General features: G+C 72.0%; 53 protein-coding genes and 1 pseudogene (1 of these 54 running past the window's edge). 22 read left to right on the forward strand and 32 right to left on the reverse strand.

The genetic code is table 11. The annotated features are described in order from the left end of the window. The gene (locus ICC28_RS36350; protein ID WP_188293108.1) at positions 1-858 is read right to left on the reverse strand and encodes a hypothetical protein; all 858 of its coding nucleotides are present in this window, start codon (positions 856-858) and stop codon (positions 1-3) included. 75 nt (positions 859-933) lie between these two features. Then, positions 934-1,884 carry a GlxA family transcriptional regulator gene (locus ICC28_RS36355; RefSeq protein WP_188293109.1) on the reverse strand — a complete coding sequence of 317 codons (951 nt, stop codon included), beginning with the start codon at positions 1,882-1,884 and terminating at the stop codon, positions 934-936. A gap of 71 nt (positions 1,885-1,955) precedes the next feature. Here ICC28_RS36355 and ICC28_RS36360 point away from each other — a divergent pair, with 71 nt between their 5' ends. Then, positions 1,956-2,906 (forward strand): NADP-dependent oxidoreductase, encoded by a 951-nt coding sequence (locus ICC28_RS36360; RefSeq protein ID WP_188293110.1) that lies wholly within the window; start codon positions 1,956-1,958, stop codon positions 2,904-2,906. 6 nt (positions 2,907-2,912) lie between these two features. Here ICC28_RS36360 and ICC28_RS36365 read toward each other — a convergent pair whose 3' ends face one another. Together ICC28_RS36365 and ICC28_RS36370 are read right to left on the reverse strand one after the other, a co-directional pair. After that, entirely contained in the window at positions 2,913-3,992 is a 1,080-nt protein-coding gene (locus ICC28_RS36365; RefSeq protein ID WP_188293111.1) for an NAD(P)-dependent alcohol dehydrogenase, read from the reverse strand. A 25-nt stretch (positions 3,993-4,017) separates the two neighbouring features. After that, positions 4,018-5,472 carry an aldehyde dehydrogenase family protein gene (locus ICC28_RS36370; protein ID WP_188293112.1) on the reverse strand — a complete coding sequence of 485 codons (1,455 nt, stop codon included), beginning with the start codon at positions 5,470-5,472 and terminating at the stop codon, positions 4,018-4,020. Positions 5,473-5,575: 103 nt separating this feature from the next. On the opposite strand from ICC28_RS36370, the gene ICC28_RS36375 reads away from it, so the two are divergent. Continuing rightward, complete coding sequence (locus ICC28_RS36375) at positions 5,576-6,013, forward strand: MarR family winged helix-turn-helix transcriptional regulator (protein WP_188293113.1); 438 nt, start codon at positions 5,576-5,578, stop codon at positions 6,011-6,013. A 249-nt stretch (positions 6,014-6,262) separates the two neighbouring features. After that, positions 6,263-6,649 (forward strand): anti-sigma factor antagonist, encoded by a 387-nt coding sequence (locus tag ICC28_RS36380; RefSeq protein WP_188293114.1) that lies wholly within the window; start codon positions 6,263-6,265, stop codon positions 6,647-6,649. 25 nt (positions 6,650-6,674) lie between these two features. On the opposite strand, the gene tuf is transcribed toward ICC28_RS36380, so the two are convergent. Then, positions 6,675-7,868: an elongation factor Tu gene (tuf, locus tag ICC28_RS36385; protein WP_188293115.1), complete on the reverse strand. Its 1,194-nt coding sequence runs from the start codon at positions 7,866-7,868 to the stop codon at positions 6,675-6,677. Positions 7,869-7,921: 53 nt separating this feature from the next. Next, positions 7,922-8,875 carry a ribose-phosphate diphosphokinase gene (locus ICC28_RS36390; RefSeq protein WP_188293116.1) on the reverse strand — a complete coding sequence of 318 codons (954 nt, stop codon included), beginning with the start codon at positions 8,873-8,875 and terminating at the stop codon, positions 7,922-7,924. A 235-nt stretch (positions 8,876-9,110) separates the two neighbouring features. On the opposite strand from ICC28_RS36390, the gene ICC28_RS36395 reads away from it, so the two are divergent. After that, a complete protein-coding gene (locus tag ICC28_RS36395; protein WP_188293117.1) occupies positions 9,111-9,776 on the forward strand; it encodes a DUF4230 domain-containing protein in 666 nt (221 codons plus the stop codon). 61 nt (positions 9,777-9,837) lie between these two features. Next, positions 9,838-10,323 (forward strand): VanZ family protein, encoded by a 486-nt coding sequence (locus tag ICC28_RS36400; protein ID WP_188293118.1) that lies wholly within the window; start codon positions 9,838-9,840, stop codon positions 10,321-10,323. Here ICC28_RS36400 and ICC28_RS36405 read toward each other — a convergent pair. From ICC28_RS36405 to ICC28_RS36425, 5 genes are all read right to left on the reverse strand, one after another. Continuing rightward, entirely contained in the window at positions 10,320-11,258 is a 939-nt protein-coding gene (locus ICC28_RS36405; RefSeq protein ID WP_188293119.1) for an MvdC/MvdD family ATP grasp protein, read from the reverse strand. The two genes, ICC28_RS36400 and ICC28_RS36405, sit on opposite strands and share 4 nt — an antisense overlap. Positions 11,259-11,272: 14 nt before the next feature. Next, entirely contained in the window at positions 11,273-11,464 is a 192-nt protein-coding gene (gene tgmA, locus ICC28_RS36410) for a putative ATP-grasp-modified RiPP (protein WP_282700662.1), read from the reverse strand. A 244-nt stretch (positions 11,465-11,708) separates the two neighbouring features. Beyond that, entirely contained in the window at positions 11,709-11,945 is a 237-nt protein-coding gene (locus tag ICC28_RS36415) for a hypothetical protein (protein WP_188293121.1), read from the reverse strand. Positions 11,946-11,989: 44 nt separating this feature from the next. Next, the gene (locus ICC28_RS36420; protein ID WP_188293122.1) at positions 11,990-13,006 is read right to left on the reverse strand and encodes a DNA topoisomerase IB; all 1,017 of its coding nucleotides are present in this window, start codon (positions 13,004-13,006) and stop codon (positions 11,990-11,992) included. Beyond that, positions 13,003-13,812, reverse strand: a complete 810-nt coding sequence (locus ICC28_RS36425; protein ID WP_188293123.1) for an SDR family oxidoreductase — start codon at positions 13,810-13,812, stop codon at positions 13,003-13,005. Before ICC28_RS36425 ends, ICC28_RS36420 begins: the two co-directional genes overlap by 4 nt. Positions 13,813-13,936: 124 nt before the next feature. Here ICC28_RS36425 and ICC28_RS36430 point away from each other — a divergent pair, with 124 nt between their 5' ends. From ICC28_RS36430 to ICC28_RS36440, 3 genes are all read left to right on the forward strand, one after another. Further along, positions 13,937-14,974 (forward strand): PHP domain-containing protein, encoded by a 1,038-nt coding sequence (locus ICC28_RS36430; protein WP_188293124.1) that lies wholly within the window; start codon positions 13,937-13,939, stop codon positions 14,972-14,974. A 45-nt stretch (positions 14,975-15,019) separates the two neighbouring features. Beyond that, entirely contained in the window at positions 15,020-15,688 is a 669-nt protein-coding gene (locus ICC28_RS36435; protein ID WP_188293125.1) for an HAD family hydrolase, read from the forward strand. A 310-nt stretch (positions 15,689-15,998) separates the two neighbouring features. Then, entirely contained in the window at positions 15,999-17,027 is a 1,029-nt protein-coding gene (locus ICC28_RS36440) for an SDR family oxidoreductase (RefSeq protein WP_188293126.1), read from the forward strand. Positions 17,028-17,281: 254 nt separating this feature from the next. Here ICC28_RS36440 and ICC28_RS36445 read toward each other — a convergent pair whose 3' ends face one another. The 4 genes and pseudogenes from ICC28_RS36445 to ICC28_RS36460 all read right to left on the reverse strand — a co-directional run bounded on the left by ICC28_RS36445 (position 17,282) and on the right by ICC28_RS36460 (position 20,563). Further along, on the reverse strand, positions 17,282-17,470 hold the full coding sequence (locus ICC28_RS36445) for a hypothetical protein (RefSeq protein WP_223190451.1): 189 nt from the start codon (positions 17,468-17,470) through the stop codon (positions 17,282-17,284). A 179-nt stretch (positions 17,471-17,649) separates the two neighbouring features. Beyond that, on the reverse strand, positions 17,650-18,621 hold the full coding sequence (locus ICC28_RS36450; RefSeq protein ID WP_188293128.1) for a phosphotransferase family protein: 972 nt from the start codon (positions 18,619-18,621) through the stop codon (positions 17,650-17,652). 87 nt (positions 18,622-18,708) lie between these two features. Further along, positions 18,709-19,638, reverse strand: coding sequence for an RNA polymerase sigma-70 factor (locus ICC28_RS36455; RefSeq protein ID WP_188293129.1), 930 nt, complete (start codon positions 19,636-19,638; stop codon positions 18,709-18,711). 87 nt (positions 19,639-19,725) lie between these two features. Beyond that, a pseudogene (locus ICC28_RS36460) lies at positions 19,726-20,563 on the reverse strand (DUF3626 domain-containing protein). 125 nt (positions 20,564-20,688) lie between these two features. On the opposite strand from ICC28_RS36460, the gene ICC28_RS36465 reads away from it, so the two are divergent. The 4 genes from ICC28_RS36465 (at position 20,689) to ICC28_RS36480 (ending at position 24,934) form a co-directional block, all read left to right on the forward strand. After that, on the forward strand, positions 20,689-21,183 hold the full coding sequence (locus ICC28_RS36465) for an FBP domain-containing protein (RefSeq protein ID WP_188293130.1): 495 nt from the start codon (positions 20,689-20,691) through the stop codon (positions 21,181-21,183). 99 nt (positions 21,184-21,282) lie between these two features. Beyond that, positions 21,283-22,566: an FUSC family protein gene (locus tag ICC28_RS36470; protein WP_188293131.1), complete on the forward strand. Its 1,284-nt coding sequence runs from the start codon at positions 21,283-21,285 to the stop codon at positions 22,564-22,566. Between the two features lie 28 nt (positions 22,567-22,594). Beyond that, the gene (locus tag ICC28_RS36475; RefSeq protein ID WP_188293132.1) at positions 22,595-23,653 is read left to right on the forward strand and encodes a hypothetical protein; all 1,059 of its coding nucleotides are present in this window, start codon (positions 22,595-22,597) and stop codon (positions 23,651-23,653) included. An 84-nt stretch (positions 23,654-23,737) separates the two neighbouring features. Continuing rightward, a complete protein-coding gene (locus ICC28_RS36480; protein WP_188293133.1) occupies positions 23,738-24,934 on the forward strand; it encodes a lactonase family protein in 1,197 nt (398 codons plus the stop codon). Here ICC28_RS36480 and ICC28_RS36485 read toward each other — a convergent pair. Further along, positions 24,902-25,627 (reverse strand): DUF2470 domain-containing protein, encoded by a 726-nt coding sequence (locus ICC28_RS36485; RefSeq protein WP_188293134.1) that lies wholly within the window; start codon positions 25,625-25,627, stop codon positions 24,902-24,904. The two genes, ICC28_RS36480 and ICC28_RS36485, sit on opposite strands and share 33 nt — an antisense overlap. A gap of 111 nt (positions 25,628-25,738) precedes the next feature. Then, on the reverse strand, positions 25,739-26,347 hold the full coding sequence (locus ICC28_RS36490; RefSeq protein WP_188293135.1) for a TetR/AcrR family transcriptional regulator: 609 nt from the start codon (positions 26,345-26,347) through the stop codon (positions 25,739-25,741). Between the two features lie 117 nt (positions 26,348-26,464). On the opposite strand from ICC28_RS36490, the gene ICC28_RS36495 reads away from it, so the two are divergent. After that, positions 26,465-27,973 carry a cytochrome P450 gene (locus ICC28_RS36495; RefSeq protein WP_188293136.1) on the forward strand — a complete coding sequence of 503 codons (1,509 nt, stop codon included), beginning with the start codon at positions 26,465-26,467 and terminating at the stop codon, positions 27,971-27,973. A 137-nt stretch (positions 27,974-28,110) separates the two neighbouring features. Here ICC28_RS36495 and ICC28_RS36500 read toward each other — a convergent pair whose 3' ends face one another. From ICC28_RS36500 to ICC28_RS36515, 4 genes are all read right to left on the reverse strand, one after another. Next, positions 28,111-28,413 (reverse strand): hypothetical protein, encoded by a 303-nt coding sequence (locus tag ICC28_RS36500; protein ID WP_188293137.1) that lies wholly within the window; start codon positions 28,411-28,413, stop codon positions 28,111-28,113. A gap of 299 nt (positions 28,414-28,712) precedes the next feature. Continuing rightward, the gene (locus ICC28_RS41380; RefSeq protein WP_188293138.1) at positions 28,713-29,204 is read right to left on the reverse strand and encodes a Gmad2 immunoglobulin-like domain-containing protein; all 492 of its coding nucleotides are present in this window, start codon (positions 29,202-29,204) and stop codon (positions 28,713-28,715) included. A 162-nt stretch (positions 29,205-29,366) separates the two neighbouring features. After that, positions 29,367-32,672: a S8 family peptidase gene (locus tag ICC28_RS36510; RefSeq protein WP_188293139.1), complete on the reverse strand. Its 3,306-nt coding sequence runs from the start codon at positions 32,670-32,672 to the stop codon at positions 29,367-29,369. Between the two features lie 704 nt (positions 32,673-33,376). Then, on the reverse strand, positions 33,377-34,207 hold the full coding sequence (locus tag ICC28_RS36515; protein WP_188293140.1) for a pentapeptide repeat-containing protein: 831 nt from the start codon (positions 34,205-34,207) through the stop codon (positions 33,377-33,379). Positions 34,208-34,346: 139 nt separating this feature from the next. Here ICC28_RS36515 and ICC28_RS36520 point away from each other — a divergent pair, with 139 nt between their 5' ends. Continuing rightward, entirely contained in the window at positions 34,347-34,547 is a 201-nt protein-coding gene (locus ICC28_RS36520; protein WP_188293141.1) for a DUF5999 family protein, read from the forward strand. 58 nt (positions 34,548-34,605) lie between these two features. On the opposite strand, the gene ICC28_RS36525 is transcribed toward ICC28_RS36520, so the two are convergent. The 9 genes from ICC28_RS36525 to ICC28_RS36565 form a co-directional block, all read right to left on the reverse strand. Further along, positions 34,606-35,349, reverse strand: a complete 744-nt coding sequence (locus ICC28_RS36525; protein WP_188293142.1) for a PIG-L deacetylase family protein — start codon at positions 35,347-35,349, stop codon at positions 34,606-34,608. 34 nt (positions 35,350-35,383) lie between these two features. Further along, complete coding sequence (locus tag ICC28_RS36530) at positions 35,384-36,685, reverse strand: alpha/beta fold hydrolase (protein ID WP_188293143.1); 1,302 nt, start codon at positions 36,683-36,685, stop codon at positions 35,384-35,386. A gap of 102 nt (positions 36,686-36,787) precedes the next feature. After that, positions 36,788-37,822, reverse strand: coding sequence for a LacI family DNA-binding transcriptional regulator (locus tag ICC28_RS36535; protein WP_188293144.1), 1,035 nt, complete (start codon positions 37,820-37,822; stop codon positions 36,788-36,790). 77 nt (positions 37,823-37,899) lie between these two features. After that, complete coding sequence (locus tag ICC28_RS36540; RefSeq protein ID WP_188293145.1) at positions 37,900-39,324, reverse strand: BNR repeat-containing protein; 1,425 nt, start codon at positions 39,322-39,324, stop codon at positions 37,900-37,902. Between the two features lie 32 nt (positions 39,325-39,356). Next, positions 39,357-39,677, reverse strand: coding sequence for an L-rhamnose mutarotase (locus tag ICC28_RS36545; protein WP_188293146.1), 321 nt, complete (start codon positions 39,675-39,677; stop codon positions 39,357-39,359). 31 nt (positions 39,678-39,708) lie between these two features. Then, entirely contained in the window at positions 39,709-40,791 is a 1,083-nt protein-coding gene (rhaS, locus tag ICC28_RS36550; RefSeq protein WP_188293147.1) for a rhamnose ABC transporter substrate-binding protein, read from the reverse strand. Between the two features lie 91 nt (positions 40,792-40,882). Beyond that, positions 40,883-41,848, reverse strand: a complete 966-nt coding sequence (locus ICC28_RS36555) for an ABC transporter permease (protein WP_188293148.1) — start codon at positions 41,846-41,848, stop codon at positions 40,883-40,885. Beyond that, on the reverse strand, positions 41,841-42,881 hold the full coding sequence (locus tag ICC28_RS36560; RefSeq protein ID WP_188293149.1) for an ABC transporter permease: 1,041 nt from the start codon (positions 42,879-42,881) through the stop codon (positions 41,841-41,843). Before ICC28_RS36560 ends, ICC28_RS36555 begins: the two co-directional genes overlap by 8 nt. Continuing rightward, on the reverse strand, positions 42,878-44,395 hold the full coding sequence (locus ICC28_RS36565; RefSeq protein WP_188293150.1) for a sugar ABC transporter ATP-binding protein: 1,518 nt from the start codon (positions 44,393-44,395) through the stop codon (positions 42,878-42,880). The genes ICC28_RS36560 and ICC28_RS36565 overlap by 4 nt, the downstream gene beginning before the upstream one ends. 309 nt (positions 44,396-44,704) lie before the next feature. Between ICC28_RS36565 and rhaI the strand changes: the two genes are divergently transcribed. From rhaI to ICC28_RS36595, 6 genes are all read left to right on the forward strand, one after another. Further along, positions 44,705-45,865, forward strand: a complete 1,161-nt coding sequence (rhaI, locus tag ICC28_RS36570; RefSeq protein WP_188293151.1) for an L-rhamnose isomerase — start codon at positions 44,705-44,707, stop codon at positions 45,863-45,865. A gap of 115 nt (positions 45,866-45,980) precedes the next feature. Next, on the forward strand, positions 45,981-48,020 hold the full coding sequence (locus ICC28_RS36575; RefSeq protein WP_188293152.1) for a bifunctional aldolase/short-chain dehydrogenase: 2,040 nt from the start codon (positions 45,981-45,983) through the stop codon (positions 48,018-48,020). A gap of 8 nt (positions 48,021-48,028) precedes the next feature. Continuing rightward, positions 48,029-49,462: a rhamnulokinase gene (locus tag ICC28_RS36580; RefSeq protein ID WP_188293189.1), complete on the forward strand. Its 1,434-nt coding sequence runs from the start codon at positions 48,029-48,031 to the stop codon at positions 49,460-49,462. Between the two features lie 72 nt (positions 49,463-49,534). Further along, positions 49,535-50,290, forward strand: a complete 756-nt coding sequence (locus ICC28_RS36585; protein WP_188293153.1) for a (Fe-S)-binding protein — start codon at positions 49,535-49,537, stop codon at positions 50,288-50,290. Continuing rightward, on the forward strand, positions 50,287-51,765 hold the full coding sequence (locus ICC28_RS36590) for a LutB/LldF family L-lactate oxidation iron-sulfur protein (protein WP_188293154.1): 1,479 nt from the start codon (positions 50,287-50,289) through the stop codon (positions 51,763-51,765). Before ICC28_RS36585 ends, ICC28_RS36590 begins: the two co-directional genes overlap by 4 nt. Next, a complete protein-coding gene (locus ICC28_RS36595; RefSeq protein ID WP_188293155.1) occupies positions 51,762-52,421 on the forward strand; it encodes a lactate utilization protein C in 660 nt (219 codons plus the stop codon). Before ICC28_RS36590 ends, ICC28_RS36595 begins: the two co-directional genes overlap by 4 nt. 91 nt (positions 52,422-52,512) lie before the next feature. Here ICC28_RS36595 and ICC28_RS36600 read toward each other — a convergent pair whose 3' ends face one another. Beyond that, a complete protein-coding gene (locus ICC28_RS36600) occupies positions 52,513-53,442 on the reverse strand; it encodes a hypothetical protein (RefSeq protein WP_188293156.1) in 930 nt (309 codons plus the stop codon). A 196-nt stretch (positions 53,443-53,638) separates the two neighbouring features. On the opposite strand from ICC28_RS36600, the gene ICC28_RS36605 reads away from it, so the two are divergent. Then, a complete protein-coding gene (locus ICC28_RS36605; protein WP_188293190.1) occupies positions 53,639-54,424 on the forward strand; it encodes an ABC transporter ATP-binding protein in 786 nt (261 codons plus the stop codon). A 3-nt stretch (positions 54,425-54,427) separates the two neighbouring features. Further along, on the forward strand, positions 54,428-55,738 hold the full coding sequence (locus tag ICC28_RS36610; protein ID WP_188293157.1) for an FtsX-like permease family protein: 1,311 nt from the start codon (positions 54,428-54,430) through the stop codon (positions 55,736-55,738). Positions 55,739-55,951: 213 nt separating this feature from the next. Here ICC28_RS36610 and ICC28_RS36615 read toward each other — a convergent pair whose 3' ends face one another. Further along, positions 55,952-56,030 carry the end of a hypothetical protein gene (locus ICC28_RS36615; RefSeq protein WP_188293158.1) on the reverse strand. Its footprint extends 1,682 nt past the window's final position, so only the last 79 of its 1,761 coding nucleotides appear in the window; its start codon lies beyond the right edge, outside the window — the gene reads right to left on this strand; its stop codon occupies positions 55,952-55,954.

Below are 56,030 nucleotides of genomic sequence, written 5' to 3' on the forward strand. Positions count from 1 at the left end.
CTAGTCGCAGCCGAAGCCGTCGTTCACCAGGGGCCAGGCCTCCACCCCGTCCGGGGTGCGGACGTACGCCGGCGACCGGTCGTCCTCCGTCAGCCACAACTGCCGGTCGGCGTACCGGTATCCGGTGTCGCGGGCGGCGTCCGGCATGCGCACCTCGCCGTCGTAGGGGGCCGTGAGCATCTCCGGCGGCAGCACCCCTTCGGGGTCGCGGGCGTGGAGCCGGGCGTCCTTGCCGTCGCCCGTCGACAGGAAGTGGGCCGTCTGCCAGTCGCAGTGCTCGGGCCCCTCGTTGCTGTGCACCGTGGTGATCGGCACCCGGCGCCCGTCCCGGTCGGTCCAGATCTCGTACCCCTGGGAGTCGGTGAAGCTCTCGGGAAGTTCGGCCGGGTCGCAGGAGGCGGTGGTCTCCGGACCCCAACCCGGCCGGTTCGGCCGGTCCTCGGCCACCACGACCGCGACCTTCGTGCGGCCGTCCACGTCGAGGGAGAACAGGACGCGCCCGTCCTCCTCGCGCTCCACCCGGTAGCCGGTGCGCGGCACGTCCGGCTGCTCGATGTCGAAGTAGGCCGCCAGCCCCTCCTCCGGCGTGCCGCCCCCGTCGCCCTCGCTCCAGGCGCCGCCCCCGCCGCCCGAGTAGATCTCGCCGTCGCACTCCAGGGCGCGGCCGGCGGCACCGGACTCGATCCGGGTCGCCCTCGGGCTGTCCTCGTCGAGGTTCTTCGCAGGCACGTACAGCGGGCCGCTGTACGGGTCGGGCGGCGCCGAGCCCGTGACGACCGCCGCCCCGCCGACCTCGTCACCGCAGCCCACCGCCGCCACGGCCATGACCGTCACCATCGCCGTCAGTCCTCTGCGCATCGCGCGCTCCTGCTCCCGTTCCCGCGTCCCGCCGTCCCGCTGTCCCTCCTCCGACGCGGCCGGGACGCCGAACGTTCAACCCCGTCGGGACGCCTGGAACGTACGCCGGTACGCCTGGGGGGAGACGCCGATCGCGGCGTGCAGGTGCTGGCGGAGGGAGGCACCCGTGGCGAACCCGACCTCGCCGGCGATGTGGTCCACGGACAGGTCGCTGGCCTCCAGCAGATGGCGGGCGCGGGCGACGCGCTGCTGGACGATCCAGCGGCCGGGGCTGAGGCCGACCTCGTCGTTGAAGCGGCGGGCGAAGGTGCGCAGGCTCATCCGGGCGTGCGCGGCGAGGTCGGCGAGGGTCAGGGGTTCGCCGAGGTGTTCCAGGGCCCAGGCGCGGGTGGCGGCCGTGCTCGCGGCGCCCTGGTCGGGGACCGGCTGTTCGATGTACTGCGCCTGCCCTCCGTCGCGGAACGGCGGGACCACGCAGCGCCGGGCGACGGCGTTGGCCAGGTCGCTGCCGTGGTCCTTGCGCACCAGGTGCAGGCAGACGTCGACGCCGGAGGCGGCGCCGGCCGAGGTGAGGATGCGGCCCTCGTCGACGAAGAGGACGTCCGGGTCGAGGGTGACGTGCGGGTACATCTTCCGGAACACGTCGGCCAGTTGCCAGTGGGTGGTGGCCCGGCGCCCGTCGAGGAGGCCGGCCGCGGCGAGGACGAAGGCGCCGGTGCAGATGGAGACGATGCGGGTGGCCGGGGGAATCAGCTCGACGGCGGCGACCGCCTCCGGAAGGGTCCTGGTGATCTCCTCCGGTGAGATCGGCGCGATCACCACGGTGTCGGCGGTGGCCAGGGCCTGCGGTCCGTGTTCCACGCCAATGGTGAAGTCGGCGTTGCTGCGCACCGGGCGGCCGTCGACCGTGCAGGTCACCACCTCGTAGCGGCCGTCCGCAGCGCCGAAGATACGGGCGGGGATGCCGAGTTCGAAGGGGTAGACCCCGTCGAGCGCCAGGACGACGACGCGCTGCGTGGGCTGCATGGCACGATCCTATCGAAGCTTGGCAATCATGCCATTTCCCGGGCGGGCCGCCCCGGGCAGGCTGGATGACCATGAGCACTGAGAACACCATGCGAGCCATCGGTCAGGACGTCCTCGGCGGCCCCGAGGTCCTCAAGGAAGTACGACGGGAGCGCCCCGCCCCGCGCCCCAACGAGGTGCTGGTCCGGGTGCGTGCGGCCGGGGTCAACCCGACCGACTGGAAGCACCGGGCCACCGGCGGCTTCCTGGGCGCGCCGCCCTTCGTCCTCGGCTGGGACGTCTCCGGCGTCGTCGAGGCGGTCGGGATCGGTGTCGCCCGGTTCCGGCCCGGCGACGAGGTCTTCGGCATGCTGCCCTACCCCTACGGCCACGGCTCGCACGCCGAGTACGTCGCCGGCCCCGCCCGCGCCTTCGCGCCCAAGCCGTCCGTGATCGACCACGCCGAGGCGGGCGCGCTGCCCCTGGTCTCCCTCACCGCGTGGCAGGCGCTGGTGGAGACGGCCGACGTCCGCCCCGGGCAGCGGGTGCTGATCCACGCGGCGGCCGGCGGCGTCGGACACGTCGCCGTGCAGATCGCCAAGGCGCGCGGCGCCTACGTCATCGGCACGGCGAGCGCGGGCAAGCACGGCTTCCTGCGGGAGCTGGGCGTGGACGAGCCGGTCGACTACCGGTCGGTCGACTTCGCCGAGGCCGTGCGGGACGCGGACGTCGTGCTGGACACGATCGGCGGCGACTACAGCCTCCGTTCGCTGCGCGTGCTGCGCCCGGGCGGGCTGCTGGTGTCGATCCTGCCGGTCGGCTCGGACGAGCTGTACGCGGAGGCGGAGCGGCTCGGCGTCCGGGCGGTGCGGATGCTCGTGGACGCCTCGCACAGCGGGATGCGGGCGATCGCCGACCTCGTCGAGAAGGGCGAGCTGCGTCCCACGATCGCCGGGACCTTCCCGCTGGCCGATGCCGCCAAGGCGCACGAGCTGGGCGACACCGGCCGGACCGCGGGCAAGCTGGTGCTGCTGGTGGACTGACCCGGGTCAGAACACGAGCACCGGTTTGACGGCCTTGCCCTCCCGCATGTCCCGCGCCGCCCGGTCGATGTCCGCGAACGGATAGGTGCTGATCAGGCGGTGCAGCGGGAGACGCCCCTCCTTCACCAGCCGCACCAGGGCCGGGACGAAGGTCCGCGTCTCGGCGTCGCCGAGGGTGAGGCCGACGATCCGCTTGCCGCCGAGCAACCCGTTGACGTCCAGGGCGACTTCGGTGCCGAACGCCGGGGCTCCTACGACGACCAGGGTGCCGCGGGCGGCGAGCGCGTCGACGCCCTGGCGCAGGACGGCGGTGTTGCCCGTGGTCTCCACGATGCCGTCGGCGGCGAAGTCGGCGAGGCCCGCGGTGCTGTCCAGGGTGTGTGTGGCGCCCAACTCCCTTGCGAGCTTGAGGCGTTCGGGCACCCGGTCGACGGCGACGACGGTGGTGGCCGGGGTGAGCGAGGCCGCCATCACCGCCGACAGGCCCACGGCCCCGGCGCCGAGGACGACGACGGTGCTGCCGGTCTCGGGCTTCAGGACGTTCCACACCGCGCCGACGCCGGTCAGCACTCCGCAGCCGAGCGGAGCGATCGACTCCGGCGGCACCTCGGGGTCGACCTTGACCAGGCTGCGTTCGTCGACCAGCGCACGCTCGGCGAAGGAGGACTGGCCGAAGAAGTGGCCGCCGAGCCGGGTGCCGTTGCGGCTGATGGTGCCGGTGCCGTCGGCGCGAGTTCCGCCGATCAGGTTCAACGGCAGCCAGGTCGCGCAGTACGCGGGGTGACCGGCACGGCAGTTGCGGCAGTCGCCGCAGGAGGTGAAGGACAGCACCACGTGGTCGCCGGGGGCGACGCCGGTGACGGCCGTGCCGACGGTCTCGACGACTCCGGCGCCCTCGTGGCCCAGAACTCCCGGCAGCGGGAAGGGCAGTCCGCCGCTCGCGACGCCGAGGTCGGTGTGGCACAGGCCGGTTGCGGCGAGGCGGACGAGCACCTCGTGGGGGCCCGGGTCGTCGAGGGTGACCTCGGAGAGGGTGAAGGGTGCGCCGCCGGACTCGACCACGGCGGCTCGGGTGGTGATGGGCATCGTAGGAACTCCCTGGGGGGCGCGCTCAGTCGAGCGAGACGACGACGGACTTGACCTGGGTGTAGGCGGCGAGCGCCTCGGGGCCGTACTCGCGGCCGAACCCGGAGTCCTTCACCCCGCCGAAGGGGACGGCGGGGTCGAGCATCGCCCAGTCGTTGATCCACACGATGCCCGCCTTGAGTCGGCCGGCGACCCGGTGGGCGCGGGCGAGGTCACGGGTCTGGATGCCCGAGGCGAGGCCGTAGGGGGTGGAGTTGGCCAGGGCGACGGCCTCGTCCTCGGAGTCGAAGGGCTGCACGGTGAGGACCGGGCCGAAGATCTCCTCCTGGACCACCCGGGAGTCGTTCGGCAGGCCGGCGATCACGGTGGGCCGGTAGTAGTAGCCGCCGTCCAGGTCGAGGCGCTCGCCGCCGCAGACGATGCGGCCGCCCTCCTTGCGGGCCAGCTCGACGTACTCCTCGACCTTCTTCAGGTGCTTCTCCCCCGCCATCGGGCCGACGACGGTCTCGGGCCGCCGGGGGTCGCCGACCGGTACGCCGGGGACCGCGTCGGCGAGGATGGAGAGCAGGGTGTCGTGGACCGGGCGGGCCACCAGCAGGCGCGGGCCGCCCATGCAGAACTGGCCGGTGTTGAAGACGAAGGCCTTGATGACCGCGCCGACCGTCTTCTCCAGGTCGGCATCGGCGAAGACGAGGTGGGCGGCGTTGCCGCCGAGTTCCATGGTGACGGGCTTGAGTGCCTCGCCCGCGACGCTCGCGGCGTGCCGGCCGACCGCGGTCGACCCGGTGAAGGCGATCTTGTCGACGCCGGGGTGGCGCAGCAGGGCCTCGCCCGCCACCGGGCCGGTGCCGGTGACGACGTTGACGACGCCGTCGGGGACGCCCGCCTCGGTGAGCAGGCGGGCCATGTACAGGGCGCTGAGCGGGGTCTCGTCGGCCGGTTTGTGGACCACGGTGTTACCGGCCGCGAGTGCGGGGCCGATCTTCGAACCGGCCAGGATCAGCGGGAAGTTGAAGGGCGTGATGGCCGCAACCACGCCGAGCGGCTCGCGCCGGGTGTAGGCGAGGGCGTTCAGGGGGGTGTCGCGCTGGGCGCCGTGCAGGGAGTGGGCCAGGGCGGCGCAGTGCTCGTAGTCGTTGGCCGCGTTGGTGACGTCGACCGCGCGGCACAGGGTGATCGGCTTGCCGACGTCGAGGCTCTCCAGGGCGGCGAGTTCGTCGGCGTTGGCCCGGATCAGTTCGGCGACCCGGTGCAGGATCCGGCCGCGTTCGCGGCCGCTGAGCCCGGACCAGGCGCCGTCGTCGTAGGCCTGGCGCGCGGCGCGGACGGCGGCGTCGACGTCGGCGGGGCCCGCCTCGGCGACGGTGGTGACGACCGCGCCGCGGGACGGGTCGACCACGTCGGCGCGCGCTCCGTCGGCGGCCTCGCGCCAGCGGCCTCCGATGAACAGTCGGCCGGGTTCGGTCTCGTACGCGGTCATCGCCACTCCTCAGCCTCGTTGCCAAGAGTTCAACAAACAGGATTCCTGTTGGTTGGCAGTCTCGTTACAGACAGGAATCCTGTCAATGCTCTAGGCTGCGTCCATGGTCGGCACGCAGGGAACCAAGGCTCCTCCGTCGCTCCTCTACATGGTGAAGCAGGTGGAGCTCGTGGTCCGCTCCCATCTGGACGAGCTGGTCAGGCCCTCGGGGATCACCGCGCTGCAGTACACCGCGCTGACCGTGCTGGAGCGGCACGACGGGCTGTCGGCCGCCCAGCTGGCCCGGGACTCGTTCGTGACGGCGCAGTCCATCGCCGATCTCGTCCGGTCACTGGAGGGGCGGGGCCTGGTCCGCCGGGAGCGCAATCCGCGCAACCGCCGGGAGCTGCTCATCCTGCTCACCGACGCGGGGCGCGAGGTGCTCGCCCGGCACGAAGGGCCGGTGCGGGAGCTGGAGGAGCGGATGGTCCGCGATCTCACGGCACACCAGTCCGAGCAGTTCCGCCAGGCCCTGTCGAAGGCCTGGCACGCCCTGTCGTAGACCCGGCACAGGCTGTCGTAGCCTCACCCCGGTCACCTCCGGAAGACTCCGGCCGAATTCGAAGACATATGTCAATCGAACATGCTCAAGTTCATCCCATCGGGGGTAACTTGCTGGACGAGGAACGGTTTTGCACTCACTCGGTGTCCGGTGACATCCCCGCACTCGTAGGCTCGCTGCACGATGTCACCCCGGCCCCCGGTGACCTGCAACCCACCGCCGTATCAGCCGGCTGGAGGCGACATCGACGTGCAGCAGGAACCCGCGCCGCTCAGCCGTCACCTGTGCGTCCGCCAGGACCGGGGGCACACGGTGCTGGAGTTCCGCGGCGAGATCGACATCGCCGCGGCGGTCGAGATCGTCGCCCACCTGGACCGGGTGACGGCGCGTGCCGAGCCGCGGATCGTGATCGACCTCCGGCCGGTGGAGTTCTTCGACTGCTCCGGCCTGCGCCTGCTGTACCGGGCGCGGATCCGGGTCCTCGACCACGGCGGAGAGCTCCACCTGGTCTGCACGCACCCGCTCACCCTGCGCATGCTGCGGATCACCGGTCTGGCCCGGCTGCTGCCTCCGCATCCGACGCTGGACGCGGCGCTCGGGCAGAGCCGCCCCGAGGCCACGTCCGGCTCGCTGTGACCCGTGCCGTGTGCGCCGGACCGCGCTACTTCACGATCCTGGTGACCTGACCGGCCCCGACGGTCCGGCCGCCCTCACGGATCGCGAACTTCAGCCCCTCCTCCATCGCGATCGGCTGGATCAACTGCACGAACATGGTGGTGTTGTCGCCCGGCATCACCATCTCGGTGCCCTTGGGCAGGGTCACCACGCCCGTGACGTCGGTCGTGCGGAAGTAGAACTGGGGACGGTAGTTGTCGAAGAACGGGGTGTGCCGGCCGCCCTCGTCCTTGGACAGGATGTACGCGCGCGCCTCGAACTCCGTGTGCGGGGTGACCGATCCGGGCTTGATGACGACCTGCCCGCGCTCGACGTCCTCGCGCTTGACCCCGCGCAGCAGCAGTCCGACGTTCTCCCCGGCCCGGCCCTCGTCCAGGAGCTTGCGGAACATCTCGATGCCGGTGACGGTCGTCTTCGTCCTCTGCTCGTGGATGCCGATGATCTCGACCTCACTGTTGACGTGCAGCGTGCCGCGCTCGATCCGGCCGGTGACCACGGTGCCGCGGCCGGTGATGGTGAACACGTCCTCGATCGGCATCAGGAACGGCTTGTCCACGTCACGCTGCGGTTCCGGCACCGCCGTGTCGACCGCGTCGAGGAGGTCGAGCACCGACCGGGTCCACTGCTCGTCCCCCTCCAGCGCCTTGAGGGCCGAGACCTTGACCACCGGCACGTCGTCGCCCGGGAACTCGTACTCGGTGAGCAGCTCGCGCACCTCCAGCTCGACCAGCTCCAGGATCTCCTCGTCGTCCACCATGTCCGTCTTGTTGAGCGCGACGACGATGTACGGCACGCCCACCTGCCGGGCCAGCAGCACGTGTTCCTTGGTCTGCGGCATCGGCCCGTCGGTCGCGGCGACGACGAGGATCGCGCCGTCCATCTGGGCCGCACCGGTGATCATGTTCTTGATGTAGTCGGCGTGCCCCGGGCAGTCGACGTGGGCGTAGTGCCGGCGTTCCGTCTGGTACTCCACGTGGGCGATGGAGATGGTGATGCCGCGCTGCCGCTCCTCGGGCGCCTTGTCGATCTGGTCGAACGGCGTGTACGGGTTCAGGTCGGGGTACCGGTCGTGCAGCACCTTGGTGATGGCCGCGGTGAGCGTGGTCTTGCCGTGGTCGATGTGACCGATGGTGCCGATGTTCACGTGCGGCTTGGTGCGTTCGAACTTCGCCTTCGCCACTGGGCCCTCCAGGTCACGTGAGTGAGGCCGGGCCTTGCCCGGATGTTTCCTGTCTATTCGCTCCGCGGCGCGTCGAACAGGGCGCTGACCGACTCACCGTTGTGAATGCGGCGCACGGCCTCGGCGAGCTGGGGGGCGACGGTGAGGACCCGCAGCTTCTCGGTGCGCTCCTCCTCCGGCACCGGGACCGTGTTGGTGCACACGATCTCCAGTACGTCCGGCTGCTCGCCGATCCGCTTGAGCGCACCGGAGGTGAACAGACCGTGCGTACAGGCGACCCGGATCGAGCGCGGGCCCAACTCCCGTAGACGGTCGAGGAGTTCGAGGACGGTGCTGCCCTTGGCGATCTCGTCGTCCAGCACGATGACATCGCGTCCGGCGACCTCGCCGATGACGGAGTTGATGCTCACCCGGTCGTCCGCGAACCGCTGCTTGGCGCCGGCGGCCACCTGGGCGCCGAGCATCCGGGCGAAGGCGGCGGCCTCCTTGGCGTTGCCCAGGTCGGGCGAGACGACGGTGGCCCGGGACAGGTCGTACTGCCGGAAGTGCGTGGCCAGTTCGCGCAGCGCGTGCAGATGGTCCACCGGTACCGAGAAGAAGCCGTGCACCTGCGGCGAGTGCAGCGTCATGGCGAGGACCCGGCTCGCCCCGGCCGCGACCATCAGATCGGCCACCAGGCGCCCGCCCAGGGAGATCCGGGGCGCGTCCTTCTTGTCGGAGCGGGCGTAGGAATAGTGCGGCATGACGACGGTGATCCGGCCGGCGGACGCCCCGCGGGCCGCGTCGCACATCAGCAGCAGCTCGACCAGGTTCTCCTGGACGGGGGCGACCAGCGGCTGGATCAGGAAGACGTCCCGCTCCCGGCAGTTGGCCTGAAGCTGCACCTCCAGGCAGTCGTTGGCGAACCGGCTGATCCGGGTGGGGCTGAGGGGCACGTCGAGATGCGCGCAGACCTCGGCCGCCAGTTCGGGGTGGGCACTACCACTGAAGACGGCGATGTCTCGCACGATCCGCTCCTCGCATGATCATTCCGGCTGTCGGCCACATGCTACTGACCGCCCGAAAACCGGCGGCGAACGCACCGCGGTGGCCGCGGCGGTGCGGCTCGCGCTGCCGTACCGGGAGGTCCCTGCCACGCGGTTGCGCCCCCGTGTGCTTCCGCCAGGGGCGCCAATCGGCCAACCGGGCGGTCTCACGCGGCTCTTGGGGGGCATTCGAACAGTAGGAAGGAGGGCCGTCGCCATGACGACTCCCATCAGACGCATGTCCAGAAGCCTCCCCGGCTGGGCGAAGGCGGTGAGCGCCGTCGCGCTGGTGCTCGCGCTGCTGTTCGCCGGGCTCGCGCTGAGTGCGATCACGGGTCTGAAGGACCTGTTCGGCACGGAGACCCACGACCGCTCCGGCCCCGCCCTGCTGGAGTCCATCCAGGACATCAGCCGTTACGACGCCGCCTCCGGCAACTTCCAGGTGGTCGTGGATCTGGAGAAGGACGCCAAGTACCTGCCCGACGCGATCCGCGGCTCCCGCACGCTGTACGTCGGCGCGGGCACCGTGGACGCCTACGTCGACCTCGGCAAGGTCGGCAAGGACGACGTGCAGGTCGACGAGGACCGTACGTCCGCCACGATCGAACTGCCGCACGCGGCACTCGGCGAGCCCGCGCTCGACCCGGACCGCTCCTACGCCGTCTCCAAGCAGCGCGGGCTGCTCGACCGGCTCGGCGACCTCTTCTCGGACAACCCCAACAGCGAGCAGGCCGTACAGAAGCTCGCCGCCCGGCACATCGGCGAGGCCGCGAAGGAGAGCGAGCTGACCAAGCGGGCCGAGAGCAACACCACGGACATGCTCAAGGGGCTGCTGCGCTCACTCGGCTTCAAGGAGGTGGAGGTCCGCTACGGAACAGCGTGATCAGGGGGCCGTGGGGGTAACCGCCTTACCACGAAGGGAAGTTGAAGACTGGAGGACCCCCATGGCCCGTGCCGTCCCACGCGTGCGCAACCCCCTTCGGTTCCTGGCCCGCCTGACGGCCGTACTCGCCGCGTTCGCCCTCATGGTCGCGTTCGCCGTCGTCCTGGCCCGGCTCACGCTCCAGCCCTCCCCCGCCTCGGAGTCGCTGACCCACACCAACATGCGGCCCGGCCGGTCCCTGCGCGCCTACCTCGACCAGCCCGCCCTGCGCGACGCCGTCAAGCAGATCGGCGGGAACGTGCTGCTCGGTGTGCCGTTCGGCGTGCTCGCCCCGGTCCTCGCGCCGAAGGCCCGGGGTGCGCTGCGGGTGCTGCTGCTGACGGCGACCGTGATGCTGTTGGTCGAGTTCGCCCAGGGCGCCCTGGTCACCGGGCGCGCCTTCGACGTCGACGACGTCATCCTCAACACCACGGGGGCGCTGCTCGGCTACCTGCTGCTGGGCCGGCGCATCGGGCGGGCGGTGCACGCGCGGGAAGGGAGCGTTTAGGCGGCTCCGTCCTTCGGGCGGGCCAGCCAGAGGGCGAGGGCGGCGGAGATCGGCTGCTCGGTCTCCAGTTCCACGAAGCCGAACTGGCCGCCCTGGTTGCATTCCAGGAACCACCAGACGCCGTCCTCGTCCTCGGCGAAGTCGAAGGCGGCGAACGCCAGCGAGGCCAGGCGCATGTAGTCGCGCACGGCGCCCGCGATGCGTCCGGGTACGGCGACCGGTTCCCAGCCGTGCCCGGTGTCGCCGTAGCGCCCGTCGACCTGGTCCGGTGCTGCCGTCTTGCGCGCCGCGAACTGCTGTACGCCGACGCAGGTCAGCCGGATGTCGGCCCGCTTGGGCACATAGCGCTGGAGCAGGGCCGGACCGGCCGCTACGGCGGAGAAGTCCGTGTCGGGGCCGATCAGCGTCGTCGGCAGGGCCGTGCCCGGTGCGTCGGGCGGCGGCCCCGAGGCGGACTTCACCACCACGTTCCGGTGCTCCTCGGCGAACTCCCGCGCCAGCCGCGGCGAGGTCGTGAACACGGTCGGCGGCACGGCGAAGCCGCTGAGGTGGGCGACCCTCAGCTGCCAGGGCTTCAGGCGGGCGCGTTCCGCGTCGCGCGGGTGGTTCATCCACCGCGCGGAGGCGGAGAAGAGCATGCCGAAGAGCGCCTGCCGGGTCTCGGCGGTCAGCCACGGCGAGGGCTGGGCCGCGTGCGCCGCCGGTTCGCCGGGCCTGCGCATCCACACGGAACGCAGGCCGCCCATGCTGAGCACGTGCCCGTTGACCGACAGATGGCCGACGAAGTCGCCGTGCGCGTAGTCGGCGGACAGCACGGCCTTGCCGGGCAGGTCGGCGGGGTCGAGGCGCATCACGGGGGTCCCCGTCCCGTGGAGCCTGGCCACCACCATGTCGGCGGTCACGTCCTCCTCGGACGTGAGGATCAGTACGGTCATACGGTGGCGGTTCCTCAGTCGTCGAAGTGCGTCTGGGAACCCGCGGTGGACGCCGTCGTGCCGGCCGCGAGGAGCAGTTCCCGGTCCATGACGGCCGGGCGGCCGTCGGCCAGCACGTTGAGCTGCCGCGCGGCGTCGTAGTGGTACGGCGTCACCGTGGTCGTAAGCCCGCCGGAACAGACGTAGTTGAGGGTGAACGGTCGCACTCGGAGAACCTCCATGGTCGCGCGTGATCTGCGTACAGTCCCTTACGCGCCTGTTGCGTAAGGAATTCATCACTTTCGGCTACATGGGGGGTGAAGGTCGTCACATCACCTGCATCATCTGCACCAGAAGCACCAGACACGCCAGGGGGACGCTTCGGTGGGGCGCGGGCACGGCGAAGGCGCCCGGGTGCAGCGCCGGACCCGCGCCGGCGCCGGTCAGTGGCGGACCGTGGGCTGAGCGGTCCTAGTGTCGGGTCCAGGTGAACTTGTCCCCGCCGACCCACCTGACCACGTCCGGGTCGTCCAGATCGTGGACGGTGATGCCGTATGCCGCGGCGGCTTCCAGTACGTCGACGACGGCTTTCGCCTCGCCGACCACCATTCCGTCGATCTCCACGATGCGGAACGGAGGCGTGCCCGGCTGCACCCCGAGCACCATGATCCGGGGGTGGGAGATGTAGGGGCTCGCGATTTCGGTCATGCAATAGAGCGTAGAACGCATCCGGCGATTGCCAACCGGACGGCTCATCCGGCCAGCAGGTCCAGGACGGCCGCCTCGACCGCTCCCTGCGTGGCCGGACGGCCGAAGACCCCGTGCTCGCCCAGCCGGGTGAGGGCGGGGGCGACGGTCCTGCCCCGCTCGAAGAGCTCGAAGACCTCGGGGTCGATGTAGGAGGCCCGGCAGACGGCGGGGGTGTTGCCCAGGTAGTGGCTGACCTCGCGGACGGCGCGGCTCGCCTGGCGGCGCCGGGCGGCCGGTGTGTCGCGGGCGTCCCCGGCGGTGACGGCGAGCGCGACGGCGGCCAGCACCGTGGCGTGCCAGGTGCGGAAGTCCTTGGCGGTGATCTCCGTCCCGGACAGCCTGCGCAGGGCCTCGTTCACGTCCTCGCCGCGCAGGTCGTGCCAGGCGCGCCCCTCCCAGAAGGCCAGCAGTCGCTGCCCGCCCCGCGGCCGACGCAGAAGCGCTCCTACGGCGGCGTGCGCCTGCTCGTCCACGAGCGCCCGCACCGTTTCGGTGCCGCCCTTGGCCGGATAGCCGAACGTGATCTCGTCCCGGCCGAGGGTGACGTGCTCGCGCAGCATCGTCGTCAGGCCGTACGTTTCGCTCGCCCGGGTGTGCCGATCGCTGCCGACGCGGAAGAAGCCGAGGTCGAGCAGGCGCACCGCGCAGGCGGTGACCCGGGACCGGCTCAGCCCGCGGCCCGCGAGGTCCTCGGCGACCCGGGCCCGCAGTTCGGGCAGCGAACGGGCCACCTCGCGCACGTGTGCGTGCTTGGCCCGCTCCTGCTCGGCGCGGAAGTGCTCGTGGTAGAGGTACTGGCGGCGCCCGGCGTCGTCGGTGCCGACGGCCTGGAGGTGTCCGTTGGGCCAGCGGCAGATCCACACGTCGGCCCAGGCGGGCGGGATGGCCAGCGCCCGGATCCGGGCGAGCTGCTCGGCGTCGGTGAGCGGCTTGCCGTCCACGTCGCGGTAGCGGAAGCCCCGTCCGCAGCGCACGCGGCTGAAGCCGGGGCTCTCCCACGAGCTGGTGCGCAGTCTCACGGGCGCCGCCAGTCGTTGCTGCCCAGGTGGGAGCCGGCCTGCGGTCCCATCCGCAGCATGCCGCCGTCCACGGCCCAGGAGGCACCGGTGACGTACGAGGCGTCGGGGCCGGCCAGGAAGGCGATCACGGCGGCGACCTCCCGTGCGTCGCCGGGACGGCCGAGCGGCACGCCGGGGCGTTCCTGGGCGTGCACGTCGACGTCCTCCTGGCCGGTCATCGGCGTGGCGATCTCGCCGGGGGCGACGGCGTTGACGGTGATGCCGTGCTCGGCGAGTTCCAGGGCCATCACCTGGGTGAGCAGGCCGAGTCCGCCCTTGGCCGCGCAGTAGGGTGCGGCGCCCACCCGCGGCTGGTGCTCGTGGACGGAGGTGACGTTGACGATCCGGCCCCCGTCGCCCTGCCGGATCATGTGCCGGGCGGCCCGCTGACCGCACAGGAACGGGCCGATCAGGTCGACTTCGACGACTTCGCGCACCACGTCCGGTTCCAGGTCGAGGAAGGGCGTCCTGGTGCCCGTACCGGCGTTGTTGACCAGGACGTCCACGCGGCCGAGCCGGTCGCACAGCTCGTCGACCGTGTCGGCGGCGACGGGCAGCCGGGTGAGGTCCATCCGGGCCACGGCGGCCCGCTGCCCGTGGGCGCGGACCTCCTCGGCGGTCTCCTCGGCACCCTCGAGGTCGCTGTGCCAGGTGATCCCGACGTCCATCCCCGCCCGGGCCAGGCGGACCGCCGTCGCCCGTCCGATGCCGGAGTCGGCGCCGGTGATCACGGCCACCTTGGTGCGGGGAGCGGTGGGGTCGGACATGGCGGGCCTCCTCCTCGGGGCAACGGCGGGACGCGCATCGCAGTACCCGGGCGCGTCGCGGACAAACGGTCCGCCCGTCGTGCGGCGCGCGCGGCCCTGGGGAACCCTGGAGGTGGAGGTGGCGATGGATCCCGTCGAGGCACTGGACCGGATCGCCTTCCTGCTGGAGCGGTCCCTGGCGCCGTCCTATCGGGTACGGGCCTTCCGCACCGCGTCCCGGGTGCTGGCGGAGCTGCCGGCGGCGGAGCTGCGGGAGCGGGCGGCGGCCGGGACGCTGGAGGCGCTGCGCGGGGTCGGTCCGAAGACGGCGCAGGTGGTGCGCGAGGCGCTGGACGGTGAGGTGCCGGGCTATCTGCGGAAGCTGGAGGGCGAGGCCGGGCGGCCGTACGACGGGGCCGGTGCCGGGCTGCGGGCGCTGCTGCGCGGGGACTGCCATCTGCACTCCGACTGGTCGGACGGCGGCAGCCCGATCGAGGAGATGGGCCGGACGGCCGCCGCGCTCGGTCACGAGTGGGCGGTGCTCACCGACCACTCCCCCCGGCTCACGGTGGCCCGCGGCCTGTCGCCCGAGCGGCTGCGCGAGCAGCTGGAGGTGGTGGCGGCGCTGAACGAGACCTGGGCGCCGTTCCGGCTGCTGACCGGGATCGAGTGCGACATCCTCGACGACGGCTCGCTGGACCAGGAGCCCGAGCTGCTGGACCGGCTGGACCTCGTGGTGGTCTCGGTCCACTCCAAGCTGCGCATGGACGCCCGGTCGATGACCCGCCGCATGGTGGCCGCCGTCCGCGATCCGCACTCCGACGTGCTCGGGCACTGCACCGGGCGGCTGGTCACCGGGCGGGGTCGGCCCGAGTCCGCGTTCGACGCGGAGGAGGTGTTCGCCGCGTGCGCCGAGACCGGTACCGCCGTGGAGATCAACAGTCGGCCCGAGCGGCTGGACCCGCCGCGCCGGCTGCTGCGCCGGGCGGTCGCGGCGGGCGCGCTGTTCTCGATCGACACCGACGCGCACGCTCCGGGCCAGCTGGACTGGCAGGTCCTCGGCTGCGCCCGGGCGGAGGAGTGCGGGGTGCCGGCCGAGCGCGTCGTCACGACCTGGTCGTTGGAGGAGCTGCTGGCCTGGACCCGGGAGCGCCGGACGCCCGCGCGCGTGGCGGGGACGTGACGTGGTACTCGGGCGGGACGGACGACGAACGAGAGGAGCGGGTTCATGGGACGCGCGGCCGTGTTCGACGTCGACGGCACGCTCGTCGACACCAACCACCTCCATGTCGTGACCTGGTGGGAGGCCTTCCGCCAGGCGGGCCACCGGGTGCCCATGCACGCCGTGCACCGGGCTGTGGGGCTGGGTTCCGACGATCTGGTCGCCCACCTGCTGGGCGAGGACCGGGACAAGGACCTCGACGCGGAGCTGAGCGCCGCCCACAAGGCCCTGTACGGGCAGTACTTCGACCGCCTTCCCGCGCTGGAGGACGCCGGGCGGCTGCTGCGCCGGCTGGACCGCGAGGGCTGGACGGTGGTGCTCGCCACCTCGGCCGGCGGCGCGGAGCTGGGCGCGCTGCGCCGGGCGATCTCCGCGGACGACGCCATCACGGCCACGGCGAGCGCGGACGACGTCGAGGAGGGCAAGCCCGCGCCCGAGCCCGTGGAGCACGCCCTGGAGCTGGCCGGCGTCCCCGCCGAGCGGGCCGTGTTCGTCGGGGACACCGTGTGGGACATGCGGGCGGGCACCCGGGCCGGGGTGCGCTGTGCCGCCGTGCTGTGCGGGGGCATTCCGCGGGCCGACCTGGAGGAGGCCGGCGCGGACGCGGTGTACGACGGTCCGGCGGAGCTGCTCGCCTCGCTCGCGCAGAGTCCGTTCGCCCTGATCGACCCGTGACGCAGATCACCCCAAAACGGGTTGGCCTCCTGGAACACCCGCGAGTGGTTGCCCGTTGAACCAGGCGTGGGTACGGATGGGACAGTGTCCCCGGGCCTCACCTTTCGCCCACAGGGAAGATCGTTCGGCTGAAGCCCTGTGGAGCCTTTCGCCGAGAGGCGACCGCCATCCGTACCCGCCTTCGGTCCGCCCCGACCGCGAATCCCCCGTCGCGGTCGGGGCTTCTTTCTGCCCGCTGTGCGAAGCCTCGCGTGCATCCCCGCCCGCCGGGTACTCGGGACGCCCCCACAGCGGCCGAGAGGAGCCGAAGGTGAGCAGCGCAGCGGGCAGCAGGATCGTCGTCACGGGTGCCACCGGCAACGTCGGTACGAGCGTGGTGCGGCTCCTCTCCGAGGATCCCGAGGTCGGATCCGTGCTGGGTCTGGCCCGCAGGGTGCCCGGCTGGTCGCCCCCGAAGACGGAGTGGTCCGCGGTCGACCTGGCCTCCGACCGGGCGGACCTCGCCAAGGAGTTCGCGGGCGCGTCCGCCGTCGTGCACCTGGCCTGGGCGTTCCAGCCGACCCATGATCCGGCGGCGACGTGGCGCACGAACGTGCTCGGCGCGATCCGGGTGTTCGACGCGGTGGCCGCGGCCGGGGTGCCGGCCCTGATCCACGCGTCCTCGGTCGGGGCGTACTCGCCCGGCCCGAAGGACCGCTCCGTGGACGAGTCGTGGCCGACGCACGGCTGGCCGGACGCCGCGTACTGCCGGGAGAAGGCCTACCTGGAGCGGACCCTGGACACCTTCGAGCGCGAGCATCCGGACGTGCGGGTGGTCCGCATGCGGCCCGCGTTCCTCTTCAAGCGGGAGTCCGCGAGCGAGCAGCGCCGGATCTTCGGCGGACGCTTCCTGCCCGGCCCCCTGGTGCGGCCGCAGTTGCTGCCCTTCCTGCCCGACATCCCCGGGCTGCGGGTGCAGGCGCTGCACACCGACGACGCGGCCGAGGCCTACCGGCTCGCGGTCCACGCCGATGTGCGCGGCGCCTTCAATCTGGCCGCCGAGCCGCCGGTCGACGCGGAGCTGCTGGGCGAGATGTTCGGCGCCCGCCCGGTCCGGCTGCCGCGGACGGCGGCCCGCTCGGCGATCGCCGCCGCGTGGGGGCTGCACCTCCTGCCGGCCTCGCCCCACCTGTTCGACGCCGTGCTCCGGCTGCCCCTGATGGACTGCACCCGCGCCCGCTCGGAACTGCGCTGGCGCCCCGAGCGCACGGCACCGCAGGTACTGGAGGAGTTCCTGCTCGGCATGCGGCAGGGGGAGGGCGCCGACACCGACCCGCTGCGCGGCCGGAAGGCGAGCTGAGCCGACCGGGCCGACGGGCCCCCGAGGTGCGGCTTGCGCGGACGCAAGGCTCAGCCGATCGGGCCGAAGGACCCCCGAGGTGCGGCTTGCACGGACACGAGACTGACCCGACCGGGCCGGCGGACCGCTGAAGTGCGGCTTGCGCGGACGCGAGACAGGTCGGCGGGATCAGGTCGAACGGCCCTTCGGCGCCCCCGCCCCGCGTGCGGGGCGGGGGCGCCGACCGATGCGGTCGGGCCCTGCGGCGGGCGGGATCAGGCGGAGGACTCGTCCGGTACCGGCTGTTCGGGGTGGACGGAGGCCGACCGGGGACCCGACCTGCGGCCTGCTCCGGCCTCGTCGGCGTCGGGGACGTCGGCGTCGTCCTCCTCGTCCCCGGAGTCCACGTCCTTCGGGTCCACGTCCCACGGGTCCTTGCCGTCACCGACCTGCTGGTCCGGCATGTCCCTGGGGACGGCGTCGCCGTTCTCGCCGGGTCCTTCGAATCGACGGTCGTCCACGGCGTCCTCCTTCCCACGCGTTCCCCGTGCGGTCCACGTGCGGGTCACGGGCGCCCCGAGGCCACACGCGAGTACCTCCCGGGCGGGCGGCGAAACGTCAGGGGGGGCGCCGGGCGGACGGCTCAGGCGGTGCGGCTCAGCGCCTCGATCTCGTCGAGCGCCGCGGTCAGCTCCGGGGCGACCGCTTCCTGCACCCAGCGGTCGCGTCCGGGGTCGGGTCCGCGCGGTATCGTCTCGGTGATCATGATCAGGTAGAGGTAGGCGCGGTAGAGGGCCAGCCGGAGCCGGGTCGGGGTGTCGAAGTCGACCCGGCCGTCGGCCTCCCGGTAGCCCGCGAGGAACGCCTCGTCCTTCTCGATGTCCCCCAGCAGGGCCAGGGAGACGAAGTCGGCGACCGGGTCGCCCCAGAACATGCGCTCGCCGTCGATGAGGCCGCCGATGCGGGGCGTGCCGGTGGAGCGGTCGACCAGGATGTTGCCCGGCCACAGGTCGAAGTGGACCAGGCGCGGGACGGTGATGTCGTCGAGGGCCGGGTGGGCGGCCCGGAGCGTGCGGGCCGTGTCGTCGGCGGAGCGGGGCAGCCGGGCGCCGTAATGCCGGGCGTCGTCGAGGACGGCGTCGAGCAGGGCGGTGAAGGCGGTGCGCCAGTCGGGGGCGAGGGGCCCCAGGGCGCCGGACGGATAGCCGAAGCCCGGACCGGTGACACGGTGCAGCCGGGCCACCTGGCGGCCCAACTCGCCGCGCAGTTCCTCCTGTTCGGCGTCCGTGAGCGAGTCGTCCCAGGGGTCGCCCGGGCAGGCGGTCATCAGCAGTTGCCGCTCCGCGAGGGCCACCACGCGCGGCGCGGGCACACCGACGGTGGTGGCCGCGCGGTAGAACTCCGCCTCGGACACGAGCAGTTCACGTTCGTGCCGCAGTCCCGGGACGGTCGCGGCGGGCGGCACCTTCAGCACGTAGCGGCTGCCGTCGGTGAGGCGGAGCTCCTCGACGGTGTTGTACGTGCCCCCCGCCAACAGGCGTACCTGGGCGAGGCTTTCGGACGGCAGGCCCGCCCTCGCGAGCATCCGCCGGGCCCGTTCCCAGGAGTCCGTCACCGTCGCTCGCCCTCCCCGTACCGATTCGCGTCGCCAGGCACTCTACGGACCCGGCGTGCCGTACGACCACGGGTGGTGCCGGTCGGCTCAGCGGCCCACGGCGTGCTGCTGCTGCATCCGCAGCAGTTTCTCGGGGTTGCGCACGAAGTAGATCCCGGTGACGAGGTCTTCGTCGATCCGCAGCGTGACGACGGAGTGGAGGTCGTCCTCCTGCCACAGGAGCAGCGCCGGGGCGCCGTTGACCTGCGCCGCCTCGGCCGACAGCGCGGAGCCGGCCTTGACCAGGCCGCCGGCCAGCAGGCGCACCACCTTGTCCAGGCCCACGACGGGCCGCGGGACGGCCTTGCGGATGCCGCCGCCGTCGGCGAGGACGACGACGTCCGGGGCGAGGATGTCGAACAGGCCTTGCAGTTCGCCGGTTTCGACGGCCCGTTGGAAGGCGTCGAGGGCCGCGCGGCTCTGGGCGGCGGAGGTGGTTCCGCGGGGGCGGCGGGCCGCGACGTGCACCCGCGCGCGGTGGGCGATCTGGCGGACCGCGGCGGGGGTCTTCTCGACGGCGTCGGCGATCTCCTCGTAGGGCACGTCGAAGACCTCGCGCAGGACGAACACCGCGCGCTCGACGGGCGCGAGGGTCTCCAGCACCAGCAGCATCGCCATCGAGACGCTGTCGGCCAGTTCGGCGTCGTCGGCCACGTCGGGCGCGGTCAGCAGCGGCTCGGGCAGCCAGGAGCCGACGTAGGACTCCTTGCGGCGGCTGAGCGTGCGCATCCGGTTGAGCGCCTGGCGGGTGGCGATCCGCACCAGGTAGGCGCGGTGGTCCCGTACCGTGTCGAGGTCGACGTCCGTCCAGCGCAGCCAGGTCTCCTGGACGACGTCCTCCGCGTCGGCCGCCGAGCCGAGCATCTCGTAGGCGACGGTGAACAGGAGTCTGCGGTGGTCGACGAAGACCCGGGTGGCGAGGTCCGGGTCTCCGTTCCGGTCCATGACCCCGCCGTCGCTGCCGACTTGGCCCCCCATGGCCAGCTCCTGTCCTCTCGGCTCGCATCGCATGCGGACCGGCCCATGATCACACCTCGGGTACAGGCGGTCACAGTGCCGTGTGGCTCACCTCACACGGGTGGCCGCGCGGTGGGCCGTCCCCGCACCCTCCGGCGCGCCGAACCGGGCGAGGGTGTGCCAGACCGTCTTCAGGTCCTGGAGTGCGTGGCGGCCGGAGCGGGCGGCGTCCCCGATGGCACTCGGGTCGATCAGGCCGTCGCGTGCGATACGGGCGCCCAGGTCGGCGTACTCCCGGCCGCGGTAGTCGGCGTGGCGGTGCAGTTCGGGGACGGTGAGCCGGTAGCCGGGGTGCCACTCGACGGGACAGGGCAGCCCCCGGGCCGCGACCTCGACGGGCGTGCCGCGGTAGCAGGCGTCCAGGACGAGCGCCTCCACGCCGCGGGCGAGGTCGACGCCGCCGTGGATGTGCGCCTCCACGTAGTCGTTGAGCGCGTCCTGCTCGTCGGCTTCGGCCAGTGCGACGAGCGGCAGGGCGGCGGCGACCCCGAAGTCGGTGGGCTCGGCCGCGCTGTCGGGGTAGCAGAAGGTGGCGCGGGCGAGGGTCGCGGCGGTGAGCCGGAAGTGCGGAGCCGAACCGCGGGGCGGCGCCGACGACCTGGTGACGGAAGTTCAGGGCGCCGTACACGGGCCGCTCGTGCGGGTCGGCGTCGTCGTAGGCGCCGCCGAAGATGCGGCTCTCCCAGCGGTGGCGGTCGCCGCCGGGGTGGGCGGTGAGGCCGCCGTTGCTGGTGCCGGTGACGAACTGGGAGTAGTAGACGCCGTCCCGGGTCAGCGCGTGCAGCACGGAGACGCCGCTCGACTGCCGGTCGGGGTGGAAATTCAGCGTGATGCGCAGTGCGGGATCGACGGCCGGTCCGTCGGACGCGGCCGCGACATGCCGCAGAGCAGCTCTCGCGCGCGCGGAGCCGTCGGCGTCGTAATTCACTGGCCTCCCCCTCGCGAAGCTTCTTAACCTAGTCAAATGCCTAGTCCCCCTAGGTTTCGCGACGCACATCCCGGGAGCCCCTCATGAGACCACTCGACGAGCAGGACATCCGCAAGTCGTTCATCAACTGCTCGAAGGGGGAGGCCAAGCGCCTTTCCGTGCCCCGGGACCTCGGTGAACGCCCTTGGGACGACCTGGACTTCCTGGGCTGGCGGGATCCCGGCGCGCCGGACCGCAGCTATCTGGTCACCGAGCGGGAGGGGCGGCCGGTCGGCATCGCCCTGCGCTTCCCGCCCGCGCGGCGCAGCCTGATGCGCACCAGCATGTGCTCCCTGTGCCTGACGTCCCATCCGCGCGGCGGCGTCTCCCTGATGACCGCCCGCAAGACGGGCGCCGCGGGGCGCGAGGGGAACTCGGTCGGCCTGTACATGTGCACCGACCTCGCCTGTTCGCTCTATCTCCGCGGCAGGAAGGTCCCCCAGGCGGGCCCGCGGATCGAGGAGAGCCTGACGCTGGAGGAGCAGATCGCCCGCACAACAGGAAATCTCATGGCTTTCCTGGACACACTGGATGCATGACGGCATCCGTCCCCGCCTCTTGCCAGTGATCCCGTTGTCGATCAACCTGAGCCTTCATGCGGACATGTGCGTTCCGCTTGAGAGGGGAACACCGCAAGGATGCGTGATGTACAGGAGTGGCAGGAGTTCCGTGCCTGGGTGACCAAGCTCGGGCGGGACCCGGTGATCGTCCAGACGCTGCGGTCGGCGGTCGCGGCGACGGTCGCGTACGTCATCGCCCTGCAGTTGAGCCCCGAGCAGGCGCCGCTCACCGCGCCGCTGACCGCGCTGCTGGTCGTCCAGGTCACCCTCTACGCCACGCTCACCAACGGTGTGCGCCGGGTGAACTCCGTGGTGGCCGGCGTCCTCGTCGCCGTCGCCTTCAGCCTCCTGGTGGGTCTGACCTGGTGGAGCCTGGCGCTGCTGATCGTGGCCTCGCTGGCCGTCGGCCATCTGGTGCGGGTCAACGAGTACGTCCCCGAGGTGGCGATCAGCGCGATGCTGGTGCTCGGTGTGACGACCGTCGGGGACACGGCCTGGGCCCGGGTGCTGGAGACGCTGATCGGCGCGGTCGTCGGGCTCGGCTGCAACCTGCTGCTCGCGCCGCCGGTGTGGGTGGGCGAGGCGGGCGAGTCCGTCGAGGGCCTCGCCCGCCGGATCCGGCAGTTGATGCTGAGCATGGGCGAGGAGGCCGCGGGACGTACGCCGGTGGAGCACGCGGCGGCCCGGCTGCACGAGGCGCGCCGCCTCGACCACGACATCGTCGAGGTGGACGCCGCGCTCAGACAGGCGGAGGACAGCCTGCGGCTCAATCCGCGGGTGCGCGAGGGTCTGCTGCACCGCGTGGTGCTGCGCACCGGGCTGGACACCCTGGAGATCTGCACGGTCGTCCTGCGCGTACTGGCCCGTACGGTCACCGACCTGGCGAAGGAACGCGAGGCCGAGCCGCTGTTCCCCGACCGGACGGGCGCCGTGGTGGAGCAGTTGCTGTCCGAGCTGGCGGACGCCGTGGTGAGCTTCGCGGTGCTGGTCACCGCCCATGCCAGCCGGAGCGCGGAGTCGGCGGAGGAGCGGCTCGCCGCCGAGCTGCGCCAGGCGGCCGCGACCCGCGACAAGCTCGCCGGGCTGCTGCTGGAGGAGGTCCGGCGCGACGCCCGCCAGTGGCAGCTGCACGGCGCGGTGCTCACCGAGGTCAACCGCATCCTGGACGAGCTGGACACCGAGCACCGCTCCCGCCGACTGCTGGAGGAGCTCGACCGCGTCTCGCGCGAGGAGCGCGAGCGCATGCCGCGGCTGACCCGGCTGCGGGAGACCATGCCTCGGCCGTCCCGGCTGCGGGAGGGCCTGCGGGTCCCGGAGCGGCTGCGCCGGAACCGTCTCGTGGCCGCGCGTCGTTCTAGGTGACGAAGTCACCGAGCAAGGGGGTCCACGTATGAGCGGCGTACGCATCGACGGAAACACACTGCGGCTGCCGGGCGGTGTGGCGGTGCGGTTCGTCCGCACGCTGCGGCTGCCCGAGTCGGGCACGCATCCGCTGCCGCCGGGTCTTGGCGAGTTCCCGGTGCGGCGGGTGTCGGACTTCCCCGACACCGTTCCGGAGGCGTGGCGGGCGCGCGGCGGCGTGATGCTGCCGATGTATCTGCGCGAGGCGATGTGGCTGAGCTTCGCGGGCACCACCGAGCCCGCCGCCCTCCAGGTCGGCGTGGGCAAGGTGTGCGCGGTCTCGGGCAGGCCGTGGAGCGACCGGCTGACCCGCGATCCGCAGAACTACGTGGTGCTGCCCCGCCAGCCGTGGCTGGACGGCATCAACTCCGGCAAGGGCACGGTCCGCCAGTTCGTGGCCGTGCCGCTGGGGCTCGGGGCGACGGTGGAGGGCCAGGTCACCGGCGAGGAGGTGTGGGGCGGGGTGCAGCTCCAGTCGTTCCCGCTGACCGAGGAGGCCCGGGAGCGCTGGCGCGAGCAGGAGCGGCTCCGGGCGGAGCGGCAGCGGTCGGTCACCGCGACGGGCGGCTACGGCGTGGCGATGCCGATGGCGATGTCGGCGCCGCCCGCTCCGGGCGCGGCCCCGGCTCCGGCCGGTGCACCGGGCCGCGGGGCGCCCCGGGCGGCTGCCGCGATGGGACTGGGCGTGGGCGGTTCGATGCGCCAGGAGGTCTACCGGGACGACCGCCCGGCGGCCGACTGGTCCGACACGCCGGCCGGGCGGGTCTTCGTCCATCTGGTGACGCCCCCGGAATGGCGCCGCATCACCGGCGAGGAGCCGCCGCCGTCCCCCGTGGACCGGGCGGCGTACACGCGCGCGGGACTGCCCTGGTTCGACTACTACGACGACGAGGCGCAGGACCTGGCGCCGACGGACACCCTGGAGGCCGTGAAGCCGGTCGGCGACTGGATCGGGGACGACCACGAGCCCTGGCAGCAGCCGGCCCCGGGCCAGGTGAAGCCGCTCAAGGACGCGCCGGGCAGCCCGGTGGAGGACGGCGACTGGTAGGCCTCGGTTGCACCGGCCGGGTGATCCACGCGAGGGTGGCTGTCGCAGCAGTACAGCAGGACGAGCGACGACCCGAGGTGGAACATGGGCAGTGGTGGCGTGAGCAGGCGCCGGTTCGTCGGCGCCCTCGCGGGGACGGCCGCCGCGGTGGCCCTCCCGGCGGCGAGCGCCTGCGACGACGCCCCGGCTCCGGCGGACGCGGCGTCCGCCGAGGCGAGCGCGAGCCCCTCGCGCGCGGCCCGCAGCCCCTCCGGGCCGCGCCCGCTCCACCTGGGCACCTACGCCTCGGTCGAGGGCGGCGGCAAGGGCATCGGGCTGGCCTCCTACGACCCCGTCACGGGGCGCGTCACCGGTGAGGGCGTGATCACCGGCGTGGGCGATCCGTCGTATCTGGCGGTGCATCCGGACGGCCGCACCCTGTACGCCGTCGACGAGCGGGCGGAGGGGGCCGTCACCGCGGTCCGGCTCGCCGACCGCACGGTGTTGGGCAGCCGGAGCACCGGCGGCGGTGCGCCGTGCCATCTGTCGGTGCATCCGGGTGGGCGCTGGCTGCTCAGCGCGAACTACGGCTCGGGCAGTGTGGCCGTGCACCCCGTCGAGGACTCGGGCGCGCTCGGGGAGCGCACCGACCTGGTCAGACACACGTCTCCCGCCCCCGGCCCCGGTCAACAGGGCCCCCACGCCCACCAGTTCGCCACCAGCCCGGACGGCGGCCACGTCCTCGCGGTCGACCTGGGGACCGACACGGTGTACACCTACCGCCTCGACGAGACGAAGGGCAAGCTCACCGAGGTCTCCCGCGCGCGGACCCGGCCGGGTGCCGGTCCGCGCCATCTGACCTTCCATCCCGGCGGCCGATACGCGTACCTCGCCAACGAGGTCGACAACACCGTGGCCGTCTGCGCCTACGACCCCGGGACCGGCCGGTTGTCGGTCGGTGAGCCGCAGTCGACCGGCACCGGCTCGGGCACCAGCTATCCGGCGCAGCTCCTGGTGACGTCGAACGGCGCCTACGCCTATCTCGCCAACCGGGGCCACAACAGCCTCACCCGGTACGCGGTGGAGGCGGACGGGGCCCGGCTCAGGCTCCTGGACACAGTGCCGGTGGCCGGTGACTTCCCGCGCCAGATCGCCTTCTCGCCGGACGGCGGGCTGCTGTTCGCCGCCAACCAGCGGTCGAGCAACGTGAGTGTGTTCCACGTCGACGGGGCGAGCGGCGAACTGCGGCTCGCGGGCGAGCCGTTCGCGTCACCCGTCGCCGTCTGTGCGCTGCCGCTGTAGGGCGCGGGGGCAGGCGGCGGCGCTCGCCTGCGAGAGCAGCACGTGCATGCGCTCGGTGAGCTGTGCGACGTCGTCGGCGGGCCGGTGGAAGGGCAGGCGTACGTCGCCGTGGGCGCGGGCGCGTTCGATGCGCAGCGTCAGTCCGTGCCGGTCGACGGCGAGGGGCTGGACGCGCACGGCGCCGTGCAGGCTGTCGGGTTCGACGAGCCGGGTGAGCCGTTCGACGGCGTCCGAGTGGCAGTCGGCGAGGTGCGTCAGCAGCCGGGCCTCTGCCAGGGCCAGCGGGTCGGGTGCGGCGGCGGCGAACTCGTCGAGGTCGACGACCACGGCGCCGTCCGGGCGGCGCAGCACCACGCGCGTGGGCCGGAAGGCGAGGTGGTCCCCCTCGGCGGCGAACCAGCCGGCGAGCCACAGGCGGGCGCGGATCCGGTTGCGTACCGGGACGGGTGCGACGTCCGCGAACTCCAGTACGGCGGTCGGTTCACCGCGGGGCGCGCAGATCGCCGCCGTGACCAGGGGGCTGTCCTCGGGCACGCTCAGGAGCACCCGGCCGTCCTCGGCCACGGTGTGCGCGCCGACGAACTCCTCGCGGCCGCCGTCCGCGGTCACCGCGCAGGACCAGGCGGCGGCGAGCACCGTCCGTGCCCGCTGCGCCGCGTCGGGCGCGGCCGTCCAGCTCTGGGTGTCACCCATCCCGTACCTCCCGTATTAGGTAAGCCTTGCCTAACCTATCGAAGATCGGGGCGCACGCCAACCGGCACCGCGGACCTGTTCCTGCGGTTCGACGGAGCCCTTACCGGGCCTTCAGGGTGAGATGACGCCGAGCAGCGCCCGCGCGCACAGCTCGCGAACCTGCTCGCGGGTCAGGTCGAAGCCGCGCAGCCACTCCAGGCAGACGGCCGTGGTGAACGCCAGCCAGCCGCGTACCGCGAGCCGCAGGTCGGGGCGGGCGTCGAGGGCCGCGCCGAACTCCGGGTCGGCCGCCAACGCCGCCAGGATCTGCTGCTCCTGGGCGGCCAGGGCCCGCTGGTAGACCCTGCGCACGGCCTGGTCGCCCGCCGCGTCGGCGCGGTGGAAGGCGCGGAAGCCGTGGGCGTGCGCCTCGACGTACTCCAGGTAGGTGTCGAGGCTCGCGGTGAGCTGTTCGCGGACCGGGACGCCGGGGACGGCGGCCGTCATCCGCAGCATGCGCTCGCTCTCCCGCTCGACGACCGCCGCGAAGAAATCACGCTTGGTCGGGAAGTAGTGGTAGAGCAGCCCGCGCGAGACACCGGCGATCTCGGCGACCTGCTCGATCCACACCTCGTCGTACGGACTCTCGGAGAACAGCCTGGCCCCGACCGCCAGGAGCTGCTCCCGGCGTTCCTCGGTGCTGAGCCTGCGCCGGGTGCGCTCGCCCTGGTTCGCGCTCATCCCCGCACCTTACTTGACGTCGGTTCAACGAGCGGACCAGACTGATTGCCGTTATTGAACCCACGTACAACACGCATGGGTTCGATGAGGTGCCGCAGGATCGAGGGAGATCGCGTCATGGCCGAGACGACGACGCAGGCCGGACTGCCGAGGGGATTCCGCAGCGCCGAACAGGGCTGGCCGGAGCTGCACCGCATCCCGCACCCGCCGCACCGGCTCCCGCTGCTCGGCGACGTCCTCGGCGCCAGCAGGACCACCCCGCTCCAGGACTCCCTGCGGTACGCCCGCATGCTCGGCCCGATCTTCCGACGCAGGGCGTTCAACAGGGAGTTCGTCTTCGTGTGGGGTGCCGGGCTGACGGCCGACCTCGCGGACGAGACGCGGTTCGCCAAGCATGTGGGGCTCGGCATCGCCAACCTGCGCCCGGTCGTCGGGGACGCGCTGTTCACGGCGTACAACCACGAGCCCAACTGGCAGCTCGCGCACGATGTCCTGGCGCCCGGATTCAGCCGGGAGGCCATGGAGGGCTACCACGGGATGATGCTGGACGTGGCCGGGCGGCTCACCGACCACTGGGACGGGGCGCTCGCCGCGGGCCGGACCGTGGACGTGCCCGGCGACATGACCAAGCTGACCCTGGAGACCATCGCGCGCACCGGGTTCGGGCACGACTTCGGATCCTTCGAGCGGGCCCGGCCGCACCCCTTCGTGACCGCGATGGTGGGCACGCTCGCCTACGCGCAACGGCTCAACACCGTGCCGACGCCCTTCCTGCTGCGCCGGGCCGCACGGCGCAACGACGCCGACATCGCCTACCTCAACCGCACGGTCGACGACATCGTCCGCGAACGCCGCACGAAGAGCGGGGACGGCGACCTGCTGGACCGGATGCTGGAGACGGCCCACCCCGGGACCGGGGAACGACTGTCGGCGCAGAACGTCCGGCGGCAGGTCATCACGTTCCTGGTGGCGGGCCACGAGACGACCTCCGGCGCCCTGTCCTTCGCCCTCCACTACCTCGCCCGGCACCCGGAGGTCGCGGCGCGGGCCCGCGCCGAGGTGGACCGGGTGTGGGGCCGCGCCCCCCGGCCCGGCTACGACCAGGTGGCCAAGCTCCGCTACGTACGCCGGGTGCTGGACGAGTCGCTACGGCTGTGGCCGACCGCGCCCGCCTTCGCCAGGGAGGCCCGCGAGGACACCGTGCTGGCCGGGGACCACCCGATGCGGCGCGGCGCGTGGGCGCTGGTGCTCACGCCGATGCTGCACCGCGACCCGGCGGCCTGGGGCGAGGACGCGGAGCGGTTCGACCCCGACCGCTTCGACCCCAAGGCGGTACGGTCCCGTCCCCCGCACACCTTCAAGCCCTTCGGCACCGGGGCCCGCGCGTGCATCGGCCGCCAGTTCGCCCTCCACGAGGCCACCCTCGTACTCGGCCTCCTCCTGCGCCGCTACGAGCTCCTCCCCGACCCGGCGTACCGACTGCGGGTGACCGAGCGCCTGACGCTGATGCCGCGGGGACTGCGCCTGGGGCTCGCGCGACGCTCTCCCACGGTGGCGACCGGGCCGACGGAGACCGACGCGGCGTCGTCGGGGCCGCGCTGCCCCGTGCACGGCAAGGGCGACTGACGCGTCGGGCCCACTCCAGCACCCCACGCGCGCGTTCAGGTGACAGCACCTCACCTGTGCGGGGATGACGACGTCGAGGGTGCCGGTCCCGGGAACGACGACGGTCCGTTCGTCGAGCGCGTCGAAGATCTCGTCGGTCAGCCGCCGGGCCGTGTGCGGGCCCGGGTACGGCACACCCGGACGGAGTCCGTGGCGGCCGGCGTTCCGCAGGACGGCCGGGAGTCGTGGCGTTCCAGCAGCCACGTGACGGCGGGGTGGTCCGGCCGCGGAGGGCCTGCGCTCCAGCGGGGGGACCGGGTGAGCAGGCCGCGCATTCGGTCGGAAGTGCCGGTCGCCTCGGCGGCGGGGTGCCGGTCGAAGCCGACCAGCACGGTCGATTCGGCGGTGTTCTCGCCGGCGGACCTGAGCGGGCGCAGCGTGCGGCCCCCTCCGGGCGGCACCGGCGATGTCGTCGAACACCCTGGTTCCCCCTGCTTCGCCGCGGTGCCGGCCGGGGAGCCGAGGCCGTACGCGCACATCCACGTCAAGTGGACCCGCCGCCCGCAAGCGGCCGGGCATCGCGCTCTGCCAGGCGGTAACCGGACAGCCGGACCACGTCTCAACGGCACCCCTCGGGCCCGGTGCAACCGCCTCCACGCCATGCGTCAGGGGGGGGAACGGTCGTACCGGGCCCGGATGCCGGCAGCCCTCTCGCAGGACCGCGCAGAACACAGCGGAGGCCGAGCGGGGTCCGCGCTCCTCATGCGCCGATCGGTATCCGCAGGACCTGGCCGGGGAAGATCACGTCCGGATCGTCGATCCGGGTCGGGTTGGCGCGCACGATCCGGGTGTACAAGGACGCGTCGCCGTAGTGCGTATCGGCGATGGCCGACAGGGTGTCCCCCGGCTTCACGGTGTACTCGCGGTAGCCGACGTAGTCCTCCACGATCCGCGGTGCGTAGACCACGGGGACCGTCACCTTGCGGATCTCGCTGCCGTCCTTGGGACTGACCTCGAAGATCTCCACATGGAGGCGGTCCCGGTGGAAGGCGGCTCCGGCGGCGTCCACCTGGAGCTGGAAGTGCGCGTACTCGCCGGTTCCGCCGCCCACCACGAAGTGGCCGGTCACCTCGTCGTGTCCGTCACTGACGCGGTAGTGGAGCATCGCCTCGAAGCCGGTGCCGGTCCCGCCGATCAGGACGGGGTTGCCCACCAGGTCGAACTCACGGGGCTGTTCGATACTGTTGGCCATTTCATATCCCTTATTGAGGTCTTCTTCCCTTTCACTCCACACTGTCCGTCCCCTCCGGGGCGTGCAAGCCCCTCCTCCGGACAATCCGGGCCGGGACGGCGGGCACCGACGCCCGAAGTGGCGACGACGGTGCCCGCCGTGAACCGGTTCCCGGGCGTTTCCTCAGTCGAGCGTGTAGGCGCGGTACACGGTCTGGGTGACGGTGTTTCCGCCGGCGTCGGTCAACCCGGCCCGCAGGGACACGGCTTCGGCACCCGCGCGGTTACGGACCCAGAAGTGGTCGTCCGCCGTGCGCCGGACGCGTTCCCAGGTCTCTCCGCCGTCGTAGGAGACGTCGAACACGATCCGCTCGACGGCCGTGCCGGAGGCGCTTCCCTGCACGGAGAACGGCACCTTCGTCCAAGCGCCTGCCCTCGCACTGCTGGTCAGGTCCAGTGCCGGGGAGTAGCGCACGACCGAGGCCGGCAGCGGGACGGTCTCCGCTCCTTCGGGGCGTTCGGAGGTGAACGTCCATTCCATGCGCACCCGGGTGCTCACATCCGTGACGGTGGCGGGCCGGTAGACGTCGGTGGTCAGGCGGTACGCGCCGGCCTCCGCCGGGACGCGGATGCGCTGCCCGCGCAGCCTCACGCGCTCCTCCCAGATCTTCTCGCCGTCCCGGTACAGGGCCGACAGCGGGTTGCTGACCGTCCAGAAGCCCCGATGGCCGGCGCCGTCGGCGAACAGCGGAACATCGGCCGACAGGGAGTTGCCGCTACGGCGGATGCCGGACTCCTCGCTGCCGAGCGAGGGGCCGAAGACGCCGGTGTTGAAGCGCTCGCGGTAGCGCTCGCCGGCCGTGTAGGACCGGAACGGAGTTTCGTAGGCGGCCCCGAACCCGCCTCCGGTGTCGGTCTGACGGAAGGCCAGTTGCCAGCGCACGCCCTCGGCGAGCAGGTGCTCGGTGGCACGCCCCGGAAGCGGCTGTTCGAGGTCTATGGACGGCGCGAAGACGACCCGCAGCTCCGGTGTCGCCCGCAGCTGTCCCGTCTTGCCCGGCACCGACGCGCCGAGCCCGACGTCCACCCGGGCGAGTTCCGCGGGCGCGGTGTGGTGCGTGAAGCCGGTGTAGAGCGAACCGGTGCGCCTGAATGCCAGCCGGTAGTGGTCGGGCACGCCGCCGCGGCCGGGGCTGCGCCAGGTGCCTGACAGCTGCGCGGTCAACCGCTGTTCAGGGAGCTCGGGTCCCAGGTGCGCGGTGCGGAAGCCCGCGAAGGAATCGAGGATCTGCGAGGCCTGGTAGACCTGTGCCCCGTACAGCCCCTGGTAGCCGACCGATCCCTGTTCCTGTTCGGCCCGTGGGTCGGGCACGGTCACGTCGACCGGCCTGGCCCGCCGTGCGTCGATGTCGACGGTCGTGTCCTGATCGAGCGTCAGCAGCGGCTGGTTCAGCCAGTCGGTGCCGGTGATCTCGCCGCCCTCGGTGGTCAGGACGGTGGAGTCCAGGGCGAAGACGCCGCGCTCCAGGCGCAGGGTCACCGTGCCGTCGCTGTCGTACGGCATGCGGTGGGAGAAGTCGTCCAGTCCTCTCAGGGCCGTGGTGTAGTCGGCCGTGGGGTTGCCGTCCCGCCCGGTGTGCCGCAGCGTCAGGTCGTAGGACTCCGGCTCCCGGTAGACGCCGAGCGCGCTGCGCACGGTCTGTCCACCGCCCTCGGCGGTGACGATGCCGGAGTAGTGACCGTACGCCTCGCCGACGCCGGTGTCGGCGGTGACGTCCACGGAGGCGGTACCGCCCGCCGGTACCGTCACGCTCTCCTGTGCCGTGGCGAAGGTCTCCGCCGGGCTGGGGGCCCCTCCCGGGCCGTAGACCCGCGTGGACAGGGCGAGTGTGACCGGTTCGTCCCCCGTGTTGCGGTAGGTGAGCCGTCGGGTGTCCGGCTCACCGGTGCCGTGCGGCCAGCGGTGCACACCGAAGTTCAGGGGCGCGTTCACGTGGGTGAGGGTCTGCTCGACGACCTGCGCGACGTCCACCCGGCCGGTTCCCTGCTGGTAGGGCGACACCCGGAGCGGGGAGGTCACCGAGGAGGTCAGGGCGTCCTTGATGCGCTCGCCCGACCAGTCCGGATGCTGCTGGGCCAGCATCGCCGCCGCTGCGGCGACGTGCGGGGTGGCCATCGAGGTGCCGGACAACTCGACGTAGCCCTCGGTGACCGGGTCGCCGATCACGCCGTTCTCGGCCGCGGCCGCCGTGATGTTCACGCCGGGAGCGGTGAGGTCCGGCTTGATCGCGCCACCGGCCGCGGGGCCGCGGCTGGAGAAGTCGGCGAGCCGGTCGGACTTGTCCACCGCGCCGACCGTGAGCGCGGCGCGGGCGCTGCCGGGCGAGTTGACCGTGGTCCGGCCGGGACCGCTGTTGCCCGCGGCGATGACGAACACGGTGTCGGAGTCCTCCGACAGCGAGTCCACCGCCGCTTCCAGCGGGTCGGTCTCCTCGGTGTCCGGTCCGCCGAGGCTCATGTTGACCACGTCGGCGCCCTGACCGACGGCCCATTCCATTCCGGCGATGATCCAGGACGCCTGGCCGAAGCCGGTGTCGTCGAGCACCTTGCCGTCCAGGATCCGCGCGCCGGGCGCGGCCCCCCGGTAACGGCCGCCCGACTGCTCGCCGCTGCCCGCCGCGATGGAGGCGACGTGCGTGCCGTGCCCGAAACGGTCCACGGCGTCCTCGGCGGAGGAGAAGTTGCGCTGGGCGGTCTCGCGGCCGTCCAGGTCGGGGTGGGTCTCGTCGACGCCCGTGTCCAGGACCGCGATCGTGGTACCGGTGCCGTCGTAGCCGGCCTCCCAGGCGGCGGGCGCGCCGATCTGCGGCACGCTCTCGTCGAGAACGGTGCGGTACCGGGCGTCGAGCCAGATCTTCCGGGTACCGGGCTCCGCGACGAGCGTGCCCGCGCTGTTCGTCTCCGTGAGCGCGGACCAGACCTTGCCCAGGGACGACTTGGCCGCGCTGACCGCGTCACCCCCGATGCTGGGCAACTGCCGCGTGACACGGGCGCCGGAGTCACGCATCAGGCCGCGCAGGCGGGCGGCGGACCGTTCGTAGGTCACGATGAGGGGAAGGTCCGCGCGGTCGGTGTCGCCGTATCCGGAGCGGTGCAGTTCGCGCACGTCGAACAGGCGGCGGTCCAGCGTCCCGGCCCGGATCAGGTGTGCGGCGTCCGCGGGTATCACATAGGTCCGGTCTCCGGACTGCCGCACGGCCACGGGAACGCCGGAACGCCCCTTTCCCGGGCGGAAGCCGAGTACTCGTCCCTCGTCGTCCACCGCCACCCGGTCGCCGGTGAGCAACGTGACCGATCTGCCGCCCGTGAGACCGTCCCCCGCTGCGCTCGCCGCCCGTGGTTCGTCGGCGGCGGCCGACGGCAGCGGAGAGAGCACGGCGGCGGCCAGCGCCGCCGAGAGAACGGCGGGGCGCCATCTTGTCGCATGCATGAAGTCCGACCTTCCGTTGGCTGGACCGGAACGGCGCCGGGCGAGCACGGATCACGGTCGCCGTCCCCGTTCCTTGCGGTGCCAGGCAACCAACTTCGTCCGCTCCGCGCCACGGTCCGTCGTGGGGATCGGGAACAACAAGCCAGTCCGCTCCGGGCGACGGCTGCCCCCCGCACGACGACGAAGGCGCGCCGGTCGTCCATCTGTCCGGCGCAGACCGTCGGACCGAGACCCCGAAGCCGAACCACGCCAAAAGGGACAGGAAGGAACAATGCACGACCTGAATGTGACGCATACCGAAGTCAACAGGTCTGGCGGGGGTCGTGACGGTCATGAAGAACTCCTGACGCGAGGATCGCCGAGAAGATCGGTTCACTCCGCACCGGTGATGGAGGAGGCGGGCATCGGGGTGGAGAACGTCGAACGCAGCCCCGCACGGACCGGGTCCGTAGCCGTTCCCGAGCGGTCGTGGAGTGCCCCTACGGAAATCCTGCTGGTGCACCGCAGGCCGGGGCACGACCACGATCGCCTGCCGAAGTCTCGGGCGTACCGCGCGACGGCCGCCGGGCCGGCGCAGCAGCCCTGCCGCACGACCGAAGCAGGGCTCGCCCACCAACTGCGGCCGTAAGCCGCCGGGCAGCGTCACAGCCTGTTCGTACGCCTCCTCGAAAGCGGGAAACAGACATGTCTCACACGGCGCCCTGTCAGAGCCGTGCCGCCCAGTGCGCGGGTCGCGCGAGTGACCCGGGCAGCCGGGTACCGGCGCTGCCCCGTGCCGCGTTGAGCTGCGGCTGGGTGAGGAAGAACGCCCCGGTCAGGTCGGCGTCCGTGAGGTCGGCGTCGCGCAGGTCCGCGCCGATGAGGTCGGTGACGCGCAGATCGGCTCCGGTCAGGTCGGCGGCGATGAGGTAGGCGCCGCGCAGGCTGGTGCCGCGGAGGTCGGCGCCCTTCAGGCGGGCGCCGATGAGGTCGGCTCCGCGGCGGTCCTTCCTGCGCCCTCGGACGCCGGCCCGCGCCAGCTCGCTGGACTTGAGCAGGAGCACGTTGACCTCCTGGCGGTGGGTGGCCTCGTCCAGTGCGCCGAGTTCCTCCGGGGTGCCCTCGGCGAGTTCCTCGGTCCGCTCCAGCGCCCGGCGCAGGTCGGCGTGGACCGGCCGCGCGGCGGGGAGGGTGAGCGCCTCGGTGAGGTACCAGAGCAGTTCGTGCAGCCGGCGGACGACCGGGAAGACGTCGAACATGGCGCGGGCGTGCTCACGCGGACCGGTGCGCCAGTCCCGCCCGCCGAAGGTCACCTGGGAGACCCGCTGGCCCGCGCCGAAGCAGTCGTAGACGGTGCAGCCGGTGAAGCCCTCGTCGCGCAGCCGTGCGTGGATCCCGCAGCGGTGGTCGTCGCGGAGGTTGCGGCAGGGCGTTCCGGCCTTCTTGTCGACGGCGAAGTCGGCGGAGGCCGCGAAGGGCAGGGCGACACAGCACAGCCCGAAGCAGTGGGCGCAGTCGCCGCGCAGGCCGGCCGGGGCCGTCGTGTGATCTTGCATGACGGAAAGCCTACGGCCGGAAACTCACCGATGAGTTTCCGGCCGTGTGGGGGTCTCCTCATCCAACGGAAAACAAGCTCGGCTACCACTGGAGTACGACCCGACAGAAGCTGGAGCCGTTCGACCGAGGAGAGACGTCATGTGCAGCCACCGGCCCGCCTGCCCGACCGCCGACAGCCCCGACCACCACGCCGCCGTCATCGTCGCGTCCCACCCCGAACAGGGCTGGAACCTGCTGTGCAACGGCACCATCGCCTTCGACGACACCGGTGAACTCCTGCCCGACGGACGGGTGGTGGCCCCGGACCGCACCCTGGGCCGACTGACCGTGGCCGCCTGAGCCTCAGCCGTTGAGGCTCAGTCCTCGAAGCGGGCGGCGAGCGGCGGTGCGTTCCGCGTCATCGGGCGAACAGCTCGAAGGAGACCGCCGGCTTCCCGCCGAACCGCTGCCCCGTCTCTTCGGCGTGCGCGGTCAGGAACTCCCGGACGTAATGCTCGGTGTCCTGGTCCGTCAACGCCTCGATGTAGGTGCGGTGTTCGAGCAGGGAGCGCACCGCGCGCTCCAGGCCGGGCGTGGCGTCCACGGCGTGCGTGGGCGTGCTGGAGCCGGCGACGGCGACCCAGCGGACGCCGTTCCACGGCTCGAGGCCCTGCTCGGTCAGTTCGGGGAAGATCCAGCGGTTGCCCGCGTCGGCCGCCGCGTCGAGGGTGGCCCGTCCCACGGCGACGTGGTCGGGGGTGTTCCAGGCGACGCCGCCCCAGGTGTCCCGGTGGTTGAGGGTGATGACCAGTTCGGGCCGGTGGCGGCGGATCGCGGCGGCGATGTCGCGGCGCAGGGCGGTGCCGTACTCGATCACGCCGTCGCGGTGGTCGAGGAACTCGACCACGGAGACGCCGACGACCGCCGCACTGGCCCGCTGCTCCCGCTCGCGCAGCGGGCCGCACTCGGCGGGCTCCAGGGTGTCGATGCCGGCCTCGCCGCGGGAGGCGAGGACGTAGGCGATCTCGCGTCCCGCGTCCGTCCACGCGGCGATGGCGGCCGAGCAGCCGTACTCCAGGTCGTCCGGGTGCGCCACGACCGCGAGCGCGCGGTGCCAGTCCTCGGGCATGGGCTGCAATGGCATGATCGTCGGATCGCTCATGCCCGCAGACTAGTTCGACTGCCCGGTGCCGTCCTCAGATTTCGTCGCGCGCCAGGCCGAGCAGGCGGTCCAGCACGCGGGGGCCGCCGGCGCGGACGCCGTCGTGCTCGAACTCGTCGGTGACCCAGGTGCGCAGACCGCGGATCGCTCGGGCGGTGGCGAGCGAGTGGGCCGTGTCCACGTACATGTCGTCGTGGTAGACGGCCGCCGCGACCGGGACCTCGTTGGCGGCGAGCCGGGCCGGGTCGTACAGGGGGGTCCAGTCGGTGCGGGCGGCGAGCAGTTCGGCGGTCTCGCGCAGCGGGCGCAGCGCCGGGTCGCAGTCGAACATCCAGGGGTGGACCGATTCGCCGGTGAACAGCAGCGGTCCGTCGCCGGCGAGTGCCTTGGCGGCGTCGAACTGGGGGAACTCGGTGCGGACGCGCTCGGCGGACCAGGCGGTGGGGCGGGCGTCCTGGCCGTAGATCGCCTCGTGGACCAGGGCGTAGAGGGGGTGGCTCGCGTAGGAGAGCAGGCCCTGGACCTCTTCCTGGAAGGCGTCGGACAGGCGCATGCCCTGCGGAGTGCGCACGAAGGCGTGTTCCAGGAGGAAGTGCAGGCGGTGGCTGCCCTCGCCGCCGCCGAGGAGGATGCCGAGGGACTGGAAGGCCTCGGCGGTGAGCCGGTAGCCGTTGGGGAGCACCACGTCGTGGCTCAGCAGGTGGTCGGCGATTCGGCGGGCGCGCTCGACGTCCTGCGGGTAGCGGGCGTAGTGGGCGGCGACCTTGCGCTCGATACGGGGGTAGGCGGCCCGGTAGACGTCGTCGGCGTGGGCGTCGAGCGAGGGCAGGCCGCCGGTGACGAGCGCGGCGGTGAGGCCCTCGGGGGCGGTGGAGAGGTAGGTGACCGTGCAGAAGCCGCCGAAGCTCTGGCCGAGGACGGTCCAGGGGGCGCCGCCGGTGACCCGGGGGCGGACGGCCTCGCAGTCGCGGACGATGGAGTCGGCGCGGAAGCGGGTCAGGTAGCCGGCCTGCTCGGCGGGGCCGCCGCGCAGCGGGAGCGTCTGGCGGTTGGCGGGGGTGGAGTGGCCGGTGCCGCGCTGGTCGAGGAGGAGGACCCGGTACTCCTTCAGGGCGCGCCCGAGCCAGGCCGGCCTGCCGACGAAACGGTTGGCCCCGAAGCCGGGTCCGCCCTGGAGGTACACCAGCCACGGCAGGTTCTGCCGCACCCGGTCGGCGGCGACGACCTCCCGGGCGTAGAGCTCGATCGTCTCCCCCGCCGGGTCGTCGTGGTCGAGGGGCACGGTGAAGGTGCGGTCGGTGAGGACGACGCCGGGCTGGCGGTAGGTGGCGGTCAACAGGGCTCCCGGGACGGACGGATGTTGTCGGCGCGTCCCAGTTCAGCACATGCCCGTCCGATATCCGATCCCCGGGATCATGAAATCGTACTGAACGCGGGGTCAGCGGGCGGCCAGGCTGGAGCGTCGCACCACCAGTTCGGGCTGGAGCACGACCCGCCGGTGCTGGTGTCCCCGTCCGCCCTTCCCGCCGTTGTTGTCCTCCGTCTCCTCCAGCAGCAGCTCCGCGGCCAGGGCGCCCATGGTGACGGCGGGCTGGCGTACCGAGGTGAGGGGTACGGCCGCGGCGGCGGCGAACTCGATGTCGTCGTAGCCGACGATGGCGAGGTCGTCGGGGACGCTGATGCCGGCGGCGTACATGGCCTGGAGGACGCCGAGGGCGAGCAGGTCGTTGGCGCAGAACACGGCGGTCGGGCGGTCGGCGAGGCCGAGCAGGCGGGCACCGGCGTCCCGGCCGGCGGCGACGTCGAGCCGTTCGGTGGGCAGCTCGCGCAGCGCCTCGGGGCCGAGGCCGGCCTCGGCGAGGGCGTTCAGGGCGCCGGTGCGGCGGTCGCGCACCTGGTTGAAGCCGGGCGGGCCGCTGACGTAGGCGATGGAGCGGTGGCCGAGGTCGACCAGGTGGCGCACGGCGAGGGCGCCGCCCGCGACGTCGTCGACGGAGACCGAGCACTCGGTGGTGCCCTCGGCGACCCGGTCGACCAGGACGAAGGGGATGTTGTGGCGCCGGAACGTCTCGATGTTGCGGCCGGTGGCGTCGGCGGGGGTGAGCAGGACGCCGCGCACCCGCTGCTCGGCGAAGAGCGAGAGGTACTCGGCCTCCTCCCCCGGGCTCTGCGCGCTGTTGCAGACCATCACGCCGAGCCCGGCCTCGCGGGCGGCCCGCTCGGCGCCGCGCGCGACGTCGACGAAGAAGGGGTTGCCCATGTCGAGCACGAGCAGCCCCATGATCCGGCTGCGGCCCGCGCGCAACTGGCGCGCGGACTCGCTGCGGACGTAGCCCAGCCGGTCGATGGCGGACAGCACCCGCGCCCGGGTCTCGGTGGCGACCGAGTCCGGACGGTTGATGACGTTCGACACCGTGCCGACGGAGACGCCGGCGGCGCGGGCCACGTCCTTGATACCCACCGACTGAGCCATCGGGCAGGAACCTCCAGGTGGACGAGGGGCGGCGGGGGCCTTCACAGTACCGTCAGGCCGCCCCCGGGCGGCATCGGTCAGGCGGGCAGCCGGAAGTCGACGACGCGCAGCGCCGACGGTGTCGTACCGGTGGACTTCTCCTGGTACATCACCGACAGGACGTTGTCCTGCGCGATACGGGTCTCGTCGACGACGACCTCGCCGAAGGCGTTCAGCCCGCCGCCGTCGTACAGCAGCCGCCAGTCGGTGTACCCGGAGGCCTTGGAGGCACCGGCGATCCGGCCGAAGGGGAAGATCGCGTAGGCGTTGTCGTACTTGTCCAGGACCAGCTTGGTGCGCTGGCTGGAGTTGAGCGGGACCGGGATCTCGGTCTTCTGCCAGGTGCCGGAGGCGTTCTTGCGTACGTGGAAGGCCCGGCCGTTGGCGGTGCGGTTGGCGACGTAGTTCGTGGTGCACTGCCCGAAGCGGCCGGGGACGTAGGAGATGATCGCGTGCGGCAGGCCGGCGGAGTCGGTGAACTGGCTCTCCTGGTTCATCAGGGAGTGGTCCGCGTTGAGCGGGTCGACGACCAGGCCGGGGTCGGTGACGGCGACCCGGTCCGCGCCGCCGGTGGTGCCGACGACCGTGCCGGCGTTGTTGCGCCAGGTGCGGCCGCGGTCGTCGGAGTAGACGTAGCCGGTGTCGTGGTTGGTGAGGCCGCCGCCGTTGCACATCACGGCGCCGTTCTGCTCGCGCCAGGTGAAGAACGAGTGCAGCCGGCCGTTGCGGTCGTAGTCGATGCCGTGCAGGTACATGTTGCGGGCCGTGGAGGAGCCGTGCTCGCTGGTGTAGGTGCCGGTGGAGCTGGACCACTCGCCGAGCGCGGTCCAGGTCGAACCGTCGTACTCCGCGAGGGCGTTGCGGCCGTTGCCGGAGACGGCGACCCGGTAGCTGAGCTGGAGCCGGCCCTCGGGGGTGGAGACGAACTGCGGGTAGGTGAACTGGCTGGTGAGTGCCAGGCCGTCCAGGGTGGACTGCGGGGCGCCGAAGCGGCTCGCGGTCCAGCTCAGTCCGGCCGGGTTGTCCATGAGCCCGGCGACGGACTTGACGTAGGTGAAGCCGTCGCTGTGGGAGTCCATGTTGAGGTGGAGCCGGCCGTCGATCCTGGAGACGCCCATGGAGATGACGTTGTGGGAGTCGTTGTAGCGCAGGGTGTGGCCGACCTTGACGGTGGACCAGGTGCTCGCGCCGAGCGGGCGGCGGCCGACGACGGCGTTGCGGTCGGCGGTGTACCAGACGGCGTACTGGTAGCCCTTGTAGGTCAGCAGGCCGTTCTTCTGGAAGGAGTTGTTGTTGACCAGGCCGTCGTAGGAGACGAAGAAGATGGCCTGGCTGTCGAGGGTGGTGGTGCCGGCCGGGGTGACCGAGGGGCCTGGGTCGGCCGCGCGGGCGGTGCCGCCGGTGAGCGCGGAGGTGGACATGGCGGTCACGATCGCACCCGTCAGCAGCGTGCGTCTTCTCATGATGCGGCTCCGGTTGGTCCTGATGGGGAGGGTCAGGCGAGGTGGAACACTTCGGTGAGCGGCTTCATCGCCTCGTCGGGGCGGGCCCCGTCGAGGGATTCGAAGAACGGGGACATCTCGGCCTGCCAGCGGGCGTTGACCTCGGTGGCCTCCATGCCGGCGAGGGCGGCCTCGAAGTCCTCGGTCTCCAGGTAGCCGACGAGCAGGCCGTCGTCGCGCAGGAAGAGCGAGTAGTTGTGCCAGCCGGTGGCCGAGAGCGCCTGGAGCATCTCCGGCCACACGGCGGCGTGGCGTTCGCGGTACTCGGCGAGCCGGTCCTCGCGGACCTTGAGGAGGAAACAGACGCGCTGCATGAAGTACCAGCTCCCGTGGGGAAGGAGGGGCTCAGAAGTTGAACCGGTCGATGTTCTCGGCGTTGAACACGGTCGGCTTGCCGAGGCTGATCACGCCGTCCTTGCCGATCGTGTACTCGCCCATGTCGCCGGCGGTGAAGGTCTCGCCCTCCTTGCCGGTGATCTGGCCGGAGACCAGGGCGACCGAGGTGCGCGCGGCGAGCTCGCCGAGCTTGGCCGGGTCCCACAGCTCGAACGCCTCGACGGTGCCGTTCTTGACGTACTTGCGCATGTCGTTGGGGGTGCCGAGGCCGGTCAGCTTGACCTTGCCCTTGTACTTGGAGCCCGACAGGTACTGGGCGGCGGCCTTGATGCCGACGGTGGTCGGGGAGATGATCCCCTTCAGGTTCGGGTACTCCTGGAGCAGGCCCTGGGTCTGCTGGAAGGACTGCTGGGCGTCGTCGTTGCCGTAGGCGATCTTGACGAGCTTGATGTCCTTGTACTTGGGGTCCTTCAGCTCGTCCTTCATGAAGTCGATCCAGATGTTCTGGTTCGTCGCCGTCTGCGCGGCGGACAGGATCGCGATCTCGCCCTTGTAGCCGATCTGTTCGGCGAGCAGCTGCACCTCGGTGCGGCCGAGGTCCTCGGCGGAGGCCTGGGAGACGAAGGCGTTGCGGCACTCGGGCTTGGTGTCGGAGTCGTAGGTGACGACCTTGATGTCGTTGCTCATGGCCTGCTTGAGCGCGGTGCACAGGGCGCCCGGGTCCTGCGCGGAGACGGCGATGGCGTCGACCTGCTGCTGGGTGAGCGTGTTGACGTAGGAGACCTGTCCCGCGGTGTCGGTGGCGCTGGACGGGCCGACCTCCTTGTAGTTGGAGCCCAGCTCCTTCAGCGCGGCCTCGCCGCCCTTGTCGGCGGAGGTGAAGTAGGGGTTGTTGACCTGCTTGGGCAGGAAGCCGACGGTCAGGCCCTTCTTCAGTTCGGCGTTCGGGTCGGCCTTGCCGGCCGCGGCGGCGGAGCCGCCCTCGTTCTTCACGTCCTCCTTGGTGGTGCCGCCGCAGGCGGTCGCGGCGAGGGACAGGGAGGAGACAACGGCCACGGCCACACAGGCACGGCGGAGGGATGACTTGCGCATGGCGACTCTTTCTTGGAGGGCGAGGTGAGGGGGTCTACGGGGTGGGCGTGGGCGCCTCGGACACCGGCGCCGCGGCCGCTCTGCGCCCGGCTCAGGCGACGGCGATCTGCCGGGCGACCCGGGGGCCGAGGACGGACAGGACGAGCAGGACGCCGGTGACGACGATCTGCGACTGGGCGGAGACGTCCTGGAGGCTCATCACGTTCTGGAGCGCGCCGAGGAGGAAGACACCGGCGATCGCGCCGCCGAGCGTCCCCTTGCCGCCGTCGAAGTCGATGCCACCGAGCAGCACGGCCGCGACGACGGAGAGTTCGAGCCCGGTGGCGTTGTCGTAGCGGGCGCTGGCGTAGTGCAGGGCCCAGAAGACACCGGTGAGGGAGGCCATCAGGCCGGTCACCGTGAACAGGATCAGCTTCTGCCGCTTGACGCGGATGCCGGCGAAGCGGGCCGCCTCCTCGCCGGCGCCGATCGCGAACAGCGACCGGCCGAACGGGGTGGCGTGCAGCACGATCACGGCGATCGTGAGCAGCACCAGGAAGGGCAGGAATGCCTGCGGAATGAAGGTGTCGCCGATGCGTCCGGCCGCGAACTCCAGGTACGGGGCGGGGAAGTCGGTCACCGCGTCGGAGCCGAGCACGATCTGGGCGATGCCCCGGTAGGCGGCGAGGGTGCCGATGGTGACGGCGAGGGACGGCAGCCCCAGCCGGGTCACCAGCAGGCCGTTGATCAGTCCGCAGACCACGCCGAGCAGCAGGCAGATCGGAATGATCGTCTCGATCGTCATGCCCTGGTTCCACAGCGCGCCCATCACGGCGCCGGAGAGGCCTGCGGTGGAGGCGACCGAGAGATCGATCTCGCCCGAGACGACCAGGAGGGTCATGGGCAGGGCGATCAGGGCGATCGGCAGGGTGTTCCCGATCAGGAACGACAGGTTGAGGGCGTTTCCGAAGCCGTCGACCGTACTGAACGACAGCAGGAGTACGACGATCAGCAGCGCGCCGACCACCGTGTCCCAGCGGATGGCTCGAATCGCCGAATGGGCGGAGAAGTCAGCCATGGCGGGCGTTCCTCTTCTTCAGGGCGGTGGCCACGCGCAGCGCGACGATCCGGTCGACCGCGATGGCGAGGATGAGCAGGATGCCGTTGATGGCGAGCACCCAGACGGAGCTGACGCCGAGGGCGGGCAGGACGCTGTTGACGGAGGTCAGCAGCAGCGCGCCGAGCGCCGCGCCGTAGACGCTGCCGGAGCCGCCGGTGAAGACGACACCGCCCACCACCACCGCGCTGACGACGGTGAGTTCGTAGCCGCTGCCGGTGCCGGAGTCGACATTGCCGAAACGGGCCAGGTACAGGGCGCCCGCGAGGCCGGCCAGCGCGCCGCAGAAGGTGTAGGCGGCCAGGATCCGCTTGCGGACCGGGATGCCGGCCAGGCGGGCGGCCTCCGGGTTGGAGCCGAGGGCGTACAGCTCGCGCCCGCTGCCGTAGTGCTTGAGGTAGTACGCGGTCGCCACCAGGACGGCCAGGGCGATGAGCGCCAGCCACGGTACGGCGGAGAGGCCGCCGGAGCCGAAGTCGACGAAGCCGTCCGGGAGGTCGGCGGCGGTGATCTGGCGGGAGCCGACCCAGATCGAGTCGATGCCGCGGATGATGTAGAGCGTGCCGAGGGTCACCACGAGCGCGGGCACCTGGCCGAGGCTGACGAGCAGGCCGTTGAGGAGCCCGAAGGCGATGCCCATCAGGACGGCGAGGAGGACGGCCACGACGGAGTTGCCGCCGCCCTGGAGGTAGCTGCCTGCCGCGAAGGCGCTGATGCCGAGGGTGGAGCCGACGGACAGGTCGACGTTGCGGGTGATGACGACGAGGGACTGGCCGGTGGCGACCAGCACCAGGATGGTCGCGTTGAGCAGCAGGTCCTTGATGCCCTGTTCGGACAGGAACTCGCTGTTGCCCGCCTGGGTGACGGCGATCATCACCAGGAAGACGAACAGGATGGCCAGTTCGCGCACCTTGAAGACGCGGTCGACGAGCCGGGTCGCGCCGGCCTTGGGCACCTCGGCGACGGGGGTCGGCTGAGGGGTGGTCACCGTCATGCGGCGGCCCTCCCGGTGGCTGCGGCCATCACGGTTTCCTCGGTGGCGTCGGAACGCGCGATCTCCGCGGTGAGCCGGCCCTCGTGCATCACCAGCACGCGGTCGGCCATGCCGAGGATCTCGGGCAGGTCGGAGGAGATCATCAGGACGGCGACGCCGTCGGCGGCGAGCTGGGAGAGCAGCCGGTGGACCTCCGCCTTGGTGCCGACGTCGATGCCGCGGGTGGGCTCGTCGACGATCAGCACCTTGGGGCCGGTGGCAAGCCACTTGGCGAGGACGACCTTCTGCTGGTTGCCGCCGGAGAGCGTGTTGACGGTGTCGGCGATCCGCGCGTACTTCACCTGGAGCCTGACGGCCCAGTCGAGGGAGCGGCTGCGTTCGGCACCGCGGTCCATCAGGCCCGCCCTGACGGTCGTCCGCAGTCCGGTGAGGCCGATGTTGCGCTCGATGGACATGTCCATCACCAGGCCCTGGGCGCGCCGGTCCTCGGGGACCAGGGCGAGGCCGGAGGCCATCGCGGTGGAGGGGGCTCCGTTGACGAGGGCCTTGCCGTCCACGGAGACCTCGCCCGCGTCCCAGCGGTCGATGCCGAACACGGCCCGGGCGACCTCGGTGCGGCCGGCGCCGACGAGGCCGGCGAGGCCGACGATCTCGCCGCGGCGGACGTCGAAGGAGACGTCGGTGAAGACGCCCTCGCGGGTCAGCCGGCGCACGCTGAGGGCCACTTCGCCCGGCCGTACGTCCTGTTTGGGGTAGAGCTCGTCGAGGTCGCGGCCGACCATTCGGCGCACCAGGTCGTCCTCGGTCATGCCGTCCAGTGGCTCGCTGGAGATCCAGGCGCCGTCGCGCAGGGTGGTCACCCGCCGGCAGATCTGGAAGATCTCCTCCAGCCGGTGGGAGATGAAGAGGACGGCGGCGCCCTGTTCGCGCAGCGTGCGCACGACGCCGAAGAGGCGGGCGACCTCGCTGCCGGTGAGGGCGGCGGTGGGCTCGTCCATGATCAGGACCCGGGCGTCGAAGGACAGCGCCTTGGCGATCTCCACGATCTGCTGGTCGGCGATGGACAGGCCGCGCGCCGGGCGGTCGGGGTCGAGTTCGACGCCGAGGCGCTGCATCAGGGCCAGGGTCGCCCGGTGCGTGGCCTTGTGGTCGATGCGGCCGAGGACGCGGCGCGGCTGGCGGCCCATGAAGATGTTCTCGGCGATCGACAGGTCCGGGAAGAGGGTCGGCTCCTGGTAGATCACGGCGATGCCGGCGTCCCGGGCGTCTCCGGGGCCGTGGAAGACCACGGGCGCGCCGTCGAGCAGCACGCGGCCGGTGTCCGGCCGGTGCACTCCGGCGAGTGTCTTGATGAGGGTCGACTTGCCCGCACCGTTCTCTCCGGCGAGGGCGTGCACCTCCCCGGGAAACAGCTCCAGGGAGACGTCCCGCAGGGCGCGGACCGCGCCGAAGGACTTCGAGATGTCCTTGAGCGCCAGAACCGGGGCCGGACCCGTGGTGGACGGGTGGGTCATGGGGGCTCCTCGACGACGTCGGCGGGACGGCCCTCTCGACGTCGTGAAAGGTTTCAACTTGGTTGCCGGGACGTTAGACACGGAGCGCATGTCACGTCAATGGGTTCGTATCGAAAAAGTTTCGATGAACAAAGGTCACGGCGGAGTCACGAGCATCGACCTGGGGCGGAGGGCTTGACACCCCTTCGGTGGACTCATAGCTTCCCGTCTTGAATCGTTTCACAGAGATGGTTTCAGCGCTGGCTTCAACGATGCGATTCAGCGATGCGCTTCAGAAGACTTTCCGACCGACGTCACAGGAGCCCCGAAGTGACCGACCTCGCCGCGGTGAAGGCCGCGCTCAAGACACAGGCCGTAGAGACGCCGTCGTGGGCGTACGGGAACTCGGGCACGCGATTCAAGGTGTTCGCGCAACAGGGTGTCCCGCGCACTCCGCAGGAGAAGTTGGAGGACGCGGCGCAGGTGCACGCGTTCACGGGGGTCGCACCGACCGTCGCGCTGCACATTCCGTGGGACAGGGTCGAGGACTACGCCGCGCTGGCGAAGTTCGCCGAGGAGCGGGGGGTGAAGCTCGGCGCGATCAACTCCAACACCTTCCAGGACGACGACTACAAGCTCGGCAGCATCTGCCATCCGGATGCGGCGGTGCGCCGAAAGGCCGTCGATCATCTGCTGGAGTGCGTCGACATCATGGACGCGACCGGCTCGCAGGATCTGAAGCTGTGGTTCGCCGACGGCACGAACTATCCCGGGCAGGACGACATCGGCGAGCGGCAGGACCGGCTCGCCGAGGGCCTGGCCGAGGTGTACGAGCGGCTGGGCGAGGGCCAGCGGATGCTGCTGGAGTACAAGTTCTTCGAGCCGGCGTTCTACACGACCGACGTCCCGGACTGGGGGACGGCGTACGCGCACTGTCTGAAGCTGGGTCCGAGGGCGCAGGTCGTCGTCGACACCGGGCATCACGCGCCGGGGACCAACATCGAGTTCATCGTGGCCACGCTGCTGCGGGAGGGGAAGCTCGGCGGGTTCGACTTCAACTCCCGCTTCTACGCGGATGACGACCTGATGGTCGGGGCCGCGGATCCGTTCCAGTTGTTCCGGATCATGTACGAGGTGGTGCGCGGGGGCGGGTTCTCGCCCGAGGTCGCGTTCATGCTCGACCAGTGCCACAACATCGAGGCGAAGATCCCGGCGATCATCCGGTCGGTGATGAACGTGCAGGAGGCCACGGCGAAGGCGCTGCTGGTGGACCGGGAGGCGTTGGCCGCCGCGCAGGCTTCGGGGGACGTGCTCGGGGCGAACGCCGTGATCATGGACGCGTACAACACCGACGTACGGCCGCTGCTTGCCGAGGTGCGCGAGGAGATGGGGCTGGATGCCGACCCCATGGGCGCGTACGCCCGGTCCGGGTGGGCCGAGAGGATCGTGGCCGAGCGAGTCGGAGGTGAGCAGGCCGGTTGGGGCGCGTGAGCGTCTGCCGGGTTCTGTTGTGTCGCGGGGTGCGGGCCGGATGTGGCTGGTCGCGCCGTTCCCCGCGCCCCCAGGGAAACGTACTCACCCTCTCTCTTCTAAGGAACCGAACGTCATGGCAACCCATCCCTCCGCCGCCGATCTCCTCGCCCGGTCTCATCGGCTGGGCGCTGATCCTCGTAATACGAACTACGCCGGCGGCAACGCGTCCGCGAAAGGCATCGACACCGATCCCGTGACCGGGGGTGATGTGGAGCTGATGTGGGTCAAGGGCTCCGGTGGTGATCTGGGCACCCTGGCCGAGAGCGGTCTTGCCGTGCTGCGTCTTGACCGGATGCGGGCGCTGGTCGACGTGTATCCGGGGGTGGAGCGCGAGGACGAGATGGTCGCCGCGTTCGACTACTGCCTGCACGGCAAGGGCGGAGCGGCCCCGTCCATCGACACGGCCATGCACGGACTGGTCGAAGCCGCTCACGTCGATCATCTGCACCCCGACTCCGGGATCGCGCTGGCCTGCGCGGCGGACGGGGAGAAGCTGACCGCCGAGTGCTTCGGCGACAGCGTGGTGTGGGTGCCGTGGCGGCGACCCGGGTTCCAGCTGGGGCTGGACATCGCCGCGGTGAAGAAGGCCAACCCGCAGGCGATCGGGTGCATCCTCGGCGGGCACGGGATCACCGCGTGGGGCGACACCTCCGAGGAGTGCGAGCGCAACTCGCTGCACATCATCCGCACCGCGGAGGAGTTCCTGGCGGAGCACGGCAAGGCGGAGCCCTTCGGGCCCGTCGTCGAGGGGTACGAGGCGCTCGGCGACGCCGACCGCAAGGAGCGGGCGGCCGCGCTCGCACCGTACATCCGTGCGATCGCCTCCCAGGACCGGGCCCAGGTCGGTCACTTCACCGACTCCGAGGTCGTCCTCGACTTCCTGGCGCGCGCCGCGCACCCGCGCCTCGCCGCCCTCGGCACCTCCTGCCCGGACCACTTCCTGCGCACGAAGGTGCGGCCGCTGGTGCTGGACCTGCCGCCCACCGCGCCCCTGGAGGAGGCGATCGCCCGGCTGACGGAGCTGCACGCCGCCTACCGCGAGGAGTACGCCGCCTACTACGAGCGCAACGCCGAGCCGGACTCCCCCACGATGCGCGGCGCCGACCCGGCGATCGTGCTGGTGCCGGGGGTCGGCATGTTCTCCTTCGGCAAGGACAAGCAGACCGCCCGGGTGGCCGGCGAGTTCTACGTCAATGCCATCAATGTGATGCGCGGGGCCGAGGCGGTCTCCACCTACGCGCCGATCGAGGAGTCGGAGAAGTTCCGCATCGAGTACTGGGCCCTTGAGGAGGCCAAGCTCCAGCGGATGCCGAAGCCGAAGCCGCTGGCCACGCGGGTGGCGCTGGTGACCGGCGCGGGCAGCGGGATCGGCCGGGCGATCGCGCGGCGGCTGGTGGCCGAGGGCGCGTGTGTGGTCGTGGCGGACCTGAACGCTGAGAACGCGGCGGCCGTCGCCGAGGAGCTCGGCGGGTCCGACAGGGCCGTCGCCGTGACCGTCGACGTCACCTCCGAGGAGCAGATCACCGACGCCTTCAAGGCGGCCGTACTGGCCTTCGGCGGAGTCGACCTGGTCGTCAACAACGCCGGCATCTCCATCTCCAAGCCCCTGCTGGAGACCTCGGCCAAGGACTGGGACCTCCAGCACGACATCATGGCCCGCGGTTCCTTCCTGGTCTCGCGGGAGGCGGCGCGGGTGATGATCGCGCAGAAGCTGGGCGGTGACATCGTCTACATCGCCTCCAAGAACGCCGTCTTCGCCGGTCCGAACAACATCGCCTACTCCGCCACCAAGGCCGACCAGGCGCACCAGGTGCGGCTGCTGGCCGCCGAGCTGGGCGAGCACGGCATCCGGGTCAACGGCGTCAACCCCGACGGGGTGGTGCGCGGGTCGGGGATCTTCGCCGGCGGCTGGGGCGCGCAGCGCGCGGCCGTGTACGGGGTGGAGGAGGAGAAGCTGGGCGAGTTCTACGCGCAGCGGACCATCCTCAAGCGGGAGGTGCTGCCCGAGCACGTGGCGAACGCGGTCTTCGCGCTCACCGGCGGGGAGCTGACGCACACCACCGGGCTGCACGTCCCGGTCGACGCCGGCGTCGCGGCCGCCTTCCTGCGGTGAGCGCGCTCGTGAAGTCGTACGCCGCGGTCGACCTGGGCGCCTCCAGCGGGCGTGTCATGGTCGGCCGCGTCGGCCCCGACAGCCTGGAGCTGGCCGAGGCGCACCGGTTCGCCAACCGGCCGGTACGGGTGCCGGAGGGGCTGCGCTGGGACGTCCTCGGGCTCTACGCCGGTGTGCTGGAGGGGCTGAAGGCGGCGCGGCAGGTCGACTCCGTCGGCATCGACAGCTGGGCCGTGGACTACGGTCTGCTGGACGCCGGCGGCGCGCTGCTGGGCAACCCCGTGCACTACCGGGACTCCCGGACGGACGGGATCGCGGAGAAGGTGTGGGCGACCGTGCCGGCCGAGGAGCTGTACGCCGCGACCGGCTTGCAGTACGCGCCCTTCAACACGCTGTACCAGTTGATCGCCGCCAAGGACCAACTCGCCTGCGCCCGACGCCTGTTGCTCATCCCGGATCTGCTGACGTACTGGCTCACCGGCGAGCAGGGCACCGAGCTGACCAACGCCTCGACCACCCAGCTGATCGACCCGCGCACCCGTGACTGGTCGTCAGATGTCGCCGCGCGTCTCGGCATTGACCTGGGTCTGTTCGCCGCGCTGCGCCGGCCGGGTGATCCGGCGGGCCTCCTGCGCCCGGAGGTGCTGGAGGAGACCGGCCTCGCCGGGCCGGTGCCGGTGACGGCGGTCGGCTCGCACGACACCGCCTCCGCGGTGGCCGCCGTACCGGCCGCGCCCGGCGAACGGTTCGCGTACATCTGTACGGGCACCTGGTCGCTGGCCGGCCTGGAGCTGGACGCGCCGGTGCTGACCGAGGAGAGCCGGGCCGCCAACTTCACCAATGAGCTGGGGCTGGACGGCACGGTCCGCTATCTGCGCAACATCATGGGCCTGTGGCTGCTCCAGGAATGCGTACGCGCCTGGGGCGAGCCGGAGCTGGGCGGGCTGCTGCTGGAGGCGGCCAAGGCACCGGCGCTGCGGTCGGTGGTGGACGCGGGCGACGCGGCGTTCCTCGCGCCGGGCCGGATGCCGGAGCGGATCGCCCAGGCCTGCCGGGCCTCGGGCCAGCCGGTGCCGGACTCGCCCGCCGAAATCACGCGCTGCATCCTCGACTCCCTCGCGCTCGCCCACCGTCGGGCCGTCGCCGAAGCGCAGCGGCTGGCCGACCGGCCGGTCGACGTCGTGCACGTCGTCGGGGGCGGCACCCGCAACGCGCTGCTGTGCCAGCTGACCGCCGACGCCTGCGGGCTGCCGGTGGTGGCCGGCCCGACGGAAGGGGCGGCCCTCGGCAACGTCCTGGTCCAGGCCCGGACGCACGGTCTCGTCCGTGATCTCGCGGACGGGCGGCGACTGCTCACCCGTACCCTGCCGCTCACGCGGTACGAGCCGCGGGGCGGCACCGCCCGGTGGCAGGAGGCGGAGGCCCGGCTCGCCGTGGGGTGAGCCGGGGTCTCCCCGGGCCGCCGAAACCGCACTAGGCTGCATTCATCCGATGATCAACCCCAAGGAGCCGCGATGCGTGTCGCTCTGTTCCTGACCTGTGTCAACGACACGCTCTATCCGGACACCGGCCGCGCTGTGGTGAAGCTCCTGACCAGGCTGGGCGTCGAGGTCGACTTCCCGATGGCCCAGACCTGTTGCGGGCAGGCCCACTACAACACCGGCTACCGCCGGGAGGCGGAGCCGCTGGCCCGGCACTTCTCCGATGTCTTCGGGGAGTACGAGGCGATCGTCACGCCGTCCGGGTCGTGCGGGGCGATGGTGCGGGAGCTGTATCCCCGGATGGGCGAACGGGCGCGGGCCGAGGGCCGCGGGGGCACCCTGGCGGCCGCCCTCGCGCCGGTGGTGCCGAAGACGTACGAGCTGACGGAGTTCCTGGTGGACGTGCTGGGGGTGACCGACGTCGGGGCGTACTACCCGCACAGGGTGACCTATCACCCGACCTGTCACGGACTGCGCGGGCTGGGGCTCGGTGACCGGCCCCGGCGGCTGCTCGCGGCCGTCAAGGGGCTGGAGTTGGCCGAACTGCCGGGGGCGGAGGAGTGCTGCGGGTTCGGCGGCACCTTCGCCCTGAAGAACGCGGACGTCTCGGCGGCGATGGGCGCGGACAAGGTGCGCAACGCCGAATCGACGGGCGCCGAGGTGCTGTGCGCGGCCGACAACTCCTGTCTGATGCACATCGGGGGGACGATGACGCGGCTCAGGACCGGCATGCGGCCGGTGCACATCGCCGAGATCCTGGCCAGCACCGAGGAGGAACCGGCGGTATGAGCGGAACGTATCTGGGGATGCCGGCCTTCCCCGAGGCCGCGCGCGAGGCGGTCCACAACCGGACCCTGCGCGGCAATCTGCGCCACGCCACCCACACCATCCGCGACAAGCGGGCCAAGGCCGTCGCCGAGGTGTCCGACTGGGCGGAGCTGCGCGAGGCCGGGAAGCGGATCAAGGACCGTACGCTGCGTCATCTCGACCGCTATCTCGTGCAGTTGGAGGAGTCGGTCACGGCGGCCGGCGGTACGGTCCACTGGGCGGCCGACGCCGACGAGGCCAACCGGATCGTCGCCGATCTGGTGAAGGCGACCGGCGAGTCGGAGGTCGTCAAGGTCAAGTCGATGGCCACGCAGGAGATCGGCCTCAACGAAGCGCTGGAGGCGGAGGGCATCCGCGCCTACGAGACCGATCTCGCCGAGCTGATCGTGCAGTTGGGCAAGGACCGGCCCTCGCACATCCTCGTCCCGGCGATCCACCGCAACCGCGGCGAGATCCGGGACATCTTCGCCCGCGAGATGAGCGAGTGGGGCCGCCCGGCCCCGGAGGGGCTCACCGACACGCCCGCTGAGCTGGCGGAGGCGGCACGGCTGCATCTGCGGGAGAAGTTCCTGCGGGCCAAGGTCGGGATCTCCGGCGCCAACTTCATGGTCGCCGAGACCGGCACCCTGGTCGTCGTGGAGTCCGAGGGCAACGGACGGATGTGCCTGACCCTGCCCGAGACCCTGATCTCGGTCGTCGGCATCGAGAAGACCGTGCCGACCTGGCAGGACCTGGAGGTGTTCCTGCAAACCCTCCCCCGCTCCTCGACGGCCGAGCGCATGAACCCGTACACCTCCACCTGGACCGGCACGGCGGACGGAGACGGGCCGCGGAACTTCCACCTCGTCCTGCTCGACAACGGCCGCACCGACACCCTCGCCGACGAGGTCGGCCGCCAGGCCCTGCGCTGCATCCGCTGCTCGGCGTGCCTGAACGTGTGCCCGGTGTACGAGCGGGCCGGCGGCCACGCGTACGGCTCGGTCTACCCCGGGCCGATCGGCGCCATCCTCAGCCCTCAACTGCGGGGCACCGGAAGCGAGATCGACGCCTCCCTGCCGTACGCGTCCTCGCTCTGCGGGGCCTGCTACGAGGTGTGCCCGGTGGCCATCGACATCCCCGAGGTGCTGGTGCACCTGCGGGAACGGGTCGTGGCGGGCGGCGAGGTCACCCGGCGGGGCAACAAGGTCGTGCTCAAGCCCGCCAAGGGACACGCGGCCGAGCGGGCGGCCATGCGGGCGGCCCGCTGGGCGTTCGCGCACCCCGGCGCCCTGCGCACCGGCCAGCGGCTCGCCTCCCGCACCCGCCGCTTCCACCCGCGCACCCTGCCGGGGCCCGGCCGGGCGTGGAGCGGGACGCGGGACCTGCCGCCGGTGCCCGCGGAGCCGTTCCGGGACTGGTGGCAGCGGAGGAACGGCGGAAGGGACGGCGCCAAGTGAGCAGCAGGGAAAGGGTCCTGGGCCGGGTGCGGCGCGCCCTGGCGGACGTACCGCGGGACGAGGACGTACCGATCGAGCGGACGTATCTGCGGAAGCACGGGCAGCGCAGTGTCGAGGAGACGGTGGATCTGCTGGCGGAGAACCTGGCGGACTACCGGGCGGTGGTACATCGCACGGACGCCGCGGAACTGCCGGATCTGATCATGCGGCTGCTCGCCGAGCGTGGCTCTCAGGAGGTGCTCGTGCCCCCCGGCCTGCCGCCGGAGTGGCTGTCGCTCGCCGATGCCACTCGGGTGCACGACCGCGCGGTCAGCACCCCGCATGAGCTGGACGAGGTGGCGAGCGTGGTCACCGGCTGCGCGCTCGCGATCGCCGAGACCGGCACGCTCGTCCTGGACGGCTCCCCCGACCAGGGTCGTCGCCGCATCACTCTCGTCCCCGACCACCACATCTGTGTCGTACGCGTGCCGGACCAGGTCGTCTCCTCGGTTCCGCAGGCCCTCGAACGCCTCGACCCGGCCCGCCCGTTGACCTGGATCTCGGGGCCGTCGGCGACCAGCGACATCGAGCTGGACCGGGTGGAGGGGGTGCACGGTCCGCGCACCCTTGAGGTGGTGCTGGTGAGCGGTCGGGCGGGCGCGGACGTCACCGGGTAGCGGCCGGAGGGCGGTTGGCGGGAGGCGGTGACGCTCGATCCGGTCCTGGACGAGAACGCGGCCCTGTGTTGTCGCCTCCCGGCCGTGGGCCTCAGCCGCTCTTGCCCGTCCGGCGGGTCGCCTCCCGGCCGAGGATGCCGAAGGCCCAGCGCTCGTTGAATCCGGCCACGAAGCCGATCGCGCACCAGAAGCCCCAGAAGTCGGTGCCCTTGGCGGGTGAGCCGGGGTTTCCCGGGGACGGGCAGATCTCGGCGGCGGTGGCCGGTACCTCGAAGACGGGCACGAGGCCGCCGCTGAGCAGGAAGTAGACGGCCAGCGCGAGGATCCAGCCGACGAACACCCGGTACACGCCCTCGTGGCGCATGCTGCGGGCCATCTGGCCGGGCACGATCATCCCCTCCCGGCCGTTGGTCTGACGCCGCGTCAGCTGTTCGGCGTTGCCGCGCAGTCGGACCAGCACGCTGAGCACCGCCCCGAACGCGCCGACGCCACCGCAGACGAACGCGCCCAACAGGTGCCAGCGGTCGGTGCAGTTGAGCGTCACCCCCAGCGCCTGGAGCAGGTCCGCGCCCCACAGCAGCGGCACGGCGAGCAGGACGAGGCTGGCGGCGGCGCCCAGCGTGAGACCGACGTTCAGGCCCCGGCTGACGGCGGTCGCGCTGTCCTGCACGAGCCGGCCCCGCAGGTCGGCTATCTCCGCGTCCAGGTACTTGAGCAGGTCGTCGTTGGGCTTGGCGTCGCCGAGCCGGCGGTCGCTCAGCGTGTTGCCGAGGACCCGCTGCACGCTGACGCGCGTAGCGACTCTGGTGTTGCGCTCGAACGCGCGCTGCGAGGCGCCGTACAAGAGCTGCAACTCAAGCTGCTGTTCGGGATACAGGTCTCCGAACTTCACATAGAGCGGATCGAGCCCGGCCGGTACCAGATGCATCAGCCCTTCGGGCTTCAGCTCGGTGTCCGCCCCCTCGACCGACTCACGCATGATCTGCCACACACTGTGGCGGCGTCCCCCGTCGACCGTCATGAAGTACCTGTACTCCTGGGGAAGTCGGCCGGGAAGACGGCTCGCCGTACCAGGGGCGTCAGGTACGTCACAGGTCCGTCACGTGGTGTCGCTGGGTACACCCCGGGATACGGGTTCTGCGCCCCGTGTGCCGCGCCCGCCGTCTCCGTAGCTTCTCGGTCAGGGCACAGGGAGTGCCGGACGGGGAGTGATGACGATGTTTCGCACGGGCTCACGAGAGGGTCACGGCACCGGACCCGCCGCGGAGGCGCTCCGACTGGTCAAGGTCACCAAGGTCTATGGGACGGCCGAGAACGCCGTGACCGCGTTGCACGAGGTGACGCTGGGGCTCGGGCGCGGCACGTTCACCGCGGTGATGGGTCCGTCGGGTTCGGGGAAGACCACGCTGCTGCACTGCGCCGCGGGGCTCGACCGGCCCGACAGCGGGATCGTGCGGGTGGACGGCACGGAGCTGACCGGGGGTGACGAGACGGCGCTGACGAAGTTCCGGCGGGGGCGGATCGGGTTCGTGTTCCAGCAGTACAACCTGCTGGAGACGCTGACGGTCGCGCAGAACACGGTGCTGCCGCTGAAGCTCGCCGGACGTCGGGTGGACCGCAAGCGGGTGCGCGAGGTGCTGGCGTCCGTCGGGCTCGGCGACCGGCTCGGCCACCGTCCCGGCGAGCTGTCCGGCGGGCAGCGCCAGCGGGTCGCCATCGCGCGCGCCCTGGTCGCCGACCCCCCGGTGATCTTCGCGGACGAGCCGACGGGCGCGCTGGACACGCGCAGCGCCCGCGATGTGCTGAGGCTGCTCCAGCAGGCGGTGCGGGTACATGGGCGGACGGTGGTGATGGTGACGCACGACCCGGTGGCCGCCTCCTACGCGGACGCGGTGCTGTTCCTGGCGGACGGCAGGCTCGCGGGCCGCCTGGACGCGCCGACGCCGGACGCGGTGGCCGAACGCCTCGCGCACCTGGGCGACGCCGTGGCGACGGAGGTGTGAGCGATGCTCGTACTGGCGATGCGGTCGATCCGGCAGCGGCCCGGACGGTTCCTGGCGACGCTGCTGGCCGCCTTCCTGGGCGCGGCGATCGTCATGACGTTCAACTCGCTGCACGACACGGCGGGGCAGCCGGGCGTCGATGCGACGAGCGCGGACACGCTGACCGTGGCGGCGAGTGTGGTCGGCGGCTACGGCACCCTCCTGGTGTTCTTCGCGGTGGCCTCGACGCTGACCGTCAACGTCCGTCAGCGGACGGCCGAGTTGGAGCTGCTGCGCTGCTCGGGGGCAACGCCGGCGCAGATCAGACGGATGGTCGTGGGTGAGGCGGTGGCCGTGGCCCTGCTGGGTGCGGCGTCGGCGATCGGACCGGCGGTGCTCGGCGGGCGGGTGCTGCTGGGGATCTTCCACGACAGCGGTCAGGTCTCCGAGTCCGTGGAGCACTCCTTCGGTCCCGTCGCGCTGATGACGGGCATCGGCATCACCCTGCTCGCCGCGGCGGGCGCCGCGTTCCTCGCCGTACGGCGTGCGAGGCGCGGTACCGCACGGCACGGCGGGGCCAGGACGTTCCTCGCGTACGCGGCGCTGGCGGCCGGGGCACTGTCGGTGTGCGCCACGTTCGCGTTCTCCGCGACCGACGAGGCGCTGATGGCGCCGCCCGCGTACGGGGCGATCCTGTTGTCGGTGGGCTGCGCGCTGCTGGCTCCGCGGCTGCTGACGGGGGTGCTGGACCGGTTGCCGCTGAGCGGTGCGCGCGGCTGGCTGGCCGTGCGGAACCTGCGGGAGCGGGCCGGGCAGCTGGCCGGGATCCTCATGTCGCTGATCCTGTTCACGGCGGTGTCCACGGCCACGCTGACCATGCAGGCGGTGGAGAGCGACGCCCTCGCGGCCTCGGGCGCGGTGAAGTCGGTCGACGCCAAGAACCTGGAGACCCTCAACTTCACGGTCGTCGGCATCATCGTGGTGTTCGTCTGCGTGATGCTCGTCAACTCCCTGTACGCGGCGACGATTTACCGCGGCCGCGAGTTCGGGCAGCAGCGGCTGGCGGGCGCGACGCCGGACCAGGTGCTCGGCACGGTCGGCGTCGAGGCGCTGATCCTCACGCTCACCGGGCTCGCCTTCGGCGCGCTGACGGCACTGGCCGGGATCGTCCCGTTCACCATGGTCCGCACGGACGGCGTGCTGCCCGGCGAGGTCTACGGCATCGGCGCCACGGTGGCCGCCGTCGCGGCGGCGACGACGCTGGGCACGAGCCTGATCACGGCGCGGCGGGCGCTGCGGACGCCTGCGGTGCGGGCGGTGGCGGTGGCGTCGTAAGCCGTGAGCCGGGCCGCCTCCGGCCGGGAGGGCGATCGGTGACGCACGTGGCCCACGCCCTTCCCGAACACTTCACGGAGCCCCTTCGCACTTATCACCCGGCAAGGGGCTCCTGGTCGAAGCAGTCCCACGTCGATCAGTCCGGGGAGGCCGAGCCCGCCCCGGAACCGGCGGACCTCGCCGGCCTCCTGCCACGTGCCCCGCCGGCGGCCGTCACCCGTCCTCCCCCGCCGGGGCGGTCGCGTACTCCGTGAAGCGGTGCACGCTCTGCGGGTTCAGCCGGTAGCCGGGG

The sequence above is a fragment of the Streptomyces sp. TRM68416 genome, from assembly GCF_014596915.1.
Classification (GTDB): domain Bacteria; phylum Actinomycetota; class Actinomycetes; order Streptomycetales; family Streptomycetaceae; genus Streptomyces.

Bases quoted from the DNA above. Each gene is read 5' to 3' on its own strand.
- ICC28_RS41380 (WP_188293138.1), bottom strand. From the start codon at position 29,204: ATGGCCAACAGTATCGAACAGCCCCGTGAGTTCGACCTGGTGGGCAAC.
- ICC28_RS36545 (WP_188293146.1), bottom strand. From the start codon at position 39,677: ATGCAGCGCGTCTGTTTCCTCCTCAAGGTCCGCGAGGACCGGCTCGCC.
- ICC28_RS36370 (WP_188293112.1), bottom strand. From the start codon at position 5,472: ATGACCGCGTACGAGACCGAACCCGGCCGACTGTTCATCGGAGGCCGC.
- ICC28_RS36360 (WP_188293110.1), top strand. From the start codon at position 1,956: ATGAGCACTGAGAACACCATGCGAGCCATCGGTCAGGACGTCCTCGGC.
- ICC28_RS36355 (WP_188293109.1), bottom strand. From the start codon at position 1,884: ATGCAGCCCACGCAGCGCGTCGTCGTCCTGGCGCTCGACGGGGTCTAC.
- ICC28_RS36485 (WP_188293134.1), bottom strand. From the start codon at position 25,627: ATGGGTGACACCCAGAGCTGGACGGCCGCGCCCGACGCGGCGCAGCGG.
- ICC28_RS36575 (WP_188293152.1), top strand. From the start codon at position 45,981: ATGGCAACCCATCCCTCCGCCGCCGATCTCCTCGCCCGGTCTCATCGG.
- ICC28_RS36400 (WP_188293118.1), top strand. From the start codon at position 9,838: ATGGCCCGTGCCGTCCCACGCGTGCGCAACCCCCTTCGGTTCCTGGCC.
- ICC28_RS36415 (WP_188293121.1), bottom strand. From the start codon at position 11,945: ATGACCGAAATCGCGAGCCCCTACATCTCCCACCCCCGGATCATGGTG.
- ICC28_RS36590 (WP_188293154.1), top strand. From the start codon at position 50,287: ATGAGCGGAACGTATCTGGGGATGCCGGCCTTCCCCGAGGCCGCGCGC.
- ICC28_RS36535 (WP_188293144.1), bottom strand. From the start codon at position 37,822: ATGGCTCAGTCGGTGGGTATCAAGGACGTGGCCCGCGCCGCCGGCGTC.
- ICC28_RS36540 (WP_188293145.1), bottom strand. From the start codon at position 39,324: ATGAGAAGACGCACGCTGCTGACGGGTGCGATCGTGACCGCCATGTCC.
- ICC28_RS36375 (WP_188293113.1), top strand. From the start codon at position 5,576: ATGGTCGGCACGCAGGGAACCAAGGCTCCTCCGTCGCTCCTCTACATG.
- ICC28_RS36525 (WP_188293142.1), bottom strand. From the start codon at position 35,349: ATGAGCGATCCGACGATCATGCCATTGCAGCCCATGCCCGAGGACTGG.
- ICC28_RS36475 (WP_188293132.1), top strand. From the start codon at position 22,595: ATGAGCGGCGTACGCATCGACGGAAACACACTGCGGCTGCCGGGCGGT.
- ICC28_RS36435 (WP_188293125.1), top strand. From the start codon at position 15,020: ATGGGACGCGCGGCCGTGTTCGACGTCGACGGCACGCTCGTCGACACC.
- ICC28_RS36465 (WP_188293130.1), top strand. From the start codon at position 20,689: ATGAGACCACTCGACGAGCAGGACATCCGCAAGTCGTTCATCAACTGC.
- ICC28_RS36495 (WP_188293136.1), top strand. From the start codon at position 26,465: ATGGCCGAGACGACGACGCAGGCCGGACTGCCGAGGGGATTCCGCAGC.
- ICC28_RS36455 (WP_188293129.1), bottom strand. From the start codon at position 19,638: ATGGGGGGCCAAGTCGGCAGCGACGGCGGGGTCATGGACCGGAACGGA.
- ICC28_RS36430 (WP_188293124.1), top strand. From the start codon at position 13,937: ATGGATCCCGTCGAGGCACTGGACCGGATCGCCTTCCTGCTGGAGCGG.
- ICC28_RS36365 (WP_188293111.1), bottom strand. From the start codon at position 3,992: ATGCCCATCACCACCCGAGCCGCCGTGGTCGAGTCCGGCGGCGCACCC.
- ICC28_RS36395 (WP_188293117.1), top strand. From the start codon at position 9,111: ATGACGACTCCCATCAGACGCATGTCCAGAAGCCTCCCCGGCTGGGCG.
- ICC28_RS36555 (WP_188293148.1), bottom strand. From the start codon at position 41,848: ATGGCTGACTTCTCCGCCCATTCGGCGATTCGAGCCATCCGCTGGGAC.
- ICC28_RS36445 (WP_223190451.1), bottom strand. From the start codon at position 17,470: ATGCCGGACCAGCAGGTCGGTGACGGCAAGGACCCGTGGGACGTGGAC.
- ICC28_RS36560 (WP_188293149.1), bottom strand. From the start codon at position 42,881: ATGACGGTGACCACCCCTCAGCCGACCCCCGTCGCCGAGGTGCCCAAG.
- ICC28_RS36600 (WP_188293156.1), bottom strand. From the start codon at position 53,442: ATGACGGTCGACGGGGGACGCCGCCACAGTGTGTGGCAGATCATGCGT.
- ICC28_RS36470 (WP_188293131.1), top strand. From the start codon at position 21,283: ATGCGTGATGTACAGGAGTGGCAGGAGTTCCGTGCCTGGGTGACCAAG.
- ICC28_RS36510 (WP_188293139.1), bottom strand. From the start codon at position 32,672: ATGCATGCGACAAGATGGCGCCCCGCCGTTCTCTCGGCGGCGCTGGCC.
- ICC28_RS36565 (WP_188293150.1), bottom strand. From the start codon at position 44,395: ATGACCCACCCGTCCACCACGGGTCCGGCCCCGGTTCTGGCGCTCAAG.
- ICC28_RS36605 (WP_188293190.1), top strand. From the start codon at position 53,639: ATGTTTCGCACGGGCTCACGAGAGGGTCACGGCACCGGACCCGCCGCG.
- ICC28_RS36515 (WP_188293140.1), bottom strand. From the start codon at position 34,207: ATGCAAGATCACACGACGGCCCCGGCCGGCCTGCGCGGCGACTGCGCC.
- ICC28_RS36425 (WP_188293123.1), bottom strand. From the start codon at position 13,812: ATGTCCGACCCCACCGCTCCCCGCACCAAGGTGGCCGTGATCACCGGC.
- ICC28_RS36405 (WP_188293119.1), bottom strand. From the start codon at position 11,258: ATGACCGTACTGATCCTCACGTCCGAGGAGGACGTGACCGCCGACATG.
- ICC28_RS36610 (WP_188293157.1), top strand. From the start codon at position 54,428: ATGCTCGTACTGGCGATGCGGTCGATCCGGCAGCGGCCCGGACGGTTC.
- ICC28_RS36585 (WP_188293153.1), top strand. From the start codon at position 49,535: ATGCGTGTCGCTCTGTTCCTGACCTGTGTCAACGACACGCTCTATCCG.
- ICC28_RS36490 (WP_188293135.1), bottom strand. From the start codon at position 26,347: ATGAGCGCGAACCAGGGCGAGCGCACCCGGCGCAGGCTCAGCACCGAG.
- ICC28_RS36520 (WP_188293141.1), top strand. From the start codon at position 34,347: ATGTGCAGCCACCGGCCCGCCTGCCCGACCGCCGACAGCCCCGACCAC.
- rhaS (WP_188293147.1), bottom strand. From the start codon at position 40,791: ATGCGCAAGTCATCCCTCCGCCGTGCCTGTGTGGCCGTGGCCGTTGTC.
- ICC28_RS36480 (WP_188293133.1), top strand. From the start codon at position 23,738: ATGGGCAGTGGTGGCGTGAGCAGGCGCCGGTTCGTCGGCGCCCTCGCG.
- ICC28_RS36350 (WP_188293108.1), bottom strand. From the start codon at position 858: ATGCGCAGAGGACTGACGGCGATGGTGACGGTCATGGCCGTGGCGGCG.